The organism is Anaerobium acetethylicum (assembly GCF_900096945.1).
GTDB classification, from domain to species: Bacteria; Bacillota; Clostridia; order Lachnospirales; family Lachnospiraceae; genus Anaerobium; species Anaerobium acetethylicum.
In genome coordinates this window covers 115,344-173,014 of the sequence record NZ_FMKA01000002.1, presented here as the reverse complement: position 1 = coordinate 173,014, position 57,671 = coordinate 115,344, and the positions used below count along the sequence as shown (strand labels likewise).

The 57,671-nt window shown below is 44.4% G+C and carries 56 protein-coding genes and 1 riboswitch (2 of these 57 cut by a window edge); of the genes, 5 read left to right on the top strand and 51 right to left on the bottom strand.

Annotation, left to right across the window (positions count from 1 at the left end):
• The 30 genes from BJR36_RS03780 to BJR36_RS03635 all read right to left on the bottom strand — a co-directional run.
• Positions 1-100 carry the start of a hypothetical protein gene (locus BJR36_RS03780; protein ID WP_091230334.1) on the bottom strand. Its footprint begins 1,241 nt before the window's first position, so only the first 100 of its 1,341 coding nucleotides appear in the window; its start codon is at positions 98-100; its stop codon lies beyond the left edge, outside the window.
• A 13-nt stretch (positions 101-113) separates the two neighbouring features.
• On the bottom strand, positions 114-1,025 hold the full coding sequence (locus tag BJR36_RS03775; protein WP_091230332.1) for an SAM-dependent methyltransferase: 912 nt from the start codon (positions 1,023-1,025) through the stop codon (positions 114-116).
• A 114-nt stretch (positions 1,026-1,139) separates the two neighbouring features.
• Entirely contained in the window at positions 1,140-4,157 is a 3,018-nt protein-coding gene (locus BJR36_RS03770; protein ID WP_242875445.1) for a glycosyltransferase family 2 protein, read from the bottom strand.
• A gap of 2 nt (positions 4,158-4,159) precedes the next feature.
• A complete protein-coding gene (locus tag BJR36_RS03765) occupies positions 4,160-5,467 on the bottom strand; it encodes an ABC transporter ATP-binding protein (RefSeq protein WP_091230329.1) in 1,308 nt (435 codons plus the stop codon).
• Between the two features lie 35 nt (positions 5,468-5,502).
• Positions 5,503-6,291, bottom strand: a complete 789-nt coding sequence (locus BJR36_RS03760) for an ABC transporter permease (protein WP_091230327.1) — start codon at positions 6,289-6,291, stop codon at positions 5,503-5,505.
• 201 nt (positions 6,292-6,492) lie between these two features.
• Positions 6,493-7,050 carry a dTDP-4-dehydrorhamnose 3,5-epimerase gene (rfbC, locus tag BJR36_RS03755; RefSeq protein WP_091230325.1) on the bottom strand — a complete coding sequence of 186 codons (558 nt, stop codon included), beginning with the start codon at positions 7,048-7,050 and terminating at the stop codon, positions 6,493-6,495.
• A 73-nt stretch (positions 7,051-7,123) separates the two neighbouring features.
• Entirely contained in the window at positions 7,124-7,993 is an 870-nt protein-coding gene (gene rfbA, locus BJR36_RS03750) for a glucose-1-phosphate thymidylyltransferase RfbA (RefSeq protein ID WP_091230323.1), read from the bottom strand.
• A 77-nt stretch (positions 7,994-8,070) separates the two neighbouring features.
• Complete coding sequence (gene rfbB / locus BJR36_RS03745) at positions 8,071-9,147, bottom strand: dTDP-glucose 4,6-dehydratase (RefSeq protein ID WP_091230321.1); 1,077 nt, start codon at positions 9,145-9,147, stop codon at positions 8,071-8,073.
• Between the two features lie 92 nt (positions 9,148-9,239).
• Complete coding sequence (locus tag BJR36_RS03740) at positions 9,240-10,067, bottom strand: glycosyltransferase (RefSeq protein ID WP_091230319.1); 828 nt, start codon at positions 10,065-10,067, stop codon at positions 9,240-9,242.
• Entirely contained in the window at positions 10,067-10,408 is a 342-nt protein-coding gene (locus BJR36_RS03735; RefSeq protein WP_091230316.1) for a DUF2304 domain-containing protein, read from the bottom strand. The genes BJR36_RS03740 and BJR36_RS03735 overlap by 1 nt, the downstream gene beginning before the upstream one ends.
• A complete protein-coding gene (locus BJR36_RS03730) occupies positions 10,405-11,127 on the bottom strand; it encodes a glycosyltransferase family 2 protein (RefSeq protein ID WP_091230313.1) in 723 nt (240 codons plus the stop codon). Before BJR36_RS03730 ends, BJR36_RS03735 begins: the two co-directional genes overlap by 4 nt.
• A 171-nt stretch (positions 11,128-11,298) precedes the next feature.
• Positions 11,299-12,144 (bottom strand): dTDP-4-dehydrorhamnose reductase, encoded by an 846-nt coding sequence (rfbD, locus tag BJR36_RS03725; protein ID WP_091230312.1) that lies wholly within the window; start codon positions 12,142-12,144, stop codon positions 11,299-11,301.
• A gap of 295 nt (positions 12,145-12,439) precedes the next feature.
• A complete protein-coding gene (gene leuA / locus BJR36_RS03720; protein WP_091230309.1) occupies positions 12,440-14,104 on the bottom strand; it encodes a 2-isopropylmalate synthase in 1,665 nt (554 codons plus the stop codon).
• 336 nt (positions 14,105-14,440) lie between these two features.
• Positions 14,441-14,704, bottom strand: coding sequence for an HPr family phosphocarrier protein (locus BJR36_RS03715; protein ID WP_091230306.1), 264 nt, complete (start codon positions 14,702-14,704; stop codon positions 14,441-14,443).
• Between the two features lie 54 nt (positions 14,705-14,758).
• Complete coding sequence (glmM, locus tag BJR36_RS03710; RefSeq protein ID WP_091230304.1) at positions 14,759-16,108, bottom strand: phosphoglucosamine mutase; 1,350 nt, start codon at positions 16,106-16,108, stop codon at positions 14,759-14,761.
• 50 nt (positions 16,109-16,158) lie between these two features.
• Entirely contained in the window at positions 16,159-17,424 is a 1,266-nt protein-coding gene (locus tag BJR36_RS03705; protein WP_091230302.1) for a CdaR family protein, read from the bottom strand.
• The gene (gene cdaA / locus BJR36_RS03700; RefSeq protein ID WP_242875444.1) at positions 17,402-18,283 is read right to left on the bottom strand and encodes a diadenylate cyclase CdaA; all 882 of its coding nucleotides are present in this window, start codon (positions 18,281-18,283) and stop codon (positions 17,402-17,404) included. The genes BJR36_RS03705 and cdaA overlap by 23 nt, the downstream gene beginning before the upstream one ends.
• A 60-nt stretch (positions 18,284-18,343) precedes the next feature.
• Positions 18,344-19,273 (bottom strand): ABC transporter permease, encoded by a 930-nt coding sequence (locus tag BJR36_RS03695; RefSeq protein WP_091230299.1) that lies wholly within the window; start codon positions 19,271-19,273, stop codon positions 18,344-18,346.
• The gene (locus BJR36_RS03690) at positions 19,251-19,706 is read right to left on the bottom strand and encodes a hypothetical protein (RefSeq protein ID WP_091230296.1); all 456 of its coding nucleotides are present in this window, start codon (positions 19,704-19,706) and stop codon (positions 19,251-19,253) included. Before BJR36_RS03690 ends, BJR36_RS03695 begins: the two co-directional genes overlap by 23 nt.
• Positions 19,707-19,810: 104 nt before the next feature.
• Complete coding sequence (locus BJR36_RS03685) at positions 19,811-20,233, bottom strand: flagellar protein (protein WP_091230293.1); 423 nt, start codon at positions 20,231-20,233, stop codon at positions 19,811-19,813.
• Positions 20,234-20,263: 30 nt separating this feature from the next.
• On the bottom strand, positions 20,264-20,986 hold the full coding sequence (locus BJR36_RS03680) for a ComF family protein (RefSeq protein WP_091230290.1): 723 nt from the start codon (positions 20,984-20,986) through the stop codon (positions 20,264-20,266).
• Between the two features lie 62 nt (positions 20,987-21,048).
• A complete protein-coding gene (gene recD2, locus BJR36_RS03675) occupies positions 21,049-23,262 on the bottom strand; it encodes an SF1B family DNA helicase RecD2 (protein WP_091230286.1) in 2,214 nt (737 codons plus the stop codon).
• Positions 23,263-23,410: 148 nt separating this feature from the next.
• Positions 23,411-23,770: a rod-binding protein gene (locus BJR36_RS03670; protein ID WP_091230283.1), complete on the bottom strand. Its 360-nt coding sequence runs from the start codon at positions 23,768-23,770 to the stop codon at positions 23,411-23,413.
• A 7-nt stretch (positions 23,771-23,777) separates the two neighbouring features.
• A complete protein-coding gene (locus BJR36_RS03665; RefSeq protein ID WP_091230280.1) occupies positions 23,778-24,593 on the bottom strand; it encodes a flagellar hook-basal body protein in 816 nt (271 codons plus the stop codon).
• Positions 24,594-24,681: 88 nt separating this feature from the next.
• A complete protein-coding gene (locus BJR36_RS03660; RefSeq protein WP_091230276.1) occupies positions 24,682-25,452 on the bottom strand; it encodes a flagellar hook-basal body protein in 771 nt (256 codons plus the stop codon).
• Between the two features lie 33 nt (positions 25,453-25,485).
• Positions 25,486-26,475: a rod shape-determining protein gene (mreB, locus tag BJR36_RS03655; RefSeq protein ID WP_091230273.1), complete on the bottom strand. Its 990-nt coding sequence runs from the start codon at positions 26,473-26,475 to the stop codon at positions 25,486-25,488.
• A 318-nt stretch (positions 26,476-26,793) separates the two neighbouring features.
• On the bottom strand, positions 26,794-27,939 hold the full coding sequence (locus tag BJR36_RS03650) for a 1-propanol dehydrogenase PduQ (protein ID WP_091230270.1): 1,146 nt from the start codon (positions 27,937-27,939) through the stop codon (positions 26,794-26,796).
• Positions 27,940-28,149: 210 nt separating this feature from the next.
• Complete coding sequence (locus BJR36_RS03645) at positions 28,150-28,680, bottom strand: ParB N-terminal domain-containing protein (protein ID WP_091230558.1); 531 nt, start codon at positions 28,678-28,680, stop codon at positions 28,150-28,152.
• The gene (locus BJR36_RS03640) at positions 28,667-29,464 is read right to left on the bottom strand and encodes a ParA family protein (RefSeq protein WP_091230267.1); all 798 of its coding nucleotides are present in this window, start codon (positions 29,462-29,464) and stop codon (positions 28,667-28,669) included. Before BJR36_RS03640 ends, BJR36_RS03645 begins: the two co-directional genes overlap by 14 nt.
• A gap of 234 nt (positions 29,465-29,698) precedes the next feature.
• Positions 29,699-30,556: a GNAT family N-acetyltransferase gene (locus BJR36_RS03635; RefSeq protein WP_169823580.1), complete on the bottom strand. Its 858-nt coding sequence runs from the start codon at positions 30,554-30,556 to the stop codon at positions 29,699-29,701.
• 257 nt (positions 30,557-30,813) lie between these two features.
• Here BJR36_RS03635 and BJR36_RS03630 point away from each other — a divergent pair, with 257 nt between their 5' ends.
• Positions 30,814-31,344, top strand: a complete 531-nt coding sequence (locus BJR36_RS03630; protein ID WP_091230261.1) for a peptidylprolyl isomerase — start codon at positions 30,814-30,816, stop codon at positions 31,342-31,344.
• 145 nt (positions 31,345-31,489) lie between these two features.
• On the opposite strand, the gene BJR36_RS03625 is transcribed toward BJR36_RS03630, so the two are convergent.
• The 15 genes from BJR36_RS03625 to BJR36_RS03555 all read right to left on the bottom strand — a co-directional run bounded on the left by BJR36_RS03625 (position 31,490) and on the right by BJR36_RS03555 (position 48,334).
• Positions 31,490-32,125: a DUF5052 family protein gene (locus tag BJR36_RS03625; RefSeq protein WP_207648809.1), complete on the bottom strand. Its 636-nt coding sequence runs from the start codon at positions 32,123-32,125 to the stop codon at positions 31,490-31,492.
• Between the two features lie 172 nt (positions 32,126-32,297).
• A complete protein-coding gene (gene uvrA, locus BJR36_RS03620; protein ID WP_091230258.1) occupies positions 32,298-35,216 on the bottom strand; it encodes an excinuclease ABC subunit UvrA in 2,919 nt (972 codons plus the stop codon).
• Positions 35,217-35,234: 18 nt separating this feature from the next.
• Positions 35,235-37,220 (bottom strand): excinuclease ABC subunit UvrB, encoded by a 1,986-nt coding sequence (gene uvrB, locus BJR36_RS03615; protein WP_091230255.1) that lies wholly within the window; start codon positions 37,218-37,220, stop codon positions 35,235-35,237.
• A gap of 227 nt (positions 37,221-37,447) precedes the next feature.
• Positions 37,448-38,692 carry a S41 family peptidase gene (locus BJR36_RS03610; RefSeq protein ID WP_091230252.1) on the bottom strand — a complete coding sequence of 415 codons (1,245 nt, stop codon included), beginning with the start codon at positions 38,690-38,692 and terminating at the stop codon, positions 37,448-37,450.
• A 194-nt stretch (positions 38,693-38,886) separates the two neighbouring features.
• Complete coding sequence (locus BJR36_RS03605; RefSeq protein ID WP_091230249.1) at positions 38,887-40,086, bottom strand: murein hydrolase activator EnvC family protein; 1,200 nt, start codon at positions 40,084-40,086, stop codon at positions 38,887-38,889.
• Between the two features lie 16 nt (positions 40,087-40,102).
• Complete coding sequence (gene ftsX / locus BJR36_RS03600) at positions 40,103-41,011, bottom strand: permease-like cell division protein FtsX (RefSeq protein WP_091230246.1); 909 nt, start codon at positions 41,009-41,011, stop codon at positions 40,103-40,105.
• Positions 41,001-41,687: a cell division ATP-binding protein FtsE gene (ftsE, locus tag BJR36_RS03595; RefSeq protein WP_091230243.1), complete on the bottom strand. Its 687-nt coding sequence runs from the start codon at positions 41,685-41,687 to the stop codon at positions 41,001-41,003. The genes ftsX and ftsE overlap by 11 nt, the downstream gene beginning before the upstream one ends.
• A gap of 21 nt (positions 41,688-41,708) precedes the next feature.
• Positions 41,709-42,797 (bottom strand): PucR family transcriptional regulator, encoded by a 1,089-nt coding sequence (locus tag BJR36_RS03590; RefSeq protein WP_091230239.1) that lies wholly within the window; start codon positions 42,795-42,797, stop codon positions 41,709-41,711.
• Between the two features lie 253 nt (positions 42,798-43,050).
• Positions 43,051-43,926, bottom strand: a complete 876-nt coding sequence (locus BJR36_RS03585) for a YitT family protein (RefSeq protein ID WP_456297630.1) — start codon at positions 43,924-43,926, stop codon at positions 43,051-43,053.
• A gap of 28 nt (positions 43,927-43,954) precedes the next feature.
• Entirely contained in the window at positions 43,955-44,629 is a 675-nt protein-coding gene (locus BJR36_RS03580; protein WP_091230233.1) for a WecB/TagA/CpsF family glycosyltransferase, read from the bottom strand.
• A gap of 261 nt (positions 44,630-44,890) precedes the next feature.
• Positions 44,891-45,868, bottom strand: coding sequence for a CPBP family intramembrane glutamic endopeptidase (locus BJR36_RS03575; RefSeq protein ID WP_091230231.1), 978 nt, complete (start codon positions 45,866-45,868; stop codon positions 44,891-44,893).
• A gap of 101 nt (positions 45,869-45,969) precedes the next feature.
• The gene (locus BJR36_RS03570) at positions 45,970-46,206 is read right to left on the bottom strand and encodes a polya polymerase (protein WP_091230228.1); all 237 of its coding nucleotides are present in this window, start codon (positions 46,204-46,206) and stop codon (positions 45,970-45,972) included.
• An 87-nt stretch (positions 46,207-46,293) separates the two neighbouring features.
• Positions 46,294-46,668, bottom strand: coding sequence for a RidA family protein (locus BJR36_RS03565; RefSeq protein WP_091230554.1), 375 nt, complete (start codon positions 46,666-46,668; stop codon positions 46,294-46,296).
• A gap of 78 nt (positions 46,669-46,746) precedes the next feature.
• Positions 46,747-47,583 (bottom strand): CvfB family protein, encoded by an 837-nt coding sequence (locus BJR36_RS03560; protein WP_091230225.1) that lies wholly within the window; start codon positions 47,581-47,583, stop codon positions 46,747-46,749.
• A gap of 46 nt (positions 47,584-47,629) precedes the next feature.
• Positions 47,630-48,334 (bottom strand): acyl-[acyl-carrier-protein] thioesterase, encoded by a 705-nt coding sequence (locus tag BJR36_RS03555; RefSeq protein WP_091230222.1) that lies wholly within the window; start codon positions 48,332-48,334, stop codon positions 47,630-47,632.
• Between the two features lie 161 nt (positions 48,335-48,495).
• Positions 48,496-48,597, top strand: a riboswitch (TPP riboswitch).
• Between the two features lie 38 nt (positions 48,598-48,635).
• On the opposite strand from BJR36_RS03555, the gene BJR36_RS03550 reads away from it, so the two are divergent.
• The gene (locus BJR36_RS03550; protein ID WP_091230219.1) at positions 48,636-49,325 is read left to right on the top strand and encodes an energy-coupled thiamine transporter ThiT; all 690 of its coding nucleotides are present in this window, start codon (positions 48,636-48,638) and stop codon (positions 49,323-49,325) included.
• Between the two features lie 163 nt (positions 49,326-49,488).
• Here BJR36_RS03550 and BJR36_RS03545 read toward each other — a convergent pair whose 3' ends face one another.
• From BJR36_RS03545 to BJR36_RS03525, 5 genes are all read right to left on the bottom strand, one after another.
• The gene (locus tag BJR36_RS03545) at positions 49,489-49,707 is read right to left on the bottom strand and encodes an RDAC family protein (RefSeq protein WP_242875443.1); all 219 of its coding nucleotides are present in this window, start codon (positions 49,705-49,707) and stop codon (positions 49,489-49,491) included.
• A gap of 110 nt (positions 49,708-49,817) precedes the next feature.
• On the bottom strand, positions 49,818-50,459 hold the full coding sequence (locus tag BJR36_RS03540) for a type I phosphoribosyltransferase (protein WP_091230214.1): 642 nt from the start codon (positions 50,457-50,459) through the stop codon (positions 49,818-49,820).
• Positions 50,460-50,697: 238 nt separating this feature from the next.
• Complete coding sequence (gene ytvI / locus BJR36_RS03535; protein WP_091230211.1) at positions 50,698-51,759, bottom strand: sporulation integral membrane protein YtvI; 1,062 nt, start codon at positions 51,757-51,759, stop codon at positions 50,698-50,700.
• A 343-nt stretch (positions 51,760-52,102) separates the two neighbouring features.
• On the bottom strand, positions 52,103-52,726 hold the full coding sequence (locus tag BJR36_RS03530) for a DUF47 domain-containing protein (protein ID WP_091230208.1): 624 nt from the start codon (positions 52,724-52,726) through the stop codon (positions 52,103-52,105).
• A 48-nt stretch (positions 52,727-52,774) separates the two neighbouring features.
• Positions 52,775-53,827, bottom strand: coding sequence for an inorganic phosphate transporter (locus BJR36_RS03525; protein WP_091230206.1), 1,053 nt, complete (start codon positions 53,825-53,827; stop codon positions 52,775-52,777).
• A 315-nt stretch (positions 53,828-54,142) separates the two neighbouring features.
• Here BJR36_RS03525 and BJR36_RS03520 point away from each other — a divergent pair, with 315 nt between their 5' ends.
• Positions 54,143-55,717: a sensor histidine kinase gene (locus BJR36_RS03520; protein WP_091230203.1), complete on the top strand. Its 1,575-nt coding sequence runs from the start codon at positions 54,143-54,145 to the stop codon at positions 55,715-55,717.
• The gene (locus BJR36_RS03515; RefSeq protein ID WP_091230199.1) at positions 55,707-56,405 is read left to right on the top strand and encodes a response regulator; all 699 of its coding nucleotides are present in this window, start codon (positions 55,707-55,709) and stop codon (positions 56,403-56,405) included. The genes BJR36_RS03520 and BJR36_RS03515 overlap by 11 nt, the downstream gene beginning before the upstream one ends.
• A gap of 48 nt (positions 56,406-56,453) precedes the next feature.
• Here BJR36_RS03515 and BJR36_RS03510 read toward each other — a convergent pair whose 3' ends face one another.
• Positions 56,454-57,020 (bottom strand): hypothetical protein, encoded by a 567-nt coding sequence (locus BJR36_RS03510; RefSeq protein ID WP_091230198.1) that lies wholly within the window; start codon positions 57,018-57,020, stop codon positions 56,454-56,456.
• 536 nt (positions 57,021-57,556) lie between these two features.
• Here BJR36_RS03510 and BJR36_RS03505 point away from each other — a divergent pair.
• Positions 57,557-57,671, top strand: the 5' end (the start) of a protein-coding gene (locus BJR36_RS03505) for an MATE family efflux transporter (protein ID WP_091230196.1). 1,208 nt of this gene lie beyond the right edge of the window; 115 of the gene's 1,323 nt are visible here — the first part of the coding sequence; its start codon is at positions 57,557-57,559; its stop codon lies off the right edge, out of view.

Below are 57,671 nucleotides of genomic sequence, written 5' to 3'. Positions count from 1 at the left end.
TCTTGATGACTTTCTTCCCTGTCTCGGTTCTATAAATCCCTGTCTCAATCTGAAATTGTTCTGCTCTTTCCTTTGTAAACTTAGCATATATTTTCTTCACAGTTGTCCACGTCCTATTCTATTCCAACTTCAACAAAAAACGAGTTGGAGAAAAAATCAAATTTATCTGCATCTATGATGTTTTTGTAAACCATGGTCTCATCAAAAAGATGTACCCTGCTGTTGTCAAAACTGTCACGGCTGCAGATCAGGTCATCTGCCTTTGGCATATAGTCATCCGAGAAAATCTGCGTCGGGAATTTGTAATCCGGGAACGGATAGTAGTATTCGATTGCCGAATAGCCTGCATCCCTGATGATCTTTGTCAGCTCGTCCTTTGAAAAAGTCCTGACCTGGCTCTCCGTAGCATGGTAGCCTTCGATCCCGTCAAAATACACGCCTGTATGGTCTTCCCTTGCTCCCGCCCAGTATTTCAGGCCGAATTTGTTTTCAATGGCAATCAGGAGTTTCCCATCTGGCTTCAGCATCTTCTTGATGTTTTCCAGGAAGCTGACAAAAGGCGATTCCGACGAAGTGTAGTAGCCTGCATATTCCATGACTCCAATAAGAGTGATATAGTCGTATTTCTTATCGAGCCTGATGTCATTGAAGTTTCCCACCATGATTTCCAGATTGCTATATTCCTTGTTCCTGTTGATGTTAATCAGGGATCTTCTCTTTGAAAGTTCAATGCAGGTGACCTGCCCTGCCTTGCGGCAGAGGACTCCTGTGATTGCTCCGCATCCGGAACCTACTTCAAGGACTTCTGCCCCCTCCCGGAACGGGTACCATTCTAAAATATTCTGGCGCACGGGAGAAAGGTGGTAAAGTATCGGCCAGCGTTTTTCAGCTGCCAGTATCTCCATGACATCAGAATTATTTGTTACAAGGTTCAATAATTCGTCTTCTATATCTCCGTCGCTATAGCCATCGACACCGCTATAGAACTGATCATTTATTTTGGCATTGCCTATCATTTCCGGCATTCAATTCTCCTCCTGTTTCCCTCCGCCGCCATCAGGCTTCCCGGGATTATGCTTGCATTCAGGCGGACTGCAGGCTGTACCTGCAATCCGCCTTCCTCATTTTTTAATATTTTCTTATTCTTCTTCCAGTATCTTTCCGACTTCTTCCTTAAACCAGAAGATATTGCTGTTTTCGCAATAGTCTTTATTTTTCAGTTCATGTCTGACCTGCGGACTGTAGTTTTCGCAGATCTCCAGGAGCCTGTTGGCGATATTCGTCGGACTGATATTGTCGAGCGAGACCATGTTGTCGTTGAAGCTGCTCAGATCCTTGTTTGCATATGTATTCGTAATTACCTTGATTTCAAACACTGACATCTCAAGAGGCGGATAGCTCGGATGAGGTGATGCCATGAGGGAAATCCCTGCGTACGTGTCAGTCAGGACGTCTGCATATTCATCGATTGTAAGCTTTCCTACGGATTCAAGCTTCTTGCCGTTCCCTAACGGGATATCCTTGAATTTCTCTCCTGCCGACAGGATTGTCCATTCCGCAATGTCTGACTGCATCCATACCCATTTTTTCAGGGAATCCACAATCAGATCGAATGCATTTCTCTCTGTTCCCGGTCTTCCGTATACGAGTATCTGCTTCTTCTTCGGCATGATGCTGTCAGCCTTGTAGAGCCTTTCCTTCAGGGTCTTGTTGAGCACCGGCTCAAATACGAATTCCCTGTAGAATTTATATTTGTTGAAATCGAAATATTCCTTCAGAAGCCCTGTGTTGAATATGGCAATCTGCGGATAATGGTTCTTATAGGTTGCATCTGCAAGAAGGAATCTTGTAGACCATGGATAGAAGCCCGGCTCGTAATCCTGTATGAAGTTGATGAACTTGTTTGGCCTTATCCTGTACTGCTTTTCGAACTCTTCGTATGCTTCCTGTGCGCAGTGGGCTGTCCACCATCCTGTGAACATGAACACGTCCTTTTCCGATACTGGAATGCTGCGGCCGTACCTGTTGCTGTAGGGCACGATCTGGTGGGCTGCATGGCTTTCCTCTTCTGCCTCCACAAAGGTGTATTTCGGATTGTAACCGTCCTTCACGTCATTGCCCGGTTCCGCATCAGTGAGTATCATCCTGCTGTCATATCCCATCTCTTCCACGAATTCCTCAAAGAACTTGATTGCCGTGGAAATTCCTCCGAATACATGCTCCGGATTGATTGAAGGTACGAGAAGATTGATTCTTTTTCGGTTGTATGCGCATGGCCTGAAGTTATACGGTGTGATTTCCGCAACATTTGATCCGATGTTGGAAATACCTGCCGCTTCTATCCTCATGCCGCTGTGATCGGTTTCAGGGGCTTCCTGGACGCCGCTCTTCGCCTTCGGGACGCAGCTGTTGTAGTCAAGCTGCCTGTTGTAATAAGGATCGCCCTCTTCGCGGTATACCTTGTACATCTTGTCTGAAAGGTCAAAATCGATCTGCGGAATATAGGAATCCCTGCTCTTCGATTCGTAATGATATAATCTTGCAAAGGGATCATAGATATTTACCAGTCCGTGCTGGTTTGCACGCACGCTGATTTCCACATCGCTTCCGCAGATGATGAATTTTTCATCGAAGTTTCCGATTTTTTCAATCGTCTTCCTTGAAATTGCAAGACATGCCCCTGTGGAAGCCGTCACATTCCTTGTAACCATAGGGGAAATGAAAGGGGAACCATAATGTACCGGATTCATGCCTCTGAATACATGGTCAGCCCAGCCGCCCATAGCTGCGATGACGCCTGCATGCTGGATCGTGCCGTCTTCAAACAGAAGAAGTGCTCCCACGGTTCCGACATCTTCCCTTACTGCCTTCTCAACAAGCCTTTCGAGCCAGTCTTCTGTAATCACCTGCATATCATTGTTGAGGAAGATGAACACGTCTCCTTCTGCGATCCTGATTCCGTGATTGTTCAGGCGTGACCAGTTGAATTCGTAGCTTGCTTCCTCAACCCTGACATTGTCATATTCCTTGACAACCTGATCGAAATATTCAAAAGTCGCTTTTTCTTCTGAATTGTTGTTCAGGATTATGATTTCGAAATTTCTGTATGCCGTCTTTTTCTGGATGCTTTCCACAACGTCGCCCAGAAGCTTTGCATGGTCCTTCGTCGGGATAATGATGGAGGCTTTTACATTCTCCCTGAGCTTATATCTTACATCATAAACAAACAGGTCTGCTGTTTCCTTTGCTTCTGCATTGCCTTTTCCGTATACCCTGTCCAGATGGTCCTGGATCGCATTGAGGCCGGCTGTCTGCGCATAAGGCTTTGAATGCGGGTTGGCCGCTGTCGAACTTGGAAGGTCCCTCCAGGAGTATAAGATCTTAGAAACATGGGCAACCTTTTTCGTATGTTCCGTCATACGGAGCATCAGGTCGTAATCCTGGCTTCCGTTGAATTCGCTTCTGAAACCTCCGACTTTTTCAAAAAGTTCCTTTTTGAATCCAAGAAGGTGGCCGATGTACATCTGGCTTAACAGAAGGTCAGGAGACCAGTCCGGTTTAAAGAGCGGATCCCTGTGGCTTCCTTCCATATCTACGATATCCTGGTCGCTGTAGATGATGTCTGCATCCGAATTTTTAATAGCCTTTGCGAATTCAAACAAAGCATCATGGGATATCTCGTCGTCATTGTCCATCAGTACGAGGTAATCGCCTTCAGCCATTTTTGCAGCTTCATTGGTTGCAGCCGATATGCCGCCGTTCTTTTCAAGGAATACCACCTTAATCACATCGTTTTTAACGCTATCCAAATATTCCCTGACCCTTGGATCTGTAGAGCAGTCGTCGGCTATGCATAGCTCCCAGTTGATATAATTCTGCGCTTCTATCGATTCGATAGCCTTTTCAAGCCACTTTATCTCTACGTTGTAGACCGGCATTATGATTGAAAATTTCAGTTTATCGTAGTATCTGCTTTTCGTTTCATCCAGCTGGATCTGCCTGCTGGCATTGAACATCTCGTTGCTTGCCTTGCCTTTGACGTGGATCAGAAAGTTGTCCATACCGTTGTTTTTTATATATCTGAAGCCTTTTATGATGGTTTTAGGCTGCCTGACGCAGAGTTTCGTCAACAGCACCGCTTTTTTGATTTTCTGCACTTCTAATCCTCCTTCCTATAGGTCACTTTTGAATCCATATCACAGTAGCCCACTGTGGTCTTGTCGGCAATGACGCTTATACAGCAAATGTCATACAGTCTGTGGAACACGACAAGGGCGTCATTTTCAAATCCCGTACATCCCAGCTGAAGGAGATACTGACCTCCCTGCAGAATCATCTTCTGTCTGAAGGCGATTTCAATGGTTTCGCCCTTTTTGACGATTCCCGTATCCACCTTTTCGATGATCGTGTTCGTACCTGAAATTTCGGTTCCCTTGATGTCCTTTATGCTGAACGCAAAAATCGGATTTTCAATCTCCTCATTGAACTTCACTTTCAGTTTCAGGGTGAATTTCCTGAGTTTATAGACAGTATTCGTAATCTGGTCCTCGTCATCGAAAATACCGAAGTCGATGATGGATGCGCGCCTGTCTCCGTATTCCACGTTATTCGGGTTAATCAGCATGTAATCCTTCCAGCTGCTTCCTTCCTTCAGTCCGAATTCATCGATGCTGGTTCCTGCTTTTCCTGCACCCTCTGAATCTTCGTTTTCTTCCGCTTCCGATGCGTCATACTGGCCTACCAGGATCTTCTTATAGAGATCGACCATATCCACAGGGCTGCCTTCGGCAATCTTTTCCCCGCCATTGATGATTACGGCGCGGTTGCAGTATTTTATGACGCTGCCCATGTCATGGGTAACCAGGAGGATGGTCTTTCCGCTGTTTCTGAAATCTTCAAGCTTCTTGTAGCATTTCGCCTGGAAGAACACGTCTCCGACTGACAAAGCCTCATCCACGATCAGGATGTCAGGCTCTACATTGATTGCAACGGCAAATGCCAGACGCGCAAACATACCACTTGAATAAGTCTTGACCGGCTGGTATACAAAATCCCCAATGTCGGCAAATTTTACGATATCCTCTATTTTGCTATCCATCTCCTCGCGGGTAAAGCCGATCATCTGGCCATTCAGATAAATATTTTCAATTCCCGTATACTCAGGATTAAAGCCTGCTCCAAGTTCAAGCAGGGCAGAAATCTTTCCGTTGATTTCCACGTTTCCGCCTGAAGGAGAGAGGACTCCCGTGATGATCTTCAGGAGGGTCGACTTTCCCGCACCGTTCTTGCCGATGATTCCAAGCATGTCACCTTTTTTAACATCAAAGCTCACATCATGGAGCGCCGGAAAATCCTTATGGTATTTCCTGCCGCTTAAGCTCAGGGCTTCCTTCAGCCTGAGTGTAGGCTTGTCGTATAATTTATAAACCTTGGAAACACTTGATATATTAATAGCTATCTCGCTCATATTTTTACACAATATCCTTTCTTATTCTGCCGCGATTATAAAGAATCAGAAAAATGCGGTTTCAGCCTGGTGAATACATATTTGCTGAAAATCAGCATGACCAGTACAAACACCCAGAAATAGACAGTCAGAGACGGTTTTTCAAAAAACCAGATTCCATTGATCATAGTGTCCCTGTAGCCTTCCACAACATAATACATCGGATTTGCCTTGAACACATAAAGCAGGTTTCCCTTTATGATTGCAATATTCCACATAATAGGGGTCATCCAGACTCCGATCTGCATGAAGATATTGATGAGCTGCGTCGCATCCTTAAAAAATATAGCAACTGCTGATGTGAAATACACCAGCGAAAGGGAAAGCATGATCATGCACAGGGTGTAGTACAGCAGCTGTATGGCGATCAGTCCCGGGAACCTTCCGCTTACCGTATATACCACAACCAAAAGGGCGATGAAAAAGGCGTGCACATAAAGGGAAGAGATGACCTTGACGATAGGGAGCACCTTGATGTCGAATACAACCTTTTTTACAAGGTAGCTGTATTCCAGGAAACAGTTTGTCCCATTGATCACCGATTCCGAAAAATAGAACCACGGTATCAGTCCTGCCATCAGCCATAGAACGAAAGGGATCTCGCCGACGTTCTGAGATCTTAATCCTACCTGGAACACGAACCAGTAAAGCAGTATTGTAATTAAGGGCTGTACAAAAGCCCAGATTATTCCAAGGTATGATCCGGCATACTTGGTCTTAAAATCATTTTTTGACAGATATAAGACCAGTTTCCTGTTTTTAAATATATCTTTAATAATATTCATTGTTTCCTCCTGAAAACCGCCTGTATCCCGGCGGTTCTTTATATAATCATAAAGAGTATTTATGCCTGTTTTCTAATTACAGAATAATATGCCTCCCGCTGGAAAAAATCGGGGGCATATTATTGTTTATGTATAATTCTAGTAACTGTTCAGAATCCCCGTCTCGCGAGGTGCTTTTATGCTGAATTTTAGTTACTAATTCTATTTTGTTCCGAAAGTTTTTTTGATTCCGTCCCATTTCTGGTCTTTTTCAGAAATTACAAGTTCCATGTCTGCCGGTATCGGCCATTCAATCCCTATTTCAGGGTCATTCCATAAAAGTCCGCCTTCATCGTTTGGATGATAGAAATCCGTGCATTTATAAGCAAATTCAGCCGATTCCGACAACACGACAAAGCCGTGTGCAAAATTCTTTGGAATGAAGAACTGCTTTTTGTTTTCTGCTGAAAGGATAACCCCGTACCATTTTCCGAAAGTTTCAGAGCCTGGTCTCAAGTCGACTGCAACGTCAAATACTTCTCCGCTGACAACCCTTACAAGCTTGTCCTGTGGAAAATCCTTCTGGAAGTGAAGGCCTCTCAAAACACCTCTTATTGAGCTTGACTGGTTGTCCTGCACGAAATTCTGGTCGATTCCAACTGCCTTATAATCGTTGTAATTATAAGTTTCCATGAAGTATCCTCTTTCATCTCCGAATACTTTTGGTTCAATGACCATTAATCCTTCTATCTCACATTTTTCTACTGTTATCTGACCCATTTTCAATTACCTCTTTCCATGTTGATTGTTTTGATGCACTGGCAGTTTCATCAGCCAGCGACTTCCTGATATCCTAAAGTCCGTTTGCAACATCTACCAGATACTGTCCGTATTCCGTCTTTAATAATGGCTGCGCAAGTTCAAGAAGCTGTTCTTTTGTAATAAAGCCTCTCTTGTAAGCTATCTCTTCGATACAGGAGATGTATAATCCCTGGCGTTTCTGGAATGCAGCCACGAAATCAGCTGCATCAAGGAGGGAATCATGGTTTCCTGTATCCAGCCATGCGAATCCGCGTCCTAATGTTTCAACATGAAGAGTTCCTCTTCTTAAATATTCGTTGTTGATGCTTGTGATTTCGATTTCCCCGCGCGCTGACGGCTTCACGTTCTTCGCAATCTCAACTACGTCGTTGTCATAGAAATAAAGTCCCGGTACTGCATAGTTTGATTTTGGATCAGCTGGTTTTTCTTCTATCGATAATGCTTTTCCTTCTTCATCGAATTCAACTACGCCGTATTCTCTTGGATCCTTTACATAATAACCGAAGATGGTAGCTCCTGTTTCTCTTGAAGCTGCATTCTTCAGTACTTTCGAGAAGCTCTGGCCGTAGAAAATATTATCTCCAAGCACCAGTGCCACATTGTCGTCTCCGATAAATTCCTCACCAATAATAAATGCATCTGCAAGTCCTCTCGGGGATTCCTGCACTGCATAGGACATGCGCAGTCCCAACTGTTCCCCTGTTCCGAACAATTCTTCAAAAACAGGTAAATCCCTTGGTGTTGAAATAATCAGAATATCCTGGATTCCTGCAAGCATCAGAGTAGATAATGGATAATAGATCATCGGCTTGTCATAAACCGGCATGATCTGCTTTGAAATCGCCTTTGTTAATGGATACAATCTAGTTCCTGAACCGCCTGCTAATATAATACCTTTCATGAATAGAACCTCCTGCTTTCTTTAACGTAAACTAGCAGTACCACGAGGATACTGCTGTCGACGTTTTCTTATGATAATTATTTGTACATCTCTGTATAATATTTCTGGTAATCGCCGCTTGTGACGTTCTTCATCCAATCCTCATTTTCGAAGAACCATTTGATTGTAAGTCTGATGCCTTCTTTGAACATTGTTTCAGGTTCCCAGCCGATTTCTTCTTTAATCTTGTCAGGAGCAATTGCATATCTTCTGTCATGGCCTTTTCTGTCTTCTACATAAGTAATAAGGTCTGTTGTTACATGTGCACGTCTCGGATCATTTTCAGGAAGCATTTCCTGCAATGTTTCTATAATGATGTTGATAATTTCGATATTCTGCTTTTCGTTATGTCCGCCGACATTATATCTTTCTCCAAGTCTGCCTTTTTCCGTAACCATATCGATTGCCTTCGCATGATCGTCAACGTATAACCAGTCTCTTACGTTCTTTCCATCTCCGTATACAGGAAGCTTCTTGCCCTGCAGTGCGTTGTTGATGATAAGCGGAATCAGTTTTTCCGGGAACTGGTAAGGACCGTAGTTGTTGCTGCAGTTGGTGATGTTCGCCGGGAATTTGTAGGTATCTATATAAGCCTTCACAAGCATGTCGGATGATGCCTTGCTTGCCGAATAAGGGCTGTGAGGATCGATCGGAGTCGTTTCATAGAAGTATGTTCCTTCTTCCTCTAATGATCCGTAAACTTCGTCTGTCGATACATGAAGGAATTTCTTGTCAGCTTTGAAGCTTCCGTCTTCCAGTTCCCATGCTTTTTTTGCTTCATTTAACATCACAAGGGTTCCTAAAACGTTGGTTTCCACAAACACTTCAGGGTTGCGGATACTTCTGTCCACATGGCTCTCTGCTGCAAAATGCACAACGCGGTCAATGTTGTTTTCTGCGAAGATCTTTCCGATTGCTTCCTTGTCACGGATATCGGCTTTGACAAACGTATAGTTGTCTCTATTTTCTACTTCTTTTAGATTTTCCAGATTTCCTGCATAGGTCAACGCATCTACGTTGATGATTCTGATTTCATTGTCGTATTTCTTGAACATATAGTGAATATAGTTCGATCCGATGAATCCCGCTCCGCCTGTTACCAAATAAGTTCTCATTACATTTCCTCCAAATATTCTTATCTTGTTCATATTTTTGTAACATTATATCATTTAATATTGGTTATTTCAACGTTTAATGACTTAACCCTCTATTTTGCAAAGCATTTCAAGTACACGTTAATCATTCTGTTTCTTATCTTTCTGATAAAAATGCTTAACTTATAATCAAACTTTGTAAATTTAACTGTTCCAAGCCGCATATACTTTTCTAAAAGCCTCTTATGCTCATCAACGTAAACATCCTGTTTTGTATTTATAAGCATCCCTGTATTGGAATCATTTCTGATTCTAAAGCCATTCAAAGTTTCCTTCAGTATATAGATATCTCCCAAAGCTGCTATCCTGATCCATAAATCAAAATCCAATATGTAGGTAAAATCGATATCAAATTTACCGGATTTTTCAAGTGCTTTTTTCCTGAACATTGTATTGACCGGTGCTCCAAAAAAGTTTTGGATCAGCAAAGACATTTTTACAACTTCTTTCCCTTTCACAACACCTTTTTTGAAATATCGTCTGAATTCGCCTGTTTTTTTTCCATCATTGTTGACTAATGCAGTATTGCTGACAACCATGTTAACATTCGGATAATGTTCAAGGACTTTTACTTCTTTTGCAACACAATCCGGGTACAGAATATCATCTGCGCATATCAGTTTAACATATTCTCCATTGGCAAGCTCAAGACACCTGTTCCAATTTCCTACCATACCTAAGTTCTTTTCATTCTTAACCAATTTTATACGTGCATCTTTAATATCTTCAACTACTTTTACAGTGTTATCCCGGGATTTGTCGTCCACAACAATCAGTTCAAAATTCTTATATGTCTGATTCAGAATCGATTCTATTGTTTCTTTAATAAACCCCTCATTGTTGTATGCCGGGATACATATACTTATCATCGGCTGCTTCATTATTCTTTCTCCCTTAACTTTTCATCAATTGCAATTTTTTGTATCAATTCTTCCGTCTTATGACCAAGCTGGGACATCTTAATTGTAAGCAAAAAGTTTTTTATCAGTAACAAGAAAATAATAAATAGGAATATAAAATTCACCGTGGATTTAATCCCAAGAAGTTTTGCCATAAAATCCGCCAGTTGCGGAACTATGCACAGAACAATCAGCATCACGGAAAACAAGATCCAAAATATAGAATCCTCAATCTTCACTTTTGACTGCTGTATTTTTTTCAGCATAAAATATGCCGTTGCAATAGATGCAACAATCAATACGATTCTAAATACTACTGTCATTTGCTCTGTCCTCCACTCTCACTAACAAATCGTTTGTCTCTTCTTCTGACATTCTGGATAAATACAATGGAAATGATCATCCTCAACATATATTTCATCGACCTTGAAAAAGTCAGATAACTTTCTCCTTCGATTCGTTCGTCCATACTCACCTGAACTTCGGATACTTTTACGCCCTGTTTTATCAGATAGGATATCGTATCCGGCTCTGGACCATAATTCAGATTAACCGCAAATTCCCGGATCAGGTTTCTGTTCAGCATCCTCATTCCCGAAGTCGGATCCTGAATTCTTACACCCGTTGTCATTTTTATCGCTTTTGATATCATATTACTGCCTAGCATACGCAGTGATTTTGGCTTCTTTTCATCTAAAAATCTGGATCCAATTACAATGTCATATCCTTTTTTTATTTCGCCATACATGGTCTTAATAAATTCTGCACGATGCTGTCCATCTGCATCAAACTGGATCGCATAGTCGTATCCTTTTAAATATGCATATTTAAGACCGGTTTGGAACGCACCTGCCAGCCCTAAATTCACAGGCAGATCAATAATATTGTAATTATTATTATGGCATATCTTCGAAGTATTATCTTTGGATCCGTCATTAACCACAATATAATCGTAATCCGAATAATTGCTCTTCAAATTTTCCACTACCCGCACAATGTTTCCTTCTTCATTATATGCAGGTATTATTATTAATATATTCATGTAATGTCTCCTCATTCTCATCCTTTACATTTCGATTTCCTATTATAACCTTTGAAGCCTTAGAAATTCAAACATCAATAAGTATACTAATTTTTATACTAAAGGTCAATATCGGTTTTTACGCAGAATACCAGGTCCATGATTATCCCATCACTTCCTCGATCAAATAGTTTACACAAGCTCTTTCATATATTCCGTCAGCGCATCCTGCCACTGTGCAAATGTAAAGTCTGTTGTGAGTTTAAGCATGAAGTTATCTAAAACGGAGTATGCCGGTCTCTTTGCTGGCGTCGGATATTCTGCCGTTGTAATTGCTTCAACCTCTGTGTTTTTCTCTGCCTGTCTGAATATCTCTTTTGCAAAATCAGCCCAGCTGCAGCTGCCTTCACAAGTTCCGTGGAACAGACCATAGTTTTCCGTTGGCAAAAGATGTGCGATCATCCTTGCTAATTCTGCAGTGCTTGTAGGGGAACCAAACTGATCTCCTACTACCCTTACCTTATCATTCGTTTCTGCAAGTCGGAGCATTGTCTTTACAAAATTTTTACCATCCCCATAAAGCCATGCAGTTCGAATGATGAAATATTCTTTTGAGAATTCCTTCACAAAATTCTCTCCGGCAAGTTTTGTTGCTCCATACACCCCCTGCGGGTTCGTCGCATCAAATTCCGTATATGACCTGGTTCCATTCCCCTCAAACACATAGTCTGTTGATACATGAACTATTTTAGCACCAGCAGCAGTGGCCGCTATGCTTAAGTTTCTTGGTCCGATCGCATTTATTTTATATGCATTTTCGATATCTGTTTCACAAGCATCAACCCCTGTATGTGCCGCACAGTTTATGATTGCATATGGCCTGATATTTTTCACAAATGCCATTGTTGCATCAATACTTGTAATATCAAGTTCTGCCACATCGGTATTTACTATCTCAATTTCATTATTTCCTTCGAACACCTTATTAATAGCTCTTCCTAACTGTCCATTACTTCCTGTAACTAAAATCTTTTTCATCTTATTTACCCTATCCTTTCTTTTCCCGCAGTAACAAATAAATCTTCAAAAAAATCTTTGTATTCCGCTTTGAGGAAAACAGCTTCCATTCCGTTGCTTTTTTATATTTCATTTTAAGGTTTAACCCGTTAACCCTATCCATTATACTACTGCTTATTGAATCTTGCCATTTCTTTTTCTGGGTTGTGCGTTTATATTGCATCGAACCGCTAAAATTCATGCTGATAAAAAGACCTGATTTCAATATTACTATTGAAGTCAGGCCTTAAAATTAACTAATTATTTGAATATTAACTTACTTCTCTTTCCTGCTAAGCCTGTTCATCGCACTGAACATCGCTTTTACGGAAGCCCTTGTAATATTGGAGCTCAATCCAACGCCATAGGTGATGTTTCCGGTCTTCTTATCCATAAGCTGGATATAAGCGGCAGCCTTGGCATCCGATCCCACTGCGAGTGAATGCTCGGAGTAGTCCAGAACTTTCAGTTCCATGCCGACATGCTCCTCGATTGCGTTCTTAACGGCATCAATCGGTCCGTTTCCGTCTGCTTCTGCGAGTATGTCTTCATCGTTATATTTGAACAGCAGTTTTGCATGGCTGTCTGTATCTCCGATATCTTCCACCCTTACCTTCAGGAATTCGAAAGGTTCAGCTGCCTGGAGGTATTCTTCCTCGAATTTGGCCATAATCTGGTCAGGCGCAACCTCGCCCTGCTGTTCGGACATCTTCTGGATGACATCCGCAAATTCTTTGTGCATAGGCTTTGGAAGCTTGTATCCGAAATAGGTATCCATAACGAATGCCACACCGCCCTTGCCGGACTGGCTGTTGATACGTACCAGCGGTTCGTATTCTCTTCCCACGTCGCATGGATCGATCGGAAGATACGGAACTTCCCATATTTCCTGTCCTCTGTCCCTCATTGCCCTGATGCCCTTGTTGATCGCATCCTGGTGTGAGCCGGAGAATGCAGTAAATACAAGCTTTCCTGCGTAAGGATGTCTTACATGTACAGGAATCTTGCAACATCTTTCATAGATCTCTATGATTTCGTTTACGTGCTCCAGTTCAAGTTCCGGATTGATTCCCTGGGAGAACATATTGTATGCCACTGTCAGCACATCAACATTACCAGTTCTTTCGCCGTTTCCAAAGAGCGTTCCTTCAACCCTGTCAGCCCCTGCAAGCAGAGCAAGTTCTGCAGCTGCTACGCCGGTTCCGCGGTCGTTGTGAGGATGCACGCTTATAATGATATTTTCCCTGTCCTTGAAATGCCTGTGCATCCATTCGATCTGGTCTGCATAAACGTTAGGCGTAGTCATTTCGACAGTTGCCGGCAGGTTGAATATGATCTTGTTGTCCTCGTCAGGCTCCCAGGTCTCCTGGACAGCCGTGCAGACTTCAAGGGCATAGTCGAGTTCCGTTCCCGTGAAGCTTTCTGGCGAATACTCAAGTGTGATTTTTCCCGGAAATTCTTCTGCATATTTCTTTACGAGTTTTGTTCCTTCGATTGCAATCTGCTTGATTGCATCTTTTTCAAGTCCGAACACGACATCCCTCTGAAGTGTCGATGTCGAGTTATAGATGTGCACAACTGCATTCTTTATGCCTTCCAGGGATTCAAAAGTCCTTTTGATAAGATGCTCCCTGCACTGTACCAGAACCTGGATCGTCACGTCATCAGGAATCAGTTTCCTGTCAACGAGTTCTCTTAAGAAATCATACTCGATCTGTGAAGCCGATGGGAAACCGATTTCAATTGCCTTGAATCCCAGTTTCACAAGAAGATTGAACATTTCAATCTTTTCTTCAACAACCATTGGTTCGATCAGTGCCTGGTTTCCATCCCTCAAATCGACGCTGCACCACATAGGCGCCTTCTCGATCTGCTTATTAGGCCATTCCCTTTCAGGATAATTCATAACAGGTACTCTTTTATATTTCTGATAGTTTAACATAATCATTTCCTCCATTTTCTGATGTGTTTTCGCTTCACCGGCCGGAAATAGTTCCGCCGGAATTATTATCAGTCATGCCTGCATAAATATTCGAGCATTCTGCTGATATGCCGTTTAATCCACTAACAGCTATGGAGTCGGTAAATTACGCTGTATTTTTTGATGATAAATAACTTTGTGCTTACTGTCCTAGCCCCATCTTAATCATTCCCTTAAAATAAATTCAATATCCCGGCTATTTCCGGGTATTGTAAATCTGATTATATCATTGAATATTTTTTTTTACAATCCATTACGGAAGAATATTTGGAACACCTAAGAGCCTAAACCGAATATTTATTCACCCAGTCCGCTTTCAATCGCCTCAATGAGCTCCTTTAATGCAGTTTCTTCATCTTCACCCTCACAGATCAGTTCTATTTCATCTCCGCTTTTAACGCATGCTCCCAGGACACTGAGCACGCTTTTTGCATTTGCTACACTGTCTCTGAATGCGAATGAAACACGTGATTTATATTTCATGGCTTCCTTACATAAAATCCCTGCCGGCCTCAGGTGAAGGCCTGTTGCATTATGAACAATTACTTTGCGACTTACCATTAATCTTTCCTCCGATACTGTTATAAATCTGTTTCATCTGTTATCTCCCAGATTCTACAGCATAGTTTTTGTAATTAATTTTGCTAATTTTCCAGCCTCTTCGTCGATTTGTTTCTGATCTTTGCCCTCGATCATTACCCTGACAAGCGGTTCGGTTCCGGATGGTCTGATCAGCACGCGGCCTTCTCCGGCAAATTTCCGTTCCAGCTCGCTGATTGCCTCTGCAATTTCAGGGTATTCCATATATTTATCCCTCTTGTGGACAGGCACTTTTGCATTGACAAGGGCCTGTGGCAGAACCTGCATGATTGAAGCAAGCTCTGAAAGTGGTTTCTTTGTGGCTACCATTACTTCCAGAAGGTGAAGGGCGCTCAGCAGGCCGTCTCCGGTGGTATTCTCGTCCAAGAATATGACATGGCCCGACTGTTCTCCGCCCAGGTTGCCTCCGATTCCCATCATATGTTCAAGAACATATCTGTCCCCTACTTTTGTGCGTTCCAGGTTGATCCCGTTTTCCTTAGCCATTAAAGTGAAGCCCAGGTTGCTCATAACAGTTGCAACGATGGTGTTCTTTTTAAGTTTTCCCTGATCCTTCATATAGTTTCCGCAGATGGCCATGATCTGGTCTCCATCTACGATTTTACCATTTTCGTCAACCGCCAGCATTCTGTCAGCATCGCCGTCAAATGCGATTCCTATGTGGGCATCTTCAAAAACGACCCTGGCCATAAGCTCTTCCATATGGGTCGAGCCGCAGTTTGCATTGATATTTGTTCCGTCCGGATTCGTATGAAGCGCAATCAGCTCTGCTCCAAGCTGCTTCAGAGTTTCCACTGAAGTGTAATGTGCTGCGCCTTCTGCACAGTCCACTACGATTTTCATGCCTTTGAGGTCAACCTTTACAAGGGATTCTGCAAACCTGATGTAATCTTCCCTTGCATCCAGCCTGTATTCAACGCTTCCGATTCCTGATCCTGTCGGCATCGGAACGTCAAGCATATCGTTGTTTATGAGAACTTCGATCTCATCTTCAAGGCTGTCAGAAAGCTTGTAGCCCTCGCTGTTGAAAAATTTGATTCCGTTGAATTCCATGGGATTATGGGATGCTGAGATGACAACTCCTGCATCCACCTTGTACTTTCTCGTAAGATAGGCCACAGCTGGCGTAGGAAGAATCCCAACATATACTGCATTCGCTCCTACTGAACAGATCCCTGCCATCATTGCATTCGCAAGCATTCCTCCGGATATACGGGTGTCGCATCCGACAATGATAGTCGGTTTATGCTTATTCTCTTTGGTGAGCACATATGCTCCTGCCTGTCCCAGTTTCATAGCCAGTTCAGGCGTTAGTTCTGAATTTGCCACTCCTCTTACGCCATCGGTTCCAAATAATCTTGCCATATATTTTCCCTCCATGATTCCTATTCCTATTTTGAAAGTTATCTTTTTATCTACTGCACTTCTTCTGTCGTTTCAGGCACTTCTTCCGGGGCGCTCAGTATGATATTCATTGCCGCTTCTCCTATGACCTCGTATTTTTCCGGAACCTTTATCTTCAAAGGCAGCGAATGGGAGCCTGCCGCAAGGTTGTCAAGATCAAGCTGGGCTGTTATCTGTTCTATAGTAAGAAGCTCCATGTCAGCCCCAAGTCCTCTGACAGTTATCTTTGCCGGAGCTGTATCGGCATAGCTCATATTCAGTCCTTCAGGAAGGTTCAGTATGGCAATGCTCGTCTGAGGCAGTTCCAACGTCTTAGATGTCAGTTTTTCTATTTTTACAGTTACCAGAACAGAGGCATAGCTTTCATCTGTAAGCCTGACAGTCTCAGGAAGATATTCCCGTATGTCTACGACCACCTCTATATCACCCGTCGCTCCGGCTATATTTACGGCTTCCTTCGGCACGTCAATTGTGGAAATTTCCGCAAGCGCCGTACGTGTTCCCGCTATGGTTACCGTGGTCGGCTCGTAGCTGATTCCGACAAACTCATAGCCATCCTCCGGAGTCCCTTCCGTTTCAAAGCTTAAATCCACATTCTTCGTCCTGAGCATGTTCATATTAACTGTAATTCCATCGTTGCTGAATGTGATTCTTGTTGCGTCCACATTTTCTCCATCACTGTCATAAAGCTTAGGCTGGAGCTGCACTTCCATATTCCCGTTCATATTCGAAACGTCGAGTTCAACTTTTACCTGGCTGACTTTTTTCACAACTGAGACCGGACCGGTGATCTTGATGCTGTTCGGAGATGCTTTTGTTTCACCTACCGCATAGCCTTCTGCCGGTGTTCCGTAAGTCACGACAGTTACAGGGAACTGCTTGGTATCCGCATCCTCTATACTGACCTTAAGGGTCTGCGTCTGCGATACGGAATCTATTTTATCCGCATTTTTTGTCGGGGTTATGGTAATTGGCACCGTATCCAGGAAAATCAGCTCTTCCATATCTGCAACTGCAACAAAATCAGTGTTTCTCAGGCCGTCCACTACTTTTCTGTTTCCCCTGACCGTATAGCTTACGGTATCGCTTCCCTCCAGTATTGTGTAGACTTTACCATTTTCAGTAATCGCTTCATCATTTATTATCGTAACGGGAATCCCCGTAAAAGTCTTGGTAATGACCGGATCGTCTATATTCACAACAATAAGCCACAGAAGGGATGCTGCAAAAACCGCAAGAAGCTTAAGGCCAATATTATTTGTCAGCATTTTTTTCATTTTTAGCCCTCCCTCTCCATAACCTGAAACGTTTGAAGTCCATTGATTTATTCTGGATTGAAACCAGATATTTCTTCAGCACTTCTGCTTCAATATTGCGGATCAGTTCGCCTCCAATGGCAATTGATACCTTCCCAGTCTCTTCCGAAACCACTATCGTCAGGGAATCGGTAGCTTCGCTTATGCCGACTGCCGCCCTGTGTCTGGTTCCAAGCTCTTTGCCTAGTGACATGCTGTCCGAAAGGGGCAGATAGCAGGTAGCTGATACGATCCTGTTTCCCCTCACAATAATGGCACCGTCATGCAGTGGCGTGTTATGCTCAAATATATTGATGAGCAGCTGGCTTGAAAGCAACGAATCGAGCTGTATGCCGGTTCGTTCGTATTCATTCAGCATGATGTTCTGCTCAACCACAATCAATGCACCTGTCTTGACTTTTGACATCTCATAAACCGCTTTTACGATTTCATTGACTGTCCTGTCGCTGAACCTTTCAGTGCCTTCTTTGGAGTTGTCGAAAGCAAAAATCGCAGACAGGAAATTTCTTCTGCCAAGCTGCTCAAGAGCCTTCCTGAGTTCAGGCTGAAAAACGATTACAACTGCAATGATCGCCACGTTGATAGTCTTGCTGGCAATCCAGAGAATTGTATTCATGTTGAAAATATACGCAAGAAGTATAAATACACCCAGGACAACGATGCCCTTTAACAGCATCCATGCCCTTGTGTTCTTGATCCACAGCATGATCTGATACACAAGAACAGCCAATATGGCAATTTCCACCAGATCTGTAACTCCGACTTTAGGAAGGGACAGCCGTGTTAAATATTTATCTATAAAATCCATAATATTATTCAACGTTGTCACATCCTTTCAAATATATTTATGGTAACGGCCCTGCGCCTTGCGGCCAGGCCGCTATTTCTGTTTATTGATATGTTTTACTTTCTTTTCTGGTGTCGTTATGACAAGTTTCGGAACCGCCTTGACATAATAGTAATATTCATCATCCTCAAACTGCACATACTCCGTCCTGGTATAATCCACACTGAATATGAAGAACCGCAGTACGGCCGCTATCGCAAAGGATGCCGCAGCACCGAGTATCAGTGATGTGAAGTTCATATCTATATCAAGCGTAAGAATTCCTACTATGATAACCAGAAGCTCTGCCAATCCTCCTGTAACAATTGCCACAAACCATGAATGATCGAACGAGAATTGTCTTATTACATATACTGCAGTTGTAGCAGCAACGAATGCCGCGATAATTATGAACATGGTCTTGTTATTGACAAGACTGTCGATTATGTAGGTGAAATTCTCTACTGATACGCCGCTTTCAGAATTGCTGAGAGCAGTCGAATTATCTTTTACATACCTGATTATATAATAGATCACCGTTCCAAAGGCTACCGGCACTGCCGATATAGGTGTCCCCATAAGACCGGCTGCAAGCGGCATCACATAAGGGATATTCAGTGCGAACGAAATCGGAGTCAGTATGATCAGATAGCCATCTTTCGGTGCAAACCTGTAGTAGAGCAGAAACATAAGCAGCATAAGAATCAACGTCACAAGCGCAACCTCAAGGGATACGGCATATATATGAGCAACGATCAGACCAGCCGCCATAACGGCGGTAATGCCAAAAGGCAGAAAAGAGCATAAAAGCGCAAGCATGAATACGATTAATGGATTATTGATCTTTTCCATAAAACCCAGGTTCATGTTGATTAACACAAACGCGATGAATGCCAGCATAAATTTCAAAAATGGCGTAACATATATCTCATACTTGTTATAGAAGTTTTTAATTCTTTCTTTAAACACCAGTAAATTCGTCATGATCAGGCCCTCCTCCCGTTTCATCCAAGCTGTCGGATACACTAGCTTCATCCTCATATAACGCTCCGAGCTGTTTCAGCTGTTTATAATACTTTTTCAAGCTCTTTTTTGCTGCCCTGTATTTAAGCATGTACACAATAAAGGAAATAAGAAGATAAGCAAGGAGCAGAAGAATATATCCGGCTGCTATTTTTTTGATCAGATAAGCCAGATCTATTTTATGGATGTTTGCCATCAGGTATTCCGCTTTTGAAATACCCCAGAGCACAACCAGAAGAATATATGCTATTGTGATGCTGATGCCCGTCGTTACCATTTTAAGACTGACATAATCGCTTTTGTAGTAATCGCCAACAGGAAGCATCTCTTTTCCTTCACGCTTCTCATATATGGCCATCTTAGTCATAAGCTTGATTCTCTCTTCATTTAACATATGTCACAATCCCTGTCCTTCTGTTATTGATGCCTGTCAACAATTCCGCCTCTGCCTTACGAAAGCTCTCGTCGCCTTTTTCTATAAATGCGGGGCTGCTATTTCTAATTGCTGTTGTTCCATCCTTCAAGAAATCTCATCCTGCTTGCGCTGTTCTGTGATTTTTTCTGTTCGTCCCTGACTGCAGGCTTCTGGTATGCACTGTTCAGCGTATTTGCAAGTGTCTCCTTGCATCTGCGGCAGAAACGTCCCGTATTGATTCTGGTCCCACAGTTTTCACACTCTATTCCTATTACGGAATCCTCTGTAAACATAAGTCTCTCTTCCCGTATCCACTGTCTGAGCTGGGTATTCGATACGTCATTGTCCTCCGATATTTCAACCAGAGAAGCCTTTGGATTCTCATAAATGTATTTCTTAACGGCTTGAAATTTATCCTCAAGAGCCTCTCTGCATACGGGGCACAACTGGACCCCCCCGATATAATTAAATAATTTTTTACATCCTTTACAATTTTTAACTTCCAAGAATCTGCACGTCCTTTCCTGATGCCTCTGCTATATTCCTTTTCCGATGCAGATACTGACATAATAGACACGGGAGGCGCCCGCCTCAAGCAGAACTTCTGCCACTCCGTCCACTGTACTTCCTGTTGTATAAATATCGTCAATCAGTATAATTATTTTCAATTCTACATCATTATCAACTATTTTAAAAGCCCTTTTTAGATTTATTTGCCTTTCCTTCAGGCTCAGTTCTTTCTGCGGAAGGGTCTTCCTGTTCCTTACCACAATATCATTTCTGACTGGTATTCCTGTTGATTCGCCGATTCCGCGGGCAATTAATTCCGCCTGGTTGAATCCCCTTTTTCTCATTTTCGATTTATGGAGGGGCACCGGGATGATCATATCCGCCTTCCATCTCTGTATATCGCTGCCGCAATGACGCATGATCTCTTCTGTATAGAAGTCGCCATATTCCCGCTTGTTGTGATACTTAAAACGATAGATTGATTCTTTCATTTTTTTATCATAGAGCCAGACCGCAGTTCCCTGCTCATAAGAATGACTCTGCCTGCTGCAGTCGAAGCAGTATTCCTGTTCTTCCTGGTCTACAGGCTTCCCGCACTTCCTGCATTTTGGTTCGCCGATGCAGCTCAGAGATGCTCTGCATGGGACACAGGCTTTCCCTGTCCCATAAGGCATTATTTCATGGCATACCGGGCAGTGCCTCGGATAGACCAGTTCGGCCATGGCTTCTGCCAGTCCGTTTTTTTGCATATAAAATCCTTTCCCCCAATGACTCTCTCTTATATGGCTTTTCCCTATATGGCTCTGCAGAATTATGAAATTTCCAGAATCCTTTCTTTGAGCCCCGAATACCTCTTCTGCTCGCTTTCGTTGTCAATCATCATCTGGAAGGTCTCTGTACTTCCAACGATCGTGACGCATTTTCGGGCTCGTGTGACTGCCGTATACAGCAGATTCCTGTTCATCAGCATCCTTGGACCTGTAAGCAGCGGAATCACGACTGCTGGATATTCGCTGCCCTGAGACTTGTGTATGGTTATCGCATACGCCAGTTCAAGCTCCTCCAGCTGTTTGAACGCATATTCCACCTGCCGGGATTCATCGAATTCGACTGTTACGGTTTCCGCATAGGTATTGATTTCCTTCACGATCCCCATGTCGCCGTTGAATACTCCGGTTCCCTTTTCTACAGGAATTCCGTATTTGCTGCGGATCTCCCATTCTATCTGGTAGTTGTTCTTTATCTGCATGACCTTGTCGCCTTCGCGGAAAAGCCCCTGGCCATACTCTTTTTCTCTTTTTGAGGGAGACTTTGGATTCAGATATTCCTGGAGTATGGTATTGAGCCGTTCGACTCCCAGATTGCCTTTTCTCATTGGTGTAAGGACCTGTATATCATAGGATGTGGCATCCACATATGGCGGCAGCTTCTGCTGGATCAGCTGGATGAGTATGCTGATGATTACATTTGGATCCTGCCTCTTCAGGAAGAAGAAGTCGCGGCTCTTATTATCCAGAACCACCCTCTCCCCCGCATTGATCTTATGGGCATTTACAATGATATCACTCTGCACTGCCTGCCTAAAGACCTTGGTAAGCTTGACCACAGTGTACACTCCGGCATTGATGATATCCTTCAGGACGCTTCCCGGTCCGACTGACGGAAGCTGGTTTACGTCGCCTACCAGTATCAGCCTGGTTCCCACAGTTACCGCCCGAAGCAGGGCATGAATCAGATGGATATCCACCATGGACATTTCGTCTATGATGACCACATCCGCTTCCAGCGGGTTCTGTTCGTTCCTTTCAAAATTGATCCTCGGGTTTGCATCGTCCGGTATTCCGGTGATTTCAAGAAGGCGGTGTATCGTCTGTGCCTCATATCCGGTTGTCTCGGTCATCCTCTTGGCGGCTCTTCCGGTCGGTGCCGCAAGGAGAATATCCAGCCCTTCCCGTTCGAAATACTTGATCATGGCATTGATGGTAGTTGTTTTTCCTGTTCCCGGACCTCCGGTGATGATCATCAGTCCATGTCTTACTCCTTCCGATACCGCTGCCCTCTGCATTTCATCAAGCGTGATGTCCGATTCCCTTTCGATGGCCTTCAGCCCCGTCTGGATCACGGAATCCTGAATATCGCAGCTGACATCCAGATCATGAAGCATCCTTGCCGTGTTCAGTTCCAGATAGTAGTACTGGGATGCATAAATATCCTTGCGTTCCCCTTCGGACTTGATGACAAGCTTCTTATTTATGCACAGATCCATGATATGCTTTCCGATATGGGCTGCGTCAACTGCAAGCAGACCGCTGGTCTTCCCCAGAAGTTCCGTCTCCGGAAGATAGGTATGGCCGTCTGCCGCCGCCTGGACGAGGGCATATAAAATGCCGCTTCGTATCCGGAAGTCCGAATCCGTATGGATTCCTACCTTCGCCGCAATCTCGTCCGCTATCCTGAATCCTACCCCTTCAATGTCATCCGCCATTTTATAAGGATTTTCCTTGACCACCTTGTAGGTGGCAGGGCCGTAATGATTGTATATCTTCGCCGCAAGGGAAGTCGAAATGCCGTACTGCTGAAGGAATATCATGGCCTTGCGCATATCCTTCTTGTCCTCGATCTGCTCAGCTATCTCTCTTGCCTTCCTCTCGCTGATTCCCTTGATTTCGACAAGCCTCTCCGGCTCCTCCTCGATTATGCGGAAGGTGTCGTTCTTGAAGTGCCTTACGATCCTGGCAGCCAGGGCAGTTCCAATGCCTTTTATAGCACCCGAACCCAGATATCTCTCAATCGACACCCTGTCCTCCGGCGCTTTTATTTCCAGCTTTTCGACCTGAAGCTGCTGCCCATAGGTCGGATGCTCGATATAGCTCCCTTCAACAGAGATGAGCTCGCCTTCACCAATATAATGGAAACTTCCCACACAGGTTATTTCCTCGCCGTCTCCGACGACATTCATTACCGTATAGCCATTATCGGCATTTCTGTATATGATATGTTCAACATAACCTTCAAAAGTTTCCAATTCCTGATTCACATCCTTTTTTATGAGTGCACTTCCACAGGAAGCATTTTTCTCTTACAGGCACCCGCCTATGAGCTAAAAAAGCTGCCTCTGTGTGAGACAGCTCATATTTATATATTATGATACCAGGGTCCCAAAGTCATGTGTTTCATGCTTGCATGAAAAAACATGAATTCCTTTTCATCTGGTCGTAAAGAGTCTGGGCAATCCCCATCCCTTCGCCGTCTGAAGCAGCTTCTGCATAATTCTGGTAGAGGCTGTCCTCCATATAGTCCGACATCTGGGTTATGGACGAAGATGATTCCCCGCTCTCAGGGACCATCTTCTTCATTGCCTTGAATACCTGTTCTGTAAAGTATGCCTCAAAATCCTTACAGACCTCCATCAGCTCTTCATCCGCTTTCGAAGACAGATTTCCCGAAAGGTTGTCTTCCAGTTTATCCGTCCTGTCTGTTTTATTATAGATATCTGCCTGATATGCAGAACCCAAACTGCCAATCGATGTCATATCCCGCCTACCTTCTCAAATTATTCGCCTGGCTGAGCATGTCATCAGCCGCCTGGATTGCCTTTGAATTCATTTCGTAAGCCCGCTGTGCCACAATCATGTTTACCATCTCGTCAACTACCTGCACGTTGGACGACTCAAGGTAGCCCTGGCTGATCGTGCTTTTTACGATATTCAGTCCCGTCGCTTCATTGATTGCCGCAGCCGAAGCTGCCGTTTCTTTCATAAGGCTTCCGGAAGTCTTTTCAAGTCCGGCCGGATTGCTGAACTGGAAAATTCCAATGGAAAATCCAAGCGACTGTGGATTGTTCGTCTCATCAGGATACATGAGCTGTCCTGTCTCGCTGATGGTGATCTTGCTGGTGTCTATCTCCGGACCGAATTCGATGGCATTACCATTCGAGTCAAGCACAGGAAGCCCGGCGCTGTTTGCAAGCATCATGCCGTTCGTTCCGACCATATAGTTGAAGTCACCGTTTCTGGTATAATAGGTTTCCCCATCCTCTCCTCTTACAGCAAAGAATCCTGAACCGGAAATGGCGAAATCAGTATCGCTTTCCGTAGCAGTCAGGGCTCCCTGGCTCATTCGGGAAGTGATGGAAGCTGTTCGCACACCAAGTCCGACCTGGGCTGGAACCGGCTTGTCAGAACCGTTCGCACTTGTGCTCCTGGTCTGTAATGTCTGATAGAGCAGGGATTTAAATTCCGCAGTCTCTGTTTTATAACCTGTCGTATTTACATTGGCGAGGTTATTGGAAATCGTGTCAACGCTGGTCTGTTGGGCAATCATGCCTGAAGCAGCTGACCATAGTGCTCTCATCATATTCGTGTACCTCTCTCTGAAAAATTGGGGTTCTTATGCATACCTGCATAACAACGCCTCACGAAACAGCGGCTCTGGATACCTGCGTTTATACTCTTCCGACTGTATTGACTGCCTTATCAAGGGTTTCGTCAATGGTCTGTATCACCTTCTGGTTTGTCTCGTAAGCACGGGTGACATTGATCATTTCTACCATTTCCCTAATGACGTTCACATTCGATGTTTCGAGATATCCCTGATGCACGATAGCTTCAGACACCCTGAATGTTCCGCCTTCTGTCAGATTGTACATATTCTCGCCGTATTTTTCCAAATAGCTGCTGTCTTCAAAATCAACTACACTTATTTTATCGGCAAGAATTCCATTTTCATAAATATTGCCAAGGCTGTCAATTTCAACGTCCGCCGAAACATTTATCCGGATATTTCCATTACTGCCCTGTACATAGTCCCCATCCTTGGTTACAAGATACCCTTCGCTCGAAAGGGTAAATGATCCGTCCCTGGTATATTTGACGGACTGCCCGCCGTTCTGATCGGTAAAGGAAATGGCAAAAAATCCATCCCCCTCCAATGCCAAGTCATAGGTATTCTCTGTGACTTTAAAAGAACCCTGGCTGTAATCGGTATAGGTTTCTCCAACTTTGACGCCCATGTTCATTCCGCCAAGTCTTCTGGCGGCAAAGGCTTCTGAAGAATCTTTGATCTTAGCTGCCATGACAGAATCAAAAGACTGCGATGTAGCCCCTTCCTTCTTGTAGCCGTTCGTTGCCGAATTAGCCAGGTTGTTGGTAAGGACATCGAGCCTGTTCTGCTGATTGATCATTCCAGTATGTGCTGTATATAAACCTTTTACCATCCGATTATCTCCTGCTTTTTATTCTGAATATGATTAGTCTCTTTTTCCGCTGAGGAATTCAACATATTTTCCGGTTCCGATTGCTACTGCAGTCATCGGATCTTCCGCTGTCATCGTATTGATTCCTGTCTTTTCTTCAATAAGTTCTTCCAGTCCCTGAAGGAGGCATCCGCCGCCTGTAAGAACGATTCCCCTGTCTGCTATATCCGCTGCAAGTTCAGGTGGTGTTCTCTCCAGAACGCTGTGTACTGCTTCCACAATCTGTGAAGTAGCTTCCCTTAAAGCCTCTTCCGTTTCATCTGAAGTGACCGTAATCGTTTTTGGAAGGCCGGTAACAAGGTTACGTCCTCTGACGTCCATTGTTGCCACTTCCGCCCTCTTGTATGCTGAACCGATTTTGATTTTGATGTCTTCTGCAGTTCTTTCACCAATCAGAAGGTTATGCTTTTTACGCATGTAACGCACGATCGCTTCGTCGAAATCATCGCCTGCGATTTTGATTGACGTGCTGACTACAGTGCCGCCCAGGGAAATAACTGCGATATCTGAAGTTCCACCGCCTATATCAACAATCATATTTCCGCATGGTTTGGAAATATCGATTCCCGCACCGATTGCTGCTGCAATAGGCTCTTCAATGATGGAAACTTCCCTTGCGCCTGCCTGGTAAGTTGCATCTTCAACTGCCTTCTTTTCAACTTCCGTAACCCCGCTCGGTACACATACGCTGATTCTCGGCTTTCTGAAAGGCTTCTTGCCGAGCGCTTTCTGAATGAAATATTTAAGCATTTTTTCAGTTACTGAGTAATCAGAGATAACACCCTGTCTCAAAGGTCTGACCGCGATAATATTTCCCGGCGTCCTTCCGATCATAAGCCTTGCTTCTTCTCCGATTGCTTTTATCTTATTCGTATCTCTGTCGAAAGCTACTACTGAAGGTTCCTTTAATACAACCCCTTTGCCTTTTACATACACAAGTATACTAGCTGTTCCTAAATCGATTCCAATATCAGTTGATAACATATTGTACCCCTTTCAAATTCATTGGTCTATTTTCAATTTTCCAATAGTTCTGTTAATTAAACGCATCTTTCTACATTATATATAAAAACCATTTGTTTTTAAAGTAGTTTCGCAGATTTTTCACATTTATTTTTTTCTCCATTTTTCCCCATCTCATAAACACATGTCCCACATGGAGCTTTTTTTGATTTCACAGGATGAACTTTCCTATGAGATGACATAGAATGAACTTTCCTTTGAAAACAAAAAAACACGGTACCGGAATATGTTTTCCCGGCCCGTGCCTGATTGTTTTTATAAATTATGAAGATGTGAATCCTACCAGAGCTTCCTGTAGATTTCAACGATCTGCTCTTTTGCTGGTATCCTTGGATTCGTTGCCGTGCATCCGTCTTTCAGCGCTGCTTCAGCAAGCACATCCAGCTTCGCCATATATTCTGCTTCTGTCACTTTTTCGGTCTGTGATACGGAAATCGGAATATTCATCTCCTTGAGCATGAACTGTATCCAGTTTACAAGGGCGCGCACCGTCGTGATCTCGTTGAAGTTATTGAGACCGAGAAGCTTTGCTATATTGCAGTACTTCCTTACCGCCGGCAGATAGTGGTCACGGCTCTTACTGTGTATATTGATGTCGCTGTTGAACTCGATAATATGAGGCAGAAGCATGGCATTTGCCCGGCCATGAGGTATATGGAAATTAGCCCCAAGGGGATGGGCCATTCCATGATTCAGGCCCAGACTGGCCGAATTGAAGGCAAGACCGGCAAGGCATGAAGCGACATGCATCTTCTTTCTGGCATGCATGTCGTTTCCGTCCAGATATGCTCTCAGGAGCCATACACCGCAGATTTCTATTGATTTTTCTGCAAGCGCTGCTGAAAATTCATTGTTGTTTATGCTCACATATGCTTCTATGGCGTGGGTGAGTACGTCCATTCCCGTGTCCGCCGTTATGGCAGGCGGCACGCTTTTCACAAGCTCCGCATCCAGTATCGCCTCGGTCGGTATGAGGCTGTCTGAAACCATGGGATACTTGATCTGGTTTTCCGGATCTGAAATAACAGAGAACGCCGTTACCTCGGAACCGGTACCACTGGTAGTCGGTATTGCGATAAGCCCGATGTCGCCCATATTTCCGATTCGCACGGCAAATTCCTTAATCGCCTTTGCCGAATCTATAGCCGATCCGCCGCCTACTGCAACAATCGCTTCCGGCTGGTATTCAAGGAGCTTCTGCACTCCTGTAACTACTTTTTCGATGGGAGGGTCGGGGACAACATCCTTGAAAATCTCGTATTCGGTCCCGCCCTCCTCTAAGCGGTAGGTGATCATCGTAATCATGCCGCTCTTGACCACAAAAGGATCGGTTATCACAAGGACCTTCTTATATGGAATGTTCAGAAGCCTGTCCAGGGCATTCTCTCCAAAATATATTTTCGTTTTTATGTCAAAGCTGTTCATCTTTATTTTCTCCCCACTGCATGAAATATCTTTGCTGGTTCAGCAATTTTGGTGCATCCTGTGTAACTATAGAACGCTTAGTCCTGGATCGCTGCTACAAAGCCTTTGTCTGACACCATTATAATACACAAACCAACACAAAGCAATATGATTAAATATAAAAACACCCAAAACAACAAAATTCAACATTTGTCATTTCAGGTGGTTTTACTAAAGCAGATAGTCGGGAAGAGTTCCCGATACCATTGATATTGCCTGGAATTTAGCTTCGTGCATACTACTTCTCTCAGCGATTCCATGGAGATCATTATAAATTTCCTGTGCTTCCTGATCCGCTACCCCTTCGAGCACCCTTGCAGTAATGGTGCTCTGGCCAAGCTCCTGTACTGCGCAAAAGCGCCTGTATCCCGAGAGGAGCTGGAACCTATTGTCTTCCATCTGGCGGAGAATCACCGGCTCTATCATGCCATGCCTTCTGATTGATTCCGCAAGCTCTGAAACGGAGCCGGCATTTCTTCTGCGTCCCATCCATTTTTCCGGAACCTGATGGATCTCAGCAAGCGGTATTTCGGCCAGGGGGTTCCTTACCGATGCCAGCGCTGCCGCCTGATGTTCAGCCGTTTTTCTCTTTTCCTTCGCTGCCGTCTCTGCCCCTGCAGATATGGCTGCCTTTTTATTTTTCTCTTCTGCTGCCGCACTGGCATTTGTTGCCCTTATGATGCTTCCCTTACCTACTGCCATAGCTGTTTACCTCCTCTGCAAGGCTCATGTATTCCTTCGCGCTCCTGCTGCTCCTTTTGTAGGCTATGACAGGTTTGCTGTTGTCCTGGGCCCATTCCACGGAACTGTCGACGCGTACATAGGAACTGAACAGATGGACGTTGTCGATCTCCTGAAGGGTCTCGATCGTCTGCTTGAAATAGTTCTTCCTTTCGTCAACCTTGGTGATTGCGATGCCCATCAGGGAAAGGTCTGGAGCAATCTGCTTCACTTCATTCAGGAATTCGAACATGTTGGCCAGTCCGAAGAGCCCCCATGGACTTGCTTCAACCGGAATGATCAGATTGTCCGAAGCGCACAGGATGTTCATCACCCAGCCGCCAAGCGTCGGAGGCGCATCAATGAGGATATAGTCATATACCCCTGATGCCTTCACGTTTTCAAGACATTTCTTCAGGATATATTCCCTCTGCCATTTTGTAAAAAGCTCATATTCTATGGAACTCATCAGGGTCGATGAGGGAACAAGGTCAAGGCCCTCGTACTCTGTATTCAGTATGAATTCCGAAAGATCCTTCTTATCCCTGATTGCGTGGTAGAGGTTTTTTTCGCCCCTTGCAAACTCCAGGACCTTTTCCTCTGCAAAAAATGCCAGGGACAGGTTGAGCTGCATATCCCCGTCAATCAGCAGGACTTTTTTCCCAAGCAGGGTAAGCCCGTATCCGATATTTGAGCAGGTCGTCGATTTTCCGCTGCCTCCCTTGTTGTTTGCAAAACATATCACTTTTGTTTCCATTTTGCCAATACATCCTTTCCGGCTTTTTTAAAAACACTCATCCTCCGCCGCATAAATATCCCGGGTATTTATGCAAATTCAGCATAAATACACCTCGCATGACAAGAGTTCTGAACAGTTATCTTTTATTTTACACCGGCATCCCCACCTTTACCACACCTATTTTGTTTTCGAGGCATGTTTTTTCGTTATTACATTGTTTTGTCTTTTTTTGCTTTGTTTTCACCCCTTTGATATGATTGATTAAACCAGCTCAATCTCATATGCCAGGGTATCTCCGTTTTCTGTTTTTCCCCTTAACCTGAACCCAAGCTTTTTTGCAAGTCTGATGGAAGGGATGTTTCCTTCCCTGATATAGCAAGCGATTCTGTCCAGGCAGAGGATATTTTTTGCATAATCCAGCACTGCCGTGCAGGCTTCGTATGCATATCCCTGCTTCTGGAACGGCAGTCCCACCATGTATCCAAGCTCGACCTCCATACCATCCTCCGTCTCCCTGTTCGAGAGCCCGGCCCGGCCAGCAAGCCTGCCCGTGGATTTTTCCACAACAGCCCACAGCCCGTATTCGAAAAATCCGTACATCATCTTTATATAAGCCGCCATCAGTTCCGTTTCCTTCCCCCTGTCGCCGCTGAGTCCATCCATATACCGGGTGATTTCAGGATCTTCATATAGTTTCCATAGATCATCCACATCATCCAGGGTCATCTCGCGGATGATCAGCCTGTCCGTTTCAGCGATTGTCCAGGGTTCACCCCTGCTTCTCTTGTACACATTATTGACCCATTCGGAATCTATTTCTTCAAACCCTTCTATGATGTACAGGACCCCTTGCAGGTATTCAGAATCCGGCCCCGGCTTCTGATAGCCTATGCATGGGATCCCAGCCTTACTGGCTGCACGGACTCCCTTCATGCTGTCAGCAATCATCACCCATTCATTTGGCTGCTCTCCAGGCTCCAGACTGACTGCGCCCTTTTCTTCCAGTGACTGTTTTTTTATTTTCACCCCTGTCATCCCCAGGCTTTCCGTGAATATTTCAATTCCTGCGATTTCAGTGAGGTCCTCTTTTTCAATATTGATAACGACTCCCTTAAGCATATCCTGTCCTTTCCTCCCGTGGCTTGCAGCGCGAAATGACGAATTGCGGCCATTTCTGCGCATCGCAAAGCGTGTTACTACTGTCTGCAGCGTGGACTTTAGTAACAGAATTATACCACAGGCCTTATGTTTTTCACATTTTTCACTTTACTATGCCCTGTTTTTCCGATACAATGACAATTATGAAGCGGGTCAAATCAGTCCCTTGTGGCTGGCTGCTTCAAACAAAAACTCCAAAAACGAAAGGAAGAATTATTATGGCACAGAATCCATTAGTTACAATCGAAATGGCAAATGGCGACATCATAAAGGCAGAACTTTATCCTGAAATCGCACCGAATACAGTCAACAACTTCATCAGCCTTATCAAGAAAGGCTTTTATGACGGTCTTATTTTCCACCGCGTCATCAACGGCTTCATGATTCAGGGCGGATGTCCTGAAGGAAGCGGAATGGGCGGCCCGGGATACGGCATCAATGGTGAATTCAAAATGAACGGATTCACAAACAACCTGAAACATGCGCCAGGCGTTTTATCAATGGCCAGGTCTATGAATCCTAACTCGGCAGGATCTCAGTTCTTCATCATGCATAAAAACTCTCCTCATCTTGACGGACAGTATGCTGCATTCGGACAGGTCACTGAAGGCCTTGAAGTTGTAAACAAAATCGCTGAATGCGCTGCGGATTACAACGACCGTCCACTTGAACCACAGGTTATCAAAACAGTGACAGTTGAACTTTTCGGACAGGAATATCCTGAACCAGAAAAGAATTCATGCAGATAACTTTTCAGAACCACTATCCAGCATAGTCCTGAATCGTTATTCATGCAGATAGCACCACCCAATACGAACCCCCTTCTTCTCATGAACGAGAGCCAGGGGGTTCTTTTTTTGTCACTGCTTCACTATTTTTCCATAATCATATTTCCTAATCCAGCAAATCCGCATCCAGAATTACGTAATTTGCCCTGTGCACATAAAGTGCTTTTCCATCAATATTCAGCTTTGTCATTTTCGGCAGGTCACTTGGTATTTCAGTATATACATCGTCTCCGCCATATACTTCAATCGGCACCCCCAATTGCGAACTGATCACGATAATCTTGCTGTTCCCGGCAATATTTTGAAGTTTATTGATATTTCTGTCGATTGAGGTTATGGTACCGCCGGATGACTCCACATACTCTGGCAGTTCAAAGTCATCTATCCTTTTTAATCCCTTTTCCACGAAAATCACCGTATTTCCTGTTGTCTTCATGTTGCTTCCATCCACCGTGATATCAAGCACCGATGACAGCTCGTATGCGGTTTCTGTAGTACCGTCGCTGTTTACAGATGGCACTTCAACCGTGATTCCGCCAACATCCACTCTCTTGCCCTCAACAGTCAGGAAATTCACTCCATAATTGTCGTATTGGCTGATTGTGAAGGAGTTGCCGATCAGCCTGCCCTTAATGTCCGTCACCTTGCTCTGTATCCAGGCGCACCCCACCATTCCTATGGATGCTGCAACGATCAGTATGATCACCATCAGTTTCTTTGCGCTCTTGTTCATGCTCTTCATTATCGTTCAACCCTTTCTTAAAACCTGATGTTTACTGGTTCACGCTGTTTTTATAATTAAAACATAAAATGAACACATTTGAAAGTTATATTAATAGATGTACCAAACAAATATAACAAATCAGGACGGCCCGGATTCAATAATCCCGGGCCGTCCTGGTTTATGTTTTTAGCTATTCAGGACTTTGTCCATCATCATCCAGCTCCCTGTCAAAAACATGTTTCTTGTCCGACAGATACTGGGCGACATATTTTCCCGTGTAGGATACCGGATTCTTAGCAATCTCTTCCGGGGTTCCTTCCGCAATTACGGTTCCGCCCCTGTAGCCGCCTTCAGGACCTATATCGATAATATAGTCAGCTGTCTTGATCACATCCAGGTTGTGTTCAATTACGACAACTGTATTTCCGCCGTCCGTAAGGCGGCGAAGGATTTCGATCAGCTTATGGACATCTGCAAAATGCAGCCCTGTCGTAGGCTCGTCAAGTATATAGATGGTCTTTCCGGTGCTTCGTCTGCTCAGCTCTGTTGCAAGCTTGATCCTCTGGGCCTCGCCGCCGGAAAGGGTCGTGGAAGGCTGTCCAAGCCTGATGTAGGAAAGCCCCACATCATTCAGAGTCTCTATCTTCCTTCGTATGGACGGCACGTTTTCGAAAAACGTCAAGGCTTCTTCAACTGTCATATCCAGAACGTCGTAGATGCTCTTTCCCTTATATCTGACATCCAGAGTCTCCCTGTTATAGCGTTTTCCCTGGCAGACCTCACATGGAACGTACACGTCAGGAAGGAAATGCATCTCTATTTTCAGGATTCCGTCGCCGCTGCAGGCTTCACAGCGTCCGCCTTTTATATTGAAGCTGAATCTGCCTTTTTTGTATCCCTTTGCCTTTGCATCAGCAGTAGCAGCAAAAAGATCCCTGATCTGGTCGAAAACACCCGTATATGTTGCCGGATTTGACCTTGGAGTCCTTCCGATCGGAGACTGGTCGATATCGATGACCTTATCGAGAAGTTCAATCCCCTTCATATCCGCATGTTTTCCCGGAATCGTCCTTGCACGGTTCAGATCTCTTGCCAGACGTTTGTAAAGGATTTCATTAATCAGCGAGCTTTTCCCTGAACCGGATACGCCTGTCACACAGGTCATGATCCCCAGGGGGATATCTACATCAATGTTTTTAAGATTATTCTCTCTGGCTCCCAGTATCGTCAGGAATCCCGTAGGTTTCTGTCTTGTTTCCGGCACCGGGATCCTGATACGGCCGCTCAGGTAGGCACCTGTTACCGAGTTTTCATTCTCCATGATTTCCTCTGCTGTTCCTTCGGCAACCACTTCTCCACCATGTTCTCCTGCGCCTGGGCCGATATCCACAATATGGTCGGCCGCAAACATGGTATCCTCGTCATGCTCCACGACTATCAGGGTATTGCCAAGGTCCCTCAGGTGATTCAGGGTCTTCAGGAGTTTGTCGTTATCCCTCTGGTGAAGGCCGATGCTCGGCTCATCCAGTATATATACGACACCCACAAGACCGGATCCTATCTGGGTCGCCAGCCTGATTCTCTGGGCTTCGCCGCCGGACAGGGAGCCTGTGGCTCTCGAAAGGGTCAGATAGTCCAGACCCACATTGATCAGGAAACCGACTCTTTCTTTGATTTCCTTCAGGACCTGGTCCCCGATCAGATGCTGGGTTTTTGTCAGTTCAATATTCTCCAGGAATTCCATAAGCTGCCCGATGGACAGAGAGGTAACCTCATGAATATTTTTTCCGTCAACCGTTACCGCCAGGGCATCCTTTTTCAGACGCTGGCCGCCGCACTCGGAGCACGGGGTTATATGCATGAATGTCTCATACTCCTGCTTGATGGTGTCGGAAGAGGTTTCCCGGTAGCGCCTTTCCACATTCTTGATAAGGCCTTCAAATGCCACGTCATAGACGCCTTCACCCCTCTGTCCCTTGTAATACACCTTCACTTCCCTGCCGTCGGTTCCGTAAAGAATAAGGTTCCTTATTTTTTCCGGCAGCTTCTCATAAGGCGTATTCAGGTCGAATTTATATTCCTGGGAAAGCGCCTCCAGAAGGGCACGTGAAAAGCTGGATTTGTCGGTAGAGGACTGCCATCCTATAACCGCGATTGCACCCTCTGCGATGCTCAGGGACTTGTCGGGAATCATAAGGTCCTCGTCAAATTCCATCTTGTATCCCAGTCCGAAGCAGGCCGGGCAGGCTCCGAAGGGGTTGTTGAAGGAGAACGTCCTCGGCTCTATCTCATCGATGCTGATCTCACAGTCCGGACAGGCAAAGCTCTGGCTGAAATTGACAGGCTCTCCTCCGATCACATCCACAATCATCCTTCCATCGGCAAGCGCAAGAACGCTTTCGATAGAATCCGTAAGCCTCTTTTCGATTCCCGGCTTCACCACCAGCCTGTCTACGATAATTTCAATATTATGCTTTTTATTCTTATCCAGCCGGATTTCTTCCGAAAGCTCATAAAGATTCCCATCCGCCCTGACACGGACATAGCCGCTCTTTCTGGCATGTTCGAAAATCTTTGCATGTTCACCCTTACGCCCCCTGACGATTGGAGCCAGGAGCTGTATCTTCGTGCCTTCCGGCAGCTCCAGAATATGGTCTGTCATCTGGTCGACAGTCTGCTTTTTAATTTCCTTTCCGCACTGAGGACAGTGCGGAACGCCTATCCTTGCATAGAGAAGCCTAAAATAATCATAGATCTCCGTAACCGTTCCTACAGTTGAACGCGGATTCCTGTTTGTCGACTTCTGGTCTATGGAAATTGCAGGCGAAAGTCCCTCGATGCTTTCCACATTGGGCTTCTCCATCTGTCCAAGGAACTGTCTCGCATAGGATGAAAGAGACTCCATGTATCTCCGCTGTCCTTCTGCATAGATGGTATCGAATGCCAGGGATGATTTTCCGGAACCGCTCAGCCCCGTCAGGACCACGAACTCATTTCTTGGTATGTTCAGGCTGATGTTCTTCAGGTTATTCTCGTTTGCGCCTCTTATCTTTATATACTGCCTGTTGCGCTTTTTGTCAGGCTTTTCATTCTCATTTATATTTTCCATGCTTCTACCTCTGTCTTTTTATCCTATTTCGTCAAGCTGCTTTCTCAGTTCTGTCATCTTGTCTCTCAGCTCCGCAGCCGCTTCAAAGTTCAATTCTGCTGCTGCCTGCTTCATTTTCTTCGATACCCTGGCTATCAGTTTCTCTATTTCTTTCTTGTCCATGGATTGCGGATCCTTCTCATAACGGTATTCCTCACGGGCCACAGATTTCGAAATGCTGATCAGGTCCCTTACAGCCTTCTGAATCGTCTTTGGCGTGATGCCGTGCTCCCGGTTGTATACCTCCTGGATTTCCCTTCTTCTGTTGGTCTCCCTGATGGCAGCTTCCATGGAAGCCGTTATCCTGTCTGCATACATGATTACCCGGCCTTCAGCATTACGCGCTGCACGGCCTACCGTCTGGATAAGGGATGTCTCAGAACGGAGGAATCCCTCCTTGTCCGCATCCAGAATGGCCACAAGGGTGATTTCCGGAATGTCCAGTCCTTCCCTAAGGAGATTGATACCAACAAGCACGTCGAATACATCGAGGCGCATGTCCCTGATTATTTCCGAACGTTCCATGGTATCAATATCGGAATGAAGGTATCTGACCCTGATTCCCACTTCCCTCATATAAGCGGTCAGATCTTCTGCCATCCGTTTTGTCAGAGTGGTTATGAGTATCTTGTTCTTTCTGGCGACTTCCCTGTTGACCTCACCGATCAGGTCGTCAATCTGACCCTCAACCGGGCGCACAGATATAAGCGGATCAAGAAGCCCCGTTGGCCTGATGATCTGCTCTGCCCTTAAGAGCTCATGCTCTTTTTCATAAACCGAAGGTGTTGCCGATACAAACATCATCTGGTTGATTTTGCTTTCAAATTCCGAAAAATTCAGCGGGCGGTTGTCCTTAGCTGACGGAAGTCTGAATCCAAAGTCGACAAGGGTCGTCTTCCTGGCCTGATCCCCCGCATACATTCCACGGACCTGTGGAATCGTGATATGGGACTCATCGACAATAATCAGGAAATCATCCGGAAAATAGTCGATCAGCGTATGTGGGCTGCTTCCAGGTGCGAGTCCCGTCAGATGTCTTGAATAGTTTTCTATCCCTGAACAGAATCCCGTCTCCCTGAGCATCTCTATGTCAAAATTGGTTCGCTCTGATATCCTCTGAGCCTCGAGAAGCTTGTCATGGCTTTTGAAATATCTGACCCGTTCCTCCAGTTCTTTTTCTATTTCAGCTGCTGCCTGCTCAATTTTTTCTTTTGAAACCACATAATGGGAAGCCGGAAATATGGCTGTGTGCCCAAGGGTATTCTTGATCTCGCCTGTCAGCACATCAATTTCCGTAATCCTGTCCACCTCGTCACCGAAGAATTCGACTCTGATAGCCAGCTCCCCTGAAGTTGCAGGGAAAATTTCCAGGACATCCCCCCTGACACGAAAAGTGCCCCGCTTGAAATCCATCTCGTTCCTTGCATACTGTATCTCAATAAGCTTCCGGATCACATCATCCCTGTCCTTCGTCATTCCCGGACGGAGGGAGATGACCATTTCCTGGTAGTCAATGGGGCTTCCAAGACCATATATACAGGAAACGCTTGCCACGATGATCACGTCTTTGCGTTCTGCAAGTGCCGCCGTGGCTGAATGCCTGAGCTTGTCTATCTCTTCATTGATTGCTGAATCTTTTTCTATATAGGTGTCAGTCGACGGAACATAAGCCTCCGGCTGATAGTAATCGTAATAGCTGACGAAATATTCCACGGCATTTTCAGGAAAAAATTCTTTGAATTCCCCGTAAAGCTGTGCTGCCAGCGTCTTGTTATGGGCAATGATCAGAGTAGGTTTATTCAGAGCCTGGATAACATTCGCCATAGTGAAGGTTTTTCCCGACCCGGTAACGCCCAGAAGCGTCTCGAACTGGTTACCCTCCTTAAATCCCTGTACAAGTTCCTTGATCGCCTGAGGCTGGTCCCCGGTGGGGCTGTATTCAGATACAAGTTTAAAAAGGTCCATCCCGATTCCTCCCTGCGTAAAATAATTGGTACATAGTTTTAAAACAAGTATAGCATACCGCATATCATTTTTCAAACACTTGTTCGGAAAACCGGTGCGTGCAGCGTGTTACGAATCACAGGGTGAATAGCAGCTCACAGAGCACATAACAACCTCGATACAGAAAGAGCCAGGCGCCCCGAACATATAAAAAAGATTGTCCGGGGCGCCTGGCCCTCTATATTATTTTACTTTATTTTTTCATTCAAGACTTCTAAAGCCTTCTGCAGCTGGTTATCTTCTTCCTCTGTAATGACGGCTTTCTGTCTGACCGCATCGTCCAGCTCAAGCGCAATATCAGGCTCTATGCCGATGCCATGTATATTGTTTCCCTTTGGTGTATAGTATTTTGAAATTGTCAGCTTCATCGCGGTTCCATCGCCAAGATCGACGACGGTCTGTACGATTCCCTTTCCAAACGTCGTGGTTCCAATCAGGGTTCCAATTCCATAGTCTTTAATGGCTCCTGAAAAGATTTCCGAAGCGGATGCGCTGTTTCCATTGACCAGCACAGCAAGAGGCTTATTGAACTGATGCTCTTCGTCGGACAGATATTCCTCCCGCTTGCCGTTTTTGTCTTCCGTATATACAATCAGCCCTTTTGCGAGAAACTGATCCAGTATCTCATTCACCGCACTGAGCAGACCTCCCGGATTATCCCTGAGATCCACAACGAGTCCCTTCATCCCCTGTTTTTCAAGGCTGCTTAGGGCTTCCTTGAACTGGTCTGGCGTAACCTCGTCAAACTCAACAATCTGGATATATCCGATATTATTTTCCAGCATCTTTGATGCAATGGTCGGAACCTCTATCTGTCTCCTCACCACTTCGACATCAATATAATCTGCTTCGCCTTCACGAACTATGGTAAGCAGGACCTTCGTTCCCTCTTCACCCTTTATCTTTGCCACCACTTCCGAAAGATCCTCGCCTGTCACTTCCTCGCCATTGACTTTGTAAAGTATGTCGCCTGGCAGGATTCCCGCTTCCATTCCCGGGCTTCCTTCGAAAGGCTTCACAAGGGTGATGATTCCTGTTTCCGGATCCTGGCTTACCGTGACGCCAATTCCGCCGTAGATTCCATTCGTGCTTTCCATCATGCTTTGGTATTCTTCAGCATCAAAATAAACGGAATAAGGATCCTCAAGCCCGTCAACAAGCCCCTTGTACATTCCCTCTATCATCTGTTCTTCATCTGCCTCATTTAAAAAATTGGCATCTATAATGCTCATGATTCTGTCTGCCTTGCTGATTACAGAATCGCTTGTTACTGACTCTGCATTCTCAGTTGAAACCGCAGATGCATTCCTGAGCCATGTAGTAATCGACTGGATATTGAAAAATATCACAGCCGACACCCCGGCTATGACAAGCAGGAGCATTGCTCCGAACCCTGCCAGAAACCCTTTTAAAAATCTATGTTTTTCGTTCATTTCTTCTCCTTATCCTGTACCTCTGCCCTCCGGATACAGCCAGCGTTGCCGTTCCATGTCAGATTAGCTTTAGTATGTCTTGTGTAACTGTTCAGAATACCTGTCCCGCGAGGCGTTCTTATGCTGATTTTGGATATAACGAAAGCGGATATGAATAATCCGCTTTGTCGTTTACCCTGATATATTGTGCTGCGTTACTGCGACAGATAATTCCATGGCGAAACATAGCTGCCATTGAGTCGCACGCCGAAATGCAGATGCGGTCCTGTCGATCTTCCCGTCGATCCAACAAGGGCGATCGTCTGCCCCTTTGAAACGCTCTGACCTGACGATACGAGCAGCGACGATGCATGCATGTAGATCGTATAAAGTCCGTTTCCATGGTCTATCATTATATAATTTCCCATTGTATCATTGTAAGCCGAACTGATGACAGTTCCGCCATAAGCCGCAACGATGGCTGAACCTGTCGGGGCGCCTATGTCGATTCCGTTATGAAACTTAAGAACGCCGAGGGTGGGATGTATTCTGTTTCCATACTCGCTTGTGACCCTGGAACTGCTCGGGCATGGCCATGCAAATGTTCCTCCGTCATATTTAACGGTCGTGGCTGCCTGTCCTTTTGCTTTTGCCGCCTCTTCCGCCTTCTTCTTCGCAAGAGCTGCCGCCGCCTCAAGTTCCTTTATGATTGCATCCTGTTCTGCTATTTCTTCTTCATATTCCTTTGCAAGCTGCTCAGTGTCTTCAATCGATGCTTCGTACTTTTCTATCTCACTGGACTTTTCGGTAATGAGGTTCTCAACCGAGGACTGCTGACCGACCAGCTCGCCCTTCATTGCCTCGATTTCCTTACATTCCTTTTCCAGATCCTTTTCCTGTTGGGCAATGCTCTCTTTCGTATCCTGATACCTCAGGAGCATATTTCTGTCGTATTCGGATATCTGGGCTATATAGTCCGCCCTGTTCATAATATCCGCTATATTCTCAGCGCTGAAAAGAAGCTCAATATATGCTGCATCTCCTTTTTCATACATATACTTTATCCTTTTCTTCATAGCCTGATACTGTTCTTCCTCGGCCACTCTGGCTTGCTCAAGTTCAATCCTTTTCTGTTCCAGATTGTTTTCTTTTGTTTTCAGCTCCGACTTAAGAGAATCGATGCTTGCGGACAGCTCATTCAGCTGCGTATCCAGGCCTTTGACATAGGTTTCGATATCTTTCTTTTCACCCTCAAGAGCATCTATCGTCTCCTTTGCTTTTTCAAGGTCCTCCTGGAGACTTTCCTTTTCTTTTTTTGCATCCTTGATGCTGGTTGCATTTGAAGAAATCGCAAAAGAGCCCACCATGACTGCTGCAAGCAAAAAGCAGCAGAAGCGTTTCATTATTTGTTTCATTTACTAATCCTCCCGTCTACACTTTCAAATGTTTCCTGATAGTCGAAAAGCTGCCGATAAATCCGATTCCAACGCCCAAAGCCAGTGATAAGGGGATCAGTATGGCGAATATCTGGTTGACCGGAATAAAAGTAACAAATCCTGTCAGCATATCAAAACGGTCTACGATAAATCCAATCACATTGTTATAGAGATAATACAGCGCAACCAGGGGAAGGGCTGAGCCCACAAGTCCGATCAGTACGCCTTCCACGATAAACGGTGCTTTCACGAAGAAATCCGTTGCGCCTATCAATTTCATGATTTTAATTTCTTCCTTACGGACGGCAATACCGATTGTAACCGTATTGCTGATAAGGAAAACAGATACTGCAAGAAGAATTGCTATGATTGCTGCTGATATGTAACCGATCAGCATGTTAAAGCCCGAAAGGGTATTCGCTGCCACTTCAGACTTGTTGACCTGCCTGATACCCTCAATCGACTGCAGGTAAGTAACCAGAGACTGCTGCATGGAAACGTCGTTCAGATAAACTTCATAGTTGGCTGAATTGGCAAGAGGGTTGTCTTCTGCAAATCCCTCCGCAAGATCTCCCGCATCCTTGAAGTATTCCTCTTTAAAGTTCTGCCATGCCTCTTCCGCAGACACATAGACCAGTCTTGAGACTTCTGCTCTTTTTTCGATGGTGCTGCCTATTTCCTTGATCTGTTCCTCACTGAGCCCTTCGTCGAAAAATACAGTAACACCTACTCCAGCCTCTGCACTCTTCACAATTCCGTGGAAATTCAGGATTACTGAAAAGAAAAGTCCGAATATAAAGATGCATGCGGCCATGGTCGCTATCGAAGCAAGCGAAAACATCTTGTTCCTGCGAATATTTTTAAGACCCTGTCTAAGGGTATATGTGATCGTACTAATCCTCATACAAATAACCACCTTCCTCTTCGTCGCTTACAATGACTCCGCGGTTCATGGTGATTACGCGTTTCTTCATGGCATTCACGATTTCCCTGTTATGAGTTACGACAAGGACAGTGGTGCCCTTTTCATTTACTTCTTCAAGAAGCTTCATGATTTCCCATGAATTTTTCGGATCCAGATTTCCTGTAGGCTCATCAGCCAGCAGGATTGACGGATTATTCACAAGGGCTCTGGCCAAAGCAACCCTCTGCTGTTCTCCTCCCGAAAGTTCACGTGGAAATGATTTGTATTTTTCTGCAAGGCCTACCATAGAAAGCATCATAGGCACTTGTCGTCTGATTGTTTTAGAAGGCTTTTCGATTACCCTCTGGGCAAATGCAATATTCTCATATACATTTCTGTCTTTGAGCAGCCTGAAATCCTGGAATACGACACCGATCTGCCTGCGGTACTTAGGTATCTGCTTCCTCTTCATTTTGTTCAATAGCTTGTTGTTGACCAGTATCTGCCCTTCTGTCGGTTCCAGCTCCTTTAAGAGAAGCTTGATAAGCGTTGATTTCCCCGAACCGCTGTTCCCTACGATGAATACAAACTCACCCTCATTGATGTGCAGGCTTACCCCATTCAATGCCGGTGCCCCGGTTGAATAGGATTTGCTTACATTTTCAAGAACTATCATAATTGCCTCCTGTTAAAACTCTTAATAATCCAATGTTTCCATATATTTCATGTATTTTACGACCATAAGTGCAATTTTGAAGGTTATCGCATCTTCAAACACCCTGAGGTCAAGCCCTGTGGCTTTCTGAAGCTTGTCAAGACGATACACAAGCGTATTCCTGTGGATATAGAGCTGTCTTGATGTTTCAGATACATTAAGGCTGTTTTCGAAAAATTTATTGATGGTGATCAGTGTTTCATCATCAAAATCATCTGTTGATTTTCCGTCAAAAATTTCCTTGATGAACATCTTGCAGAGCGGAATCGGAAGCTGGTAGATCAGACGTCCTATTCCCAATGCGCTGTAAGCAATGATGTCCCTGTCGCTGAAGAATATCTTTCCGACATCAAGTGCCATTCTTGCTTCCTTGTATGACCTCGAAACTTCCTTAATATCGTTTACGATTGTTCCGTAAGCAATATGGACGTCCCCGGCGCTTGCAGATCCAAAGGAATCAAGGATTACTTTGGCCGTCTTGTTCAGGTCCTCATATCCCTCGCTTCCTGTCACTTCCTTAACCACGATCACATTCTTTTCGTCTACTGCTGTTATGAAGTCCTTGGTCTTTCCGCCAAAAAGGCTCCTTACTGATTCAAGTGCATTGCTTCCTTTATCATTAGGCGTTTCGACTATGAATACGACCCTGCGGACATCTGTTTCAATATGCAGTTTCTTAGCCCTGTTATATATGTCGACAAGAAGCAGGTTATCCAACAGAAGGTTTTTGATGAAATTATCCTTATCGAAACGTTCTTTATACGCAACCAGAAGGTTCTGTATCTGAAAGGCTGCGATTTTCCCTACCATGTATACATCATCGCTTCCTCCGTTCGCAAGCAGGATGTATTCCAGCTGGCGGTCGTCAAAGACCTTGAAGAACTGGCAGCCCTGGATTACCTGGCTGTCTGCAGGAGATTCCACGAAGGACTGGACGGATTTTTCGTAGATTTCCGCCTCCCCGAAGGTCGTAGCCATCACTTTTCCCTCCGTGTCCATTATACATAAATCAATTCTGGTAATTCCTTTTAACCCTTCAATCGTGTTCTGAAGTATTTGATTTGATATCATATTTTCACTCCTTTTTATTATTTAAGTGGATATTCCGGTCCGCTATGATGCCTGTCCGCAAATATTATTTTGCTTCGACTTTCCGTCCTGCAGCATATCCCTATGCAACTTCCACAACTCGGTTCCCTGTTTTTCTACAGATTATACCAATCTATATAATATATTAATGCAAAATCACAAAAAAATAAAGAGGAAATACAATATTTTTTATGCATTTCCTCAATCACACATGATATACATGTTCTTCTGAAATTCAAACGCCCTGTTTCCTGTGCTCGATAAATCCTTCCCCATGAACTTCCCTTGCATCCGTTACGATAACGAAAGCATCAGGATCCGTATTGATAACGATTTCCTTCAGAAGGACAATCTCCTTTTTGGAAACGACACAAAAGAGCATATTCCTGTATTTTCCCGAATACATCCCCTTTGCGATCAGGCCTGTCGCACCTCTGTTCGTTTCTTTCATAATCGCTGCGGCGACCTCTTCATATCTGTCGGTAATAATATAAGCGACTTTTGAGAACTTAAGCCCCTCAATAATTCCATCTGTAATCCTGGATACCACAATGATTGCGATTACGGCGTATAATGCATTGCTGATTCCGAACAGAAATGCTCCTGCCAGGACAACCGCCGCATCAATAACCTGCATGACCTGGGCAATCGTGTAATGCTTCATGTAATGCTGTACCAGCACGGCCAGCATATCAGTTCCCCCTGTGGTTCCCCGTGCCAGTAAAACAAGGCCCATTCCCGCACCGCTGATCGCTCCGCCAAACAAAGATGCAAGCACCAGATCATCTGTCATCATGGGCTTATCCGGGATCAGATAAAGCCACACGGACAGCGCCAGCGTAGCAAATCCAGTCCTGCCAAGAAAGCGGACTCCCTTGATGCGTATCGCTGCAATAAACAGCGGGATATTTAGGATGGTATTGGTAAGCCAAAGTGGAATGCCGCTGTCCATCCATTTGCCGCTGATACTCTTAACGATGATTGCCACACCGGTAAAGCCGCCGGTTACAAGATCTGCTGGAGAATAGATAGTCTGAATGGCGAAAGCCATCAGTCCCGAACCGATTAACAAAAACAGATAATCTGCATATACAGATCGATTTGCCGGCATTTCCATATTCCGCCACACGTCCTTCGCTTTACGAGTCACTCTCGCATCTGCTGTTAAATTTTGCAACTTTTCTTCTGAAAAGTTCTTTGCCAACCTTGGAAACAAGCCAGTTCTTCTTTTTAATGATGCCAAGATTCATGCCCATTCCAAGCCATACTTTAGAACAAAGTTTTCCTTTGTTGCTGAATACGAATTCTTCCTGAAATGGCGATTCCATAAATGCCATGATAATATCGGGGGCATAACTGTTGATTTCATTTATGACCCTGTCGTCATCTCCCATGCCACTTTCAATGACACAGCTTCCCACAACTTCAAGATTTACCTGATGCCTTTCGAAATAATGCTCAATCTCCTCTACGATCTGAAGGTTTTCGCTCAGGATGTAGACACTTTCCTCTTTTTCTGCCGCATGTCTGATGAACTCCTTTATAAACAAATCCTCTTCTGTCTCCTGTATCCTCTGAGGATCGGTTATTCCGGCAACATCAAGTATTTCGCTTTTACCGATCACCGTCATATCGAGATTTTCAATCTTCACCTTTACTTCCGGATTCTCGTCTGCAACAATCAGCATTTCCTCAGTAACATAGCCAATCGTATTCATGTAATCATTTTTGAGGTACTCATCTATCAAAACCATCGCCTCTTCGACTGAGTAATTGTCTACTGAAACTCCCAGTACACTAATTTTTTTACTCATATTTCCACCTTACGATTATCCCTTCAATAATCACCTTTTCTGTAATTGTCACGTGTCATTATGTAATATGGTTGTCACCAATCTGCCGCCATCTTACGCAAGCTGTTTTTACGTGCTTTTCAAATTATATACAGCCGTTCAGAGCTGCTGCCCCCTTTTTCCGGCATTTTATTTTCCTGTTTGATATTTCTCCATAAGTTTCCGAATAGTCACTCAAAATTATACAATACTTTTGGAAATATAACAAGATACCTGTTTTTTTCACATCATCTCAGTCATAATCATAAACATGATGCTTATGGCTGCAGCAATCAGAAACGGCACTGAAACAATAGTGCGCGGCTTTGATTCGTCCGCCCGCCTGAATACTCCTGGCATGAATACTCCTGGCATGAATATCCCTCTTATATGTTCTGAAGTTCCGCACTTCCTCGTAATCCATAGATAAACAGCGACTGCCATCAGTGTCGTAAATGTGGCTGCAATCATCAACATGACAATCATATAAGCCATCTGCTGGGCAGGGACATCTGATACCGTCTGTATCATCTGCGCCGATTCTCCCGCTGCATCCGTCTGAAACACATCCGCCTTCTGCATCCTGGCAAGAAGCTCCATCAGCACAACGCTGTTATTATTGATTATAAAGTGCGCTATCATAGGTGCAAATATACTGCCTGTCGCCTCTATCAGGAACGCAAAGATCAGTCCCAGTACAAGCGCATATGAAAACTGGTTGAAATTCATATGCATGAGCCCGAAAACGATTCCGCATCCTATTGCACCCTGTATCACATTTTTACGGCGGTATGTCTGGTAGAAAATACCTCTGAATACGAATTCCTCGCTGATTGCTGGTATGACAGCCATCAGAAGAACATTCAGCCAAAGCGGATTTTCCGTCATGAGAGCGGTCGTCTCACTCACCAGGTTTGTTGAATACAGCATTGATATTGCATTAATGACCGTGATAAGAGGCATCATCAGATACGTGAATAAAATAACCATAAATACTGTTGAAATGCTGATTTTTTTAAACGGCACAAGCTCCGTTATTTTCGTCTTTCCAGCAACCAGCCAGATTCCCGTTGGAACCAGCACCAGTGCCTGACTGAGCAGGAGGCTGGCATTTACAGTAAGCGGAATCTCGATTTTCATGAAAGTCTGGACTACATAGAGTAACACATATATAAGAACAAAGGTTAAAAAAAGTCTGTTCACATTTCTAATGCTTTTCATATTTTCTCCCTTTTTTGTTTAGCATGTAATTTCCAATAATGGATAAGCAAAAAAAATCGAGGTAATTTTCTTATTTTCTAAGATCATTACCTCAATCTGCATTAGCGATCACTAATCATAAAAGCTACTAACTTATCGATATCTTCCTTTTCGTATGCGATTATCTCTAATTCGGCAATCACTCCATCTGAAAAGATATTTGCCATCGATACATACTGTGATAACTTAGACTTAAGGTTTAATCTGTCTCCTTCACCTGTAACCAGTTCTACTTTTCCCTGGCAGCCATCAACAACTTTAAAAAAGCCCTCAATGTTTGTAATATTCTGAACTTTCATCCTATTCACTCCTTTCCTGCTTCACCTATAATTATATATGAAAACATATGCATTGCAAACACTTTTTGCAATAAACATAACCTTGTGCTACTTCAGGGCGATAGCCTCTATTTCGATCAGCACGTCTTTTGGAAGCCTTGCAACTTCCACGCATGATCTGGCCGGGAAGCTTCCCGTAAAGTATTTCGCATAGATTTCATTGATTTTCCCAAAATCATTCATATCTTTGATAAAGACTGTCGTTTTCACAACCTTTTCAGCTCCTGAACCTGCTGCTTCCAGAAGCGCTATGAGGTTGCCGATTGCCTGGTCTGCCTGTGCTTCGATGCCTTCCGGAATCTCGCCCGTCGAAGGCACTACCGGGATAACGCCTGACGAATATACCATTCCGTTTACCTCGATGGCCTGTGAGTATGGTCCTATTGCTGCCGGCGCTTTGTCTGTGCTGATAACTGTTTTCATTCTGTATTCCTCCTGCGTTTTTTCAATATAGTCAACCACTCAGATGCCTTCTTTCGTGGTCATTGATGTTGCACCTGATTACTTGATCTTTTTGATATTCTTTTCGGTAATTTCTATTCTTCCTTCCTTCAAAAGCCTTCCTACAGCTCTTTTGAAAGCATTTTTGCTCATATCGAATTCCATTTTGATGATTTCCGGTGATACACGGTCATTAAAGGGCAGAATCCCCTCATATGATTCAATGACCTTCATGACAGCCTCTGCATCAGTATCCATCTGAAGATGAGCCTTTTCCCTTATGCTCAGATCCAGTTTTCCGTCCTCTTTTACGGCGGTGACTCTTGCTTCGACACTATCCCCCACCTGGATATTTCCGAACATCTCCTTCTTAGGTATCAGACCGGAATAAATGTTGTCAACAGCCACGAAAGCTCCGAATTCCTCACTGATTTCATATACCATTCCCATGACCTTGTCATCCTTCTGATAAGGGGAATCGTTTCTGAGACATTCATATATCTTCATTGTCGCACAAAGCCTCTTGCTCTTGTCGACATAAAGGGTAACCAGATATTCTTCTCCCTGGCGCACTCTCTTCGTCTGTTCCTTGAAAGGAAGAAGAAGATCCTTTTCAAGCCCCCAGTCAAGGAAGGCACCTATCGTCCCCACTTCAACCACTTTCAGCAGGGCAACCTGCCCAATCTGCAGTTTCGGTTCATTTGTCGTCGATATAATTCTGTCTTTGGAATCCTTATAAACGAATACTTCAATCTCGTCTCCCGGTTTGGTTCCTGCCGGAACCTGCTTTTTAGGAAGAAGGATGCGATCTTCGTCATCCTTGTGTTCCCCCACATAAACTCCGAACTCAACCTCTTTCACTACCATAAGCTTCTGCTTTTTTCCTAATTCTATCATAGTATCTCCTGTTATCTGCCCGGCTTCAGCCGGCTTCTATTGTTTGTCATATTCCAAATTCAACAACTGCAAAATGCTTTCCAGAACTGTCTGAAAGCGTCACCACATATGTGCCTTCTTTTTCAGATACTGCCGGGAAAATAAGATCCCCGTAGACCGCTGCTTTTTTATATTCCGCACGGATCTGGCCTGTCCTGAAATCATCGGGAATGAATTCCCTGGCCATCTGTATGTACCTGCCGTTATTGACATGCCTGTTTGTATCTATATGGTACCGTCTGACAGGAAACGGCCCGCATTTTTCCATTTCTGCAGGAATCACGATTTTTCTCGAAGCATAATCCATCTCGATTCTCGGTTCCATCTGATAGCCTGCAACCACATCATCCGTCACACGGACCGGACGTCCGCTTGCAAGATCCACCAGGACCCATAGTGAATTTGCATATGCCGCATATCCACTCTCTCCATCTTCCATGACAAAATTCCTGCTGCCATAGAAGCCGTCGAATTGATATGCCCACGTTCCTGTCCTGATCTCTCTTCCAAGTTCCGGATATCTGTCTACTACAATCTGCCATGATGATAATACCCAGGCTTTTCCCCTGGTTTTTAAAAAATCCAGGCCAAGTCCGTTGTCCTCGGATTGGAACGTGCTGCAATCCTGAAAATAATTCACCAGTGAATCAAGCGAAAGCCTTCCATCCAATCCCGTCTCGCTGTACCTTACCCTGCTGTTAAATGTATACATTCTTTTATTCCTCGTCCAAAAACTGTTTTGGCTTCTATTATAGCACATGAAACGTTCAAGCGGAACACCCGTTCATCATTTCTCTCTTTTTATTGAAATTTCCTTTTTATTGTTGACTTTTTTTTAAAATCCTTATATAGTGGTTTTAACTTAATAGCAGTTTATATTGCTAGGGGAGCCTTTGGCTGAGAAAGCATGTTTCATGCTGACCCTCAAAACTTGACACGGTTAATGCCGGCGTAAGGAAGCACCAAAGTAGTCTCCTCCTGTAGAATTTTATTTTTTTAAGGAGGATTTTTTTATGTTCAATTTTTTTGTTAAAAATGCAACTTCGTTAAAAGCACCTGGCTACATCGCAATCATCGTCGTTATCGCAGCACTCATCCTTGCGATCGGGTTTATCAGCAAAGGAAGGGAAAAGCAGCGCATGCAGACGAAGCAGCTGGTCTTCTCCTCACTCGCAATCGCAATGGCCATGGTCACTTCCATGCTCAAGCTGTTCCACCTGCCTATGGGCGGCTCTGTAACCCTCTTCAGCATGTTCTTCATCTGTCTGATCGGATACTGGTACGGCTTAAGAATAGGGCTTATGACAGGTCTTGCATACGGACTTCTTCAGCTGATGATCGATCCCTATATCATTAGCTTTCAGCAGATGGTCGTTGACTATCTCCTTGCCTTCGGTGCCCTTGGACTTTCCGGAATCTTCCATAATTCCAGACACGGCATGATCAAAGGCTATGTGGCCGGAGTCCTTGGACGTCTCCTTTTCGCCTTCCTGTCAGGAATGATCTTCTTTGGACTATATGCAAAAGATTACGGAATGAGCGCACCCATATACTCGCTGGCATATAATGGTTCTTATATAGGCGCTGAAGCCGCTCTTACCCTGGTGGTCATCTGTATGCCTCCTGTCACCAAGGCATTGGCTGAAATCAAGAAAATCGCCGGATGCAGCCCTGCACCAGCCGGAAAGGTACAGAATTCGTAAGTATTCAGGACTACGTCCTTTATAGTCACAGATGGTGCACACAAATTGCAAAATCAGCAATTTGTGTTCAGGTCATAATCCAGAATAGCCGCAAATTTTGAAAGCATGGACAGCAGAAATTGTTTTTCTGTTGTCCATGCTTTTTTAATACGGCTTTTTAGGTTCAATCCTCTTCAGCAACCCAGAAGGAATCTCTGTCACTTGAGAAATCCAGCCCCATCCCCTGTTTTGCGAAATAATAGATGATCGTTTCATTCAGGCTGTCATCCATCGGAATCGAAAGTTCCGAATCCAGAGCCTCAATCCACATGGACTGCTGTCCGCATGCATCGCTTATGTGGATCTTATAATTCAATCCTTTTTCCTGTAAAATTTTGTTCAATTCGATTATCTGACTGAATGTGACTGTTTTCATAAATAAATCCTTCATCTTTCCCGATATTATATCTCGTTTAGTTAGAATTCTGGTCCGCTTTTAATGTATCTGACCGCTTAGAGCAGCGTATAGCCGTTGCTGCTGATGACAGCTTCCAGTTTATGGCCCTGCTTGCAGAATGGACATTCTTTTGTAGAATAAGTCTTATATTCCGGAAGATCCTTTGCTTTAAAAATAGAGCTTACCAGATACCCTTCAATTTCGTCGACAGCACTGAATACCGTTTCAACGCCCTGAATATTTCCGCCATAATAGCTTATGCTTTCAAGGCTTCTGCGGACTGTATTTCCTGCAGTGATTGCCGCTGCCAGTACAACAACGTGCTTTCCTGCCACTGCCGGAATATTGTTCTGCCTGAAAACCATCTGTCCCACGGAATTATACTCCGGCGCTATAACATATATGGTTTTGTGGGCATTTAAAGACAAAACCCCTGCATTTGCAAGTTCCTGTGCAAAAAACGCACCAATAACTTCGCATCCATCCATGCATACAATCGTATCCACAACCCTGTCGTTTGCATACTTTGATGCCATAGCCTTCGCCGCCTCCAAAGCATCGCTCTGGCGGGTCTTAATAGCGGTCATATCGATATAATAGTTTACGTGCGAATAGTTTGTGGCAAAATGTCCTGGAATTATCTTCAAAACGATTTTATTATTTGTTGGTGCATAGATCTTGATAGCTCTGTCCTCCATAACAAATACCTCCTTATTGAAGTTGTAATTATCTGTGAATTCTACCTATCCTTTGCTATTATTATATTCTTTTTTTTTACTTATATCAACCCGAATTATATACAAAGAATTTCCGCAAACATTCAGTCATTTCGTCTTGCAGGATGCCTGACTTGAGGTTTCCTGACTTGAGGTTTCCTGACTTGAGGTTTCCTGACTTGAGGTTTCCTCACCAGCGGTTTCCTGACAGAAGCCTTCCCTATTTGAACAGATGGATTGTTCCTTCATCATTCGATTTCTTAATAATGGTAGCCGCAAGCGGCAGCAGAAACAACCCCCAGATTCCCATAAGCTGTACGCCGACAAACATGCACAGAAGCGTTACCACCGGATGAAGCCCTATCTGCTGACCTATCACTTTAGGTTCCAGTGTCTGCCTTACGGCAGTGATCACGATATACAGCACAAGCATTCCTGCTCCCAGTGTTGTCTTGCGGAAAATAAGAGCCGCTATAGCCCATGGAATCAGTATTGCTCCGGTTCCCAAAATCGGCATGATGTCCACCAGGGCGACCACGAACCCCCAGAGCATTGCTGGTTTTACTCCCAGCAGTGCAAACCCTATGGAGAGCTCAATAAATGTAATTGTTATAAGCAGCGCATATGCCTTCAGTAATTTGCCTATCATACCTATCACATTATCCTTGAGGCCCAGAATAAATTCCCTGTTTTCCGGTTTAAACTGCCTCAGAACAAAACGCCAGATTTTGTGGTAGTCGATAGAAAAGAATATAGACGATACAATCGTAAATATAAACTTGACAAGCGTTGACGGTATCTGGCTTGCAAACCCCGTAATCATGCCGACGACCTTCGTTGATGCATCCTTTAGGAATGAAAAAATCGAATCATTGATGCTGTTCGATACATTTTCGAGATATGGCTTTATCTCTGGGAAACGGTCAAGCATTCTCTGTCCCCAGGATGTCAATGCAGGTTCAATTGTTTTGGAATAAAGATCTGGCAAGCCGTAGAATATCTGTTCAAGAAACGCAATGATCTTGAATCCAAAGAAAATGCCCCCGAGTATGATCACTCCATAAAGCATAAAGAGTACTATAACAACTATAAATGCACGCTTTATCCTGATTTTTTCTTCCAGCAGGTCAAAGATCGGACACATAATCACCGATATAATAAGACCTATCACAAACGGCATCATAAGGGGCAGGGCATATTTGATGCCAAAGTACCCAAGTCCAAGCAGCAGCGCAATAAACGCAAACCGTATCAGGAACGTCTTCTGTTTTTCTATATTCATGCCTTTTCTCCTTCTTAATGGCGGGGCCAAGCAGTCCTCGCTTCCAATTTTAGGAATATCTACTTCTATTGTATCATAAATAACATGAAAAAATAAGCCCTCAGTCGTCTAAATAAAAAGATGGCTGAAGGCTTATGGTTACTGTTCACACGTTATCCAACGCGAGGTGTTTTTGTGAGTGTAGCGAAGCGAAAGTCACATAAAACCCGGGGATTGCAGCGCGAAATGGTGTATTTCAACCATTTCTGTGCATCGCGAAGCGTGTTACTGGTCACGGAGTGAACAGTAACGGCTTATGTTCCGGTAGAACGGATATAATGAATCCGGCCCGCCGCTATTCTTATTATGAATTCTTCATCACGATGCTTTCAATATCATTTGCCACGTCTTCACATGCATCTGCACATTTTTCAAGACGTCTCAGAATTTCAGTCCATACCATAAGTTCAACAGGATCATTTGAGTTTTTATAGAGGCTTCTTACTTCATTCACATATAAAGCGTCCGCTTCTTCTTCTAAACGGTTGATTTCAATGATTTTTGACTGGAGTGTCTTTGATCTCTTGAAGTTCTGGAACTCGCAGAGTGCCACATCCATTGATTTGCAGCAATTTGCTATAATATCAGTGAATTTCAGGATTTCCGGACGTATGGTTTTCACATTGAAGATATCGATTCCAATGAGAACGTCTTCAACAGAATCTGTCACATCATCTATTTTCTGTGAAAGGCTGATGATATCTTCCCTTTCGATTGGCGGAAGGAATTCTTTTAAAAGCCTGTTAAGCATATCATGCTTTGCGATATCTGCTGAATGCTCAATCACATGCATCTCTTCTATTTTAGCCGGGAGGGCTTCTGTATTGAAATCACACAAGGTCTTACACAAAAGTTCTGCTGAATCCATAGAAAATTTAGACAGGTTTACAAAAGCTTCGAAATAATTATATTCTCTTTTATTTTTCATTTTATCATTTCCTTTCTGTTGTTGAAGAAGGTTATTTATATCCTTGATTTAGAAAATCCTCATAAATATCTGTGCCATCACATAGCCTACTATTCCGCATCCAGGGAAAGTCAGCACCCATGCTGCCATCATTTCTTTTACAATGCTCCAGTTGACTGAGGAGACACGTTTGGCAGCGCCTACACCCATGATTGCAGTGGTCTTAGTGTGGGTTGTACTTACAGGAACTCCCCATACAGAAGACATCAGAAGGCTGATTGCACCTGCAAGGTCAGCGGCAAAGCCCTGATACTTTTCAAGTTTTACCATGCCCATGCCTACAGTCTTGATAATTTTGTAGCCGCCGATCGAAGTACCGAGTGCCATTACTGCTGAACAGAGAATCATGAGCCAGACCGGAATGGCAAAATCCGTAACATTCGCTTCCCCTTTTGCAAGGAATACACCGAGCATGAATACACCCATGAATTTCTGTCCGTCCTGTGCACCGTGCATGAATGCCATTGCCGCACCGCCTGCTACCTGTGCTTTCTGGAATACAGGGCCGGTTTTTCTTTTATCGATTCCTTTGCATACAAACTCTATAAGACGCACCGAAGCGAATCCAAGTCCGAATCCCAGTATCGTCGACATAAAAAGTCCGTAAACGACTTTCATCCATTCAGCGCCATTTATGCCTGAAAGTCCGCCCTGAAGCGCAATCGCCGCACCAGAAATGCCGGCTATCAGTGCATGGCTTTCGCTTGTAGGGATTCCGAATGCCCATGCTGCCGTTGCCCAGACAACGATTGCGAAAAGAGCTGCACAGAGTGCTACCAGCGCTTTCTTCGGATCTCCGCCGAAATCGACCATTTTATAGATTGTCTGTGCAACCTTTGCACTTACCATCGTCATTACGAAGACACCGAAAAAATTGAATACGGCTGCCATAATAATTGCCTTCTTCGGTTCCAGAGAACGCGTGGAAACGCAGGTTGCAATCGCATTAGGGGCATCTGTCCATCCATTTACAAGTATAACACCCAGCGTCAGTATGACTGTAATCAGCAAAGCCGGGTTCGATATGAGCTGACTCAAAAAATCACCCAATGTTATTGTCATTTTGATTCCTCCCGATTTTAAATTTCCGTAACCAGTCAGACTACATGCTTCCTGGTCACAAATTTTCTATTATTCTTATATTTTCATGATCGTTTGAATTTTAACATAAACTTAACAATCAGACAATATTCTTTACTCTTTCTTAACAACATCTTTACAGAACTGCCACTTTGCTTTACCATATCTATAGTGCGGAACAAACCGCAGGTATCAGAGGGCACAATACTTTCGCCCCTGCATCATTACTTATGTGAACGCAAGAATAACTGTGTTGCAAACAGAATTTCACCCTATTTTCCCCAAGGAGTATGACAAATGATACATTTTGATATACCAGGCAGAAAAGGACCCCTTTTTGAACTTGCCTCCATCCTGCCGCTGGCATCTGCTTTTGCGGTTTCCTTTATATTCAGGATCCATCCCGAGAGCCACATGCTCATTTCTACAAGCTTCATCCTGGCTGCAGCGGCTGTTTCCATGATAACCGGCTCCTTTTTCCGGGGCGCTCTTGCATCCTTAGCCGGACTCGCAGGGATGATTTATTTTTTCAGCCTGCCTCTCAAATCCGACAGTTTCCCTTTCTTTGCATTCCCCTTTGCCGTAATGCTTGTGAATGCTTTGATCATCAGCCGTCTGGTTTTCAGCAACAGAGTTAAAGACAGACTTTTCCGCGAAAAGCAGGAAAAAGCAGATAAGCTTACTGAAATCGGCAACGAACTGCTCTCTGCCAGTGGATTTCCGCATATCATCAACCTGATTCTCGAATATGTCCGGGAATTTTTAAACTGCTCTGTTATTTTTTACCAGACGCCGCCCCGTTCCGGAATTCCTGGAATAATCAAGAGCACTGCCCCGGGCCATAAGATTCTCATGACATCATACCACGAAAAGTTTATCGTCCAGTGGGTATTCGACCGTAAGGAAAAAGCCGGTGTTGGAACAGATTTCTGCGGCCGCAGCAGCTGTACATATCTGCCGCTTGTTTCCCATAATGAAATCTGGGGTGTTCTTGGAATCTACCGGGAAGAGCAGAAGCCTTTGGAAAAAACACAGCTCAGGTTCCTCAATTCAATCATCTCACAGGCAGCTATGGCCATAGAGCGGCAGCACCTGTCAGAGGTTCAGCAGCAGATAAAAATGGAGGCCGAAAAGGAGAATATGAGAGCCAATCTGCTCCGGGCCGTTTCACACGATCTCAGGACTCCCCTGACCGGCATAATCGGCTCCAGCACTACCCTTCTTGAGCATAAAGACATCCTGAGTCCTGAGCAGCATGACAAGCTTCTGCGCAATATCCATGATGATTCAAACTGGCTTCTCCATATGGTCGAAAACCTTCTTTCCGTAACCAGGATCCGCGAAGAGGGATCGACCGTGAATAAGATAGCCGAACCCCTTGAAGAGGTGGTGTCTGAAGCCGTTATGCGTATAAAAAAACGTTATCCGGATGCTGTCATCCAGGTCAGGGTTCCGGATGAATTTCTGATGGTTCCAATGGATGCCACACTGATCGAGCAGGTCCTGATCAATCTGACCGAAAACGCTATCGTCCATTCTGAAAGCAAAAAACCGACAGAGCTTTATGTTGACAAAGAAGATGACCAGGTTATCTTCCATATCAGGGATTACGGCATAGGGCTGATGAATGGCTCTGTGAACGACTTATCCGGGGAACCGGATCTTCCGAACTTTGACTCCATATTCGAAGGATACTCCTATAAGAAAAATAAAAGTACCGATTCCTCAAAAGGAATCGGCATCGGCCTTTCCATCTGCAAAACGATCATCACTGCACATGGTGGCACTATCACCGCTGGCAACCACAAGGACGGCGGTGCCCATTTTACATTTTCTCTGCCTTTAGAAGGAGGAACCAGCTATGCACTATAAATCCTCAGTACTGATCATCGAAGACGAACCAGTCATATGTGATTTTATCGCAGCTTCACTTGCTGCGAACAGCTATAAAGCCATAAAATGCGCTACAGGAAAAGACGGACTTTCCATGATCGCTTCTCACTGCCCTGATATCATCCTCCTTGATCTCGGTCTTCCCGACATGGATGGTCTTCAGGTGCTGAAAGAAATCCGGACATGGTCAGGCATACCCGTCATAGTCGTATCGGCCAGGACCCAGGAACATGAAAAAGTTCAGGCCCTGGATTTTGGCGCAGATGACTACATTACGAAGCCTTTCGGCACTTCCGAACTGATGGCACGAATACGCGCTGCACTCCGAAGAAATGCTAAATCCGCATCTTCCAACTCCTCAAACTTCTTCCAGGTCAGGGATATGGTAATCGATTTCGAAAAAAGATCCATCCTTCTGGAAGGAAATAAGGTACACCTCACCCAGAACGAATATAAGCTTGTGTCTCTCCTTGCAAAAAATGCCGGCAAAGTACTCACCTACGAATACCTGATCACCCAGATATGGGGACCTAATTCTCCTACGAGCAACCAGATATTGAGGGTGAATATGGCAAACATCCGCCGCAAAATAGAGAGCAACCCTGCCGATCCGAAATATATATTTACCGAAATCGGAGTCGGCTACTATATGGCAGACGACAGGTAATTATTCCTGACCAGAGCCATCCTGAATCAGGGGCGACAGTACCTGCATCTAATGCCACCAGCTGAAAAGCTGTCTGCCTTCAGGTTCTGCTGTCTGCCCTTCCCCAATCATCTGTGCCAGTTCCTCATCTGTAATAGTACCTTCACGTTTATAGTTATAAGTCTCAGTAAAGGACACCCTGTTTTCTCCTTTTTTCGACTCTACTGTTATGTACTCGATACACTCGCCGGTTCCGGCAATATATTCATTTATGATTCCATCAAGATTCATATCCGGATATTTTCTGCAAATTTCACGGCATAAATTCTCAGCCGCCTCATCAACTTCCCCATCTATTTCTATGTAAAATGCGCCCCTTCTGAAACTGATCTCCACTTCAGCCTCCGCATATGGAGGCAGCCTGCGTGCCAGACTATGTATTTCATGGTCAAAGTTCGCAATACATACGGTCTCATACTCTTCCTTATACTCCTTATTGTACCCGTTCACTTCAAGATACGACACAAGCTCCTTATCCGAAGATTCCTTCTGCATCTTCAACAGTTCCTCACATGCCCTGCTGCACTGGACAGCTGTTCCCTTTAATTTCAATTCAATTTCATATTCCGTAAACATAAATCCTCCCCCTTCGTTAAGACTGACCGGGAAAAGACTCCCATCCGACAAATCTGACAGCCCCTTGCATGCAATGGATGAACAGTCTCCGGCGTTTCGTGAATCTGATACTGCAGTGATTTTGCAAACGGCTAAGGTGTCTTTTGGATTGATGGTATTGTTTTTTCACTATTCGACAATTATATAACTTCTACTTTATATTTACAACTTTAATCTGTGATTTTTATATATTTTCACAAGTATTCAATTTATTATGTAAATACTTTCTAATTTTTAGTTATTTAAGCAAGTCTTCCGTTCTGTCAGTGCATCTCTTCCAATCAATAGCCCTCTTGCATGTCAGGAGTAAAAAAAGAATTATCAGCATTGCCATTGGAATGCTCTGGCAAAACAGGCTATATTGTATTTTATCCTGTACAGAGCGATTTTCAAAGATAACGGCAGCGCCAATGCCTTGACAAATTTATCTATGGGTCTAGAATAGTGATAGTAACATCATAAATCTGTAATCATGTAACAAGAAAAAGAGTGACAGTATGTTTACAAAAAAAGATCTCTCCAAACTGATAATTCCGCTGGTCATTGAGCAGTTTCTTGCCGTATTCGTCGGCATGATGGGCGTAGTCATGGTCGCAAGCGCAGGCGAAGCCG

Excerpts from the sequence above, each read along its gene's own strand:
- BJR36_RS03630 (WP_091230261.1), top strand. The coding sequence starts at position 30,814 with ATGGCACAGAATCCATTAGTTACAATCGAAATGGCAAATGGCGACATC.
- BJR36_RS03560 (WP_091230225.1), bottom strand. The coding sequence starts at position 47,583 with ATGATAGAATTAGGAAAAAAGCAGAAGCTTATGGTAGTGAAAGAGGTT.
- uvrA (WP_091230258.1), bottom strand. The coding sequence starts at position 35,216 with ATGGAAAATATAAATGAGAATGAAAAGCCTGACAAAAAGCGCAACAGG.
- BJR36_RS03520 (WP_091230203.1), top strand. The coding sequence starts at position 54,143 with ATGATACATTTTGATATACCAGGCAGAAAAGGACCCCTTTTTGAACTT.
- BJR36_RS03605 (WP_091230249.1), bottom strand. The coding sequence starts at position 40,086 with ATGAAACAAATAATGAAACGCTTCTGCTGCTTTTTGCTTGCAGCAGTC.
- rfbD (WP_091230312.1), bottom strand. The coding sequence starts at position 12,144 with ATGAAAAAGATTTTAGTTACAGGAAGTAATGGACAGTTAGGAAGAGCT.
- BJR36_RS03760 (WP_091230327.1), bottom strand. The coding sequence starts at position 6,291 with ATGAATATTATTAAAGATATATTTAAAAACAGGAAACTGGTCTTATAT.
- mreB (WP_091230273.1), bottom strand. The coding sequence starts at position 26,475 with ATGTTATCAACTGATATTGGAATCGATTTAGGAACAGCTAGTATACTT.
- BJR36_RS03775 (WP_091230332.1), bottom strand. The coding sequence starts at position 1,025 with ATGCCGGAAATGATAGGCAATGCCAAAATAAATGATCAGTTCTATAGC.
- rfbB (WP_091230321.1), bottom strand. The coding sequence starts at position 9,147 with ATGAGAACTTATTTGGTAACAGGCGGAGCGGGATTCATCGGATCGAAC.
- BJR36_RS03585 (WP_456297630.1), bottom strand. The coding sequence starts at position 43,926 with ATGCCGGCAAATCGATCTGTATATGCAGATTATCTGTTTTTGTTAATC.
- BJR36_RS03740 (WP_091230319.1), bottom strand. The coding sequence starts at position 10,067 with ATGAAGCAGCCGATGATAAGTATATGTATCCCGGCATACAACAATGAG.
- BJR36_RS03645 (WP_091230558.1), bottom strand. The coding sequence starts at position 28,680 with ATGGCAGTAGGTAAGGGAAGCATCATAAGGGCAACAAATGCCAGTGCG.
- BJR36_RS03680 (WP_091230290.1), bottom strand. The coding sequence starts at position 20,986 with ATGCAAAAAAACGGACTGGCAGAAGCCATGGCCGAACTGGTCTATCCG.
- glmM (WP_091230304.1), bottom strand. The coding sequence starts at position 16,108 with ATGGCAAGATTATTTGGAACCGATGGCGTAAGAGGAGTGGCAAATTCA.
- BJR36_RS03695 (WP_091230299.1), bottom strand. The coding sequence starts at position 19,273 with ATGACGAATTTACTGGTGTTTAAAGAAAGAATTAAAAACTTCTATAAC.
- ytvI (WP_091230211.1), bottom strand. The coding sequence starts at position 51,759 with ATGAATATAGAAAAACAGAAGACGTTCCTGATACGGTTTGCGTTTATT.
- BJR36_RS03705 (WP_091230302.1), bottom strand. The coding sequence starts at position 17,424 with ATGAAAAAAATGCTGACAAATAATATTGGCCTTAAGCTTCTTGCGGTT.
- rfbC (WP_091230325.1), bottom strand. The coding sequence starts at position 7,050 with ATGGGTCAGATAACAGTAGAAAAATGTGAGATAGAAGGATTAATGGTC.
- BJR36_RS03570 (WP_091230228.1), bottom strand. The coding sequence starts at position 46,206 with ATGAAAGTTCAGAATATTACAAACATTGAGGGCTTTTTTAAAGTTGTT.
- BJR36_RS03670 (WP_091230283.1), bottom strand. The coding sequence starts at position 23,770 with ATGACATCGATTGGCAGTTTGGGTTCTGCATATCAGGCAGATATCTAT.
- BJR36_RS03765 (WP_091230329.1), bottom strand. The coding sequence starts at position 5,467 with ATGAGCGAGATAGCTATTAATATATCAAGTGTTTCCAAGGTTTATAAA.
- BJR36_RS03735 (WP_091230316.1), bottom strand. The coding sequence starts at position 10,408 with ATGACAGTAGTATTTAGAATCGTATTGATTGTTGCATCTATTGCAACG.
- BJR36_RS03565 (WP_091230554.1), bottom strand. The coding sequence starts at position 46,668 with ATGAAAACAGTTATCAGCACAGACAAAGCGCCGGCAGCAATAGGACCA.
- leuA (WP_091230309.1), bottom strand. The coding sequence starts at position 14,104 with ATGTTAAACTATCAGAAATATAAAAGAGTACCTGTTATGAATTATCCT.
- BJR36_RS03650 (WP_091230270.1), bottom strand. The coding sequence starts at position 27,939 with ATGAACAGCTTTGACATAAAAACGAAAATATATTTTGGAGAGAATGCC.
- BJR36_RS03555 (WP_091230222.1), bottom strand. The coding sequence starts at position 48,334 with ATGTATACATTTAACAGCAGGGTAAGGTACAGCGAGACGGGATTGGAT.
- BJR36_RS03665 (WP_091230280.1), bottom strand. The coding sequence starts at position 24,593 with ATGATGAGAGCACTATGGTCAGCTGCTTCAGGCATGATTGCCCAACAG.
- BJR36_RS03625 (WP_207648809.1), bottom strand. The coding sequence starts at position 32,125 with ATGAAGAGCATGAACAAGAGCGCAAAGAAACTGATGGTGATCATACTG.
- BJR36_RS03610 (WP_091230252.1), bottom strand. The coding sequence starts at position 38,692 with ATGAACGAAAAACATAGATTTTTAAAAGGGTTTCTGGCAGGGTTCGGA.
- BJR36_RS03580 (WP_091230233.1), bottom strand. The coding sequence starts at position 44,629 with ATGAGTAAAAAAATTAGTGTACTGGGAGTTTCAGTAGACAATTACTCA.
- ftsE (WP_091230243.1), bottom strand. The coding sequence starts at position 41,687 with ATGATAGTTCTTGAAAATGTAAGCAAATCCTATTCAACCGGGGCACCG.
- BJR36_RS03525 (WP_091230206.1), bottom strand. The coding sequence starts at position 53,827 with ATGACAATAACATTGGGTGATTTTTTGAGTCAGCTCATATCGAACCCG.
- BJR36_RS03715 (WP_091230306.1), bottom strand. The coding sequence starts at position 14,704 with ATGGTAAGTCGCAAAGTAATTGTTCATAATGCAACAGGCCTTCACCTG.
- BJR36_RS03635 (WP_169823580.1), bottom strand. The coding sequence starts at position 30,556 with ATGCTTAAGGGAGTCGTTATCAATATTGAAAAAGAGGACCTCACTGAA.
- BJR36_RS03730 (WP_091230313.1), bottom strand. The coding sequence starts at position 11,127 with ATGAATATATTAATAATAATACCTGCATATAATGAAGAAGGAAACATT.
- BJR36_RS03540 (WP_091230214.1), bottom strand. The coding sequence starts at position 50,459 with ATGGAGGACAGAGCTATCAAGATCTATGCACCAACAAATAATAAAATC.
- BJR36_RS03515 (WP_091230199.1), top strand. The coding sequence starts at position 55,707 with ATGCACTATAAATCCTCAGTACTGATCATCGAAGACGAACCAGTCATA.
- ftsX (WP_091230246.1), bottom strand. The coding sequence starts at position 41,011 with ATGAGGATTAGTACGATCACATATACCCTTAGACAGGGTCTTAAAAAT.
- BJR36_RS03660 (WP_091230276.1), bottom strand. The coding sequence starts at position 25,452 with ATGGTAAAAGGTTTATATACAGCACATACTGGAATGATCAATCAGCAG.
- BJR36_RS03590 (WP_091230239.1), bottom strand. The coding sequence starts at position 42,797 with ATGATATCAAATCAAATACTTCAGAACACGATTGAAGGGTTAAAAGGA.
- BJR36_RS03530 (WP_091230208.1), bottom strand. The coding sequence starts at position 52,726 with ATGAAAAATAAAAGAGAATATAATTATTTCGAAGCTTTTGTAAACCTG.
- rfbA (WP_091230323.1), bottom strand. The coding sequence starts at position 7,993 with ATGAAAGGTATTATATTAGCAGGCGGTTCAGGAACTAGATTGTATCCA.
- uvrB (WP_091230255.1), bottom strand. The coding sequence starts at position 37,220 with ATGGACCTTTTTAAACTTGTATCTGAATACAGCCCCACCGGGGACCAG.
- BJR36_RS03575 (WP_091230231.1), bottom strand. The coding sequence starts at position 45,868 with ATGAAAAGCATTAGAAATGTGAACAGACTTTTTTTAACCTTTGTTCTT.
- BJR36_RS03510 (WP_091230198.1), bottom strand. The coding sequence starts at position 57,020 with ATGTTTACGGAATATGAAATTGAATTGAAATTAAAGGGAACAGCTGTC.
- BJR36_RS03550 (WP_091230219.1), top strand. The coding sequence starts at position 48,636 with ATGTTCAATTTTTTTGTTAAAAATGCAACTTCGTTAAAAGCACCTGGC.
- BJR36_RS03690 (WP_091230296.1), bottom strand. The coding sequence starts at position 19,706 with ATGTTAAATGAAGAGAGAATCAAGCTTATGACTAAGATGGCCATATAT.